This is a genomic window from Kribbella swartbergensis (assembly GCF_054784135.1).
Window position 1 is genome coordinate 288,358 of sequence record NZ_BAAGPM010000022.1, and the last position, 57,112, is coordinate 345,469.

51 protein-coding genes and 1 pseudogene (2 of these 52 running past the window's edge) are annotated in these 57,112 nt (G+C 69.3%); 27 read left to right on the top strand and 25 right to left on the bottom strand.

The genetic code is table 11. From position 1 onward, the window contains the following. From ACYVOK_RS19935 to ACYVOK_RS19945, 3 genes are all read right to left on the bottom strand, one after another. Positions 1–816, bottom strand: the 5' portion of a protein-coding gene (locus ACYVOK_RS19935; RefSeq protein WP_460663978.1) for a sugar transferase. It extends 711 nt beyond the left edge of the window; the window shows 816 of its 1,527 coding nt (coding positions 1–816); its start codon is at positions 814–816; the stop codon falls past the left edge of the window. Positions 817–1,091: 275 nt separating this feature from the next. Continuing rightward, the gene (gene pspAA / locus ACYVOK_RS19940) at positions 1,092–1,367 is read right to left on the bottom strand and encodes a PspA-associated protein PspAA (RefSeq protein WP_460663979.1); all 276 of its coding nucleotides are present in this window, start codon (positions 1,365–1,367) and stop codon (positions 1,092–1,094) included. Beyond that, the gene (locus ACYVOK_RS19945) at positions 1,364–2,179 is read right to left on the bottom strand and encodes a PspA/IM30 family protein (RefSeq protein ID WP_460663980.1); all 816 of its coding nucleotides are present in this window, start codon (positions 2,177–2,179) and stop codon (positions 1,364–1,366) included. Before ACYVOK_RS19945 ends, pspAA begins: the two co-directional genes overlap by 4 nt. Positions 2,180–2,343: 164 nt before the next feature. On the opposite strand from ACYVOK_RS19945, the gene ACYVOK_RS19950 reads away from it, so the two are divergent. From ACYVOK_RS19950 to ACYVOK_RS20015, 14 genes are all read left to right on the top strand, one after another. Further along, on the top strand, positions 2,344–2,931 hold the full coding sequence (locus ACYVOK_RS19950) for a DUF3043 domain-containing protein (protein ID WP_460663981.1): 588 nt from the start codon (positions 2,344–2,346) through the stop codon (positions 2,929–2,931). Between the two features lie 44 nt (positions 2,932–2,975). After that, on the top strand, positions 2,976–3,986 hold the full coding sequence (locus tag ACYVOK_RS19955; protein WP_460663982.1) for an aldo/keto reductase family protein: 1,011 nt from the start codon (positions 2,976–2,978) through the stop codon (positions 3,984–3,986). After that, positions 3,983–4,192: a hypothetical protein gene (locus tag ACYVOK_RS19960; RefSeq protein ID WP_460663983.1), complete on the top strand. Its 210-nt coding sequence runs from the start codon at positions 3,983–3,985 to the stop codon at positions 4,190–4,192. Before ACYVOK_RS19955 ends, ACYVOK_RS19960 begins: the two co-directional genes overlap by 4 nt. 310 nt (positions 4,193–4,502) lie before the next feature. Further along, entirely contained in the window at positions 4,503–5,201 is a 699-nt protein-coding gene (locus tag ACYVOK_RS19965; RefSeq protein ID WP_460663984.1) for an SCO2322 family protein, read from the top strand. Next, entirely contained in the window at positions 5,202–6,302 is a 1,101-nt protein-coding gene (locus ACYVOK_RS19970) for a CbiQ family ECF transporter T component (protein WP_460663985.1), read from the top strand. Further along, the gene (locus ACYVOK_RS19975; protein WP_460663986.1) at positions 6,299–7,909 is read left to right on the top strand and encodes an ABC transporter ATP-binding protein; all 1,611 of its coding nucleotides are present in this window, start codon (positions 6,299–6,301) and stop codon (positions 7,907–7,909) included. Before ACYVOK_RS19970 ends, ACYVOK_RS19975 begins: the two co-directional genes overlap by 4 nt. Continuing rightward, positions 7,906–8,727, top strand: a complete 822-nt coding sequence (locus tag ACYVOK_RS19980; protein WP_460663987.1) for an ECF transporter S component — start codon at positions 7,906–7,908, stop codon at positions 8,725–8,727. Before ACYVOK_RS19975 ends, ACYVOK_RS19980 begins: the two co-directional genes overlap by 4 nt. Beyond that, positions 8,720–9,250 carry a bifunctional adenosylcobinamide kinase/adenosylcobinamide-phosphate guanylyltransferase gene (locus ACYVOK_RS19985; RefSeq protein WP_460663988.1) on the top strand — a complete coding sequence of 177 codons (531 nt, stop codon included), beginning with the start codon at positions 8,720–8,722 and terminating at the stop codon, positions 9,248–9,250. The genes ACYVOK_RS19980 and ACYVOK_RS19985 overlap by 8 nt, the downstream gene beginning before the upstream one ends. A gap of 311 nt (positions 9,251–9,561) precedes the next feature. Next, positions 9,562–10,356: an adenosylcobinamide-GDP ribazoletransferase gene (locus ACYVOK_RS19990; protein WP_460663989.1), complete on the top strand. Its 795-nt coding sequence runs from the start codon at positions 9,562–9,564 to the stop codon at positions 10,354–10,356. A gap of 1,163 nt (positions 10,357–11,519) precedes the next feature. Continuing rightward, entirely contained in the window at positions 11,520–12,707 is a 1,188-nt protein-coding gene (locus ACYVOK_RS19995) for an ROK family transcriptional regulator (RefSeq protein ID WP_460663990.1), read from the top strand. Between the two features lie 551 nt (positions 12,708–13,258). Beyond that, complete coding sequence (locus ACYVOK_RS20000; protein WP_460663991.1) at positions 13,259–14,329, top strand: substrate-binding domain-containing protein; 1,071 nt, start codon at positions 13,259–13,261, stop codon at positions 14,327–14,329. Between the two features lie 191 nt (positions 14,330–14,520). Beyond that, positions 14,521–15,336 (top strand): ATP-binding cassette domain-containing protein, encoded by an 816-nt coding sequence (locus ACYVOK_RS20005; RefSeq protein ID WP_460663992.1) that lies wholly within the window; start codon positions 14,521–14,523, stop codon positions 15,334–15,336. Continuing rightward, the gene (locus ACYVOK_RS20010; RefSeq protein ID WP_460663993.1) at positions 15,333–16,646 is read left to right on the top strand and encodes a sugar ABC transporter permease; all 1,314 of its coding nucleotides are present in this window, start codon (positions 15,333–15,335) and stop codon (positions 16,644–16,646) included. The genes ACYVOK_RS20005 and ACYVOK_RS20010 overlap by 4 nt, the downstream gene beginning before the upstream one ends. A gap of 88 nt (positions 16,647–16,734) precedes the next feature. After that, positions 16,735–17,949, top strand: coding sequence for a low temperature requirement protein A (locus ACYVOK_RS20015; protein ID WP_460663994.1), 1,215 nt, complete (start codon positions 16,735–16,737; stop codon positions 17,947–17,949). A gap of 43 nt (positions 17,950–17,992) precedes the next feature. On the opposite strand, the gene ACYVOK_RS20020 is transcribed toward ACYVOK_RS20015, so the two are convergent. From ACYVOK_RS20020 to gcvT, 6 genes are all read right to left on the bottom strand, one after another. Further along, positions 17,993–19,069, bottom strand: coding sequence for an ABC transporter ATP-binding protein (locus ACYVOK_RS20020; RefSeq protein ID WP_460663995.1), 1,077 nt, complete (start codon positions 19,067–19,069; stop codon positions 17,993–17,995). An 18-nt stretch (positions 19,070–19,087) separates the two neighbouring features. Continuing rightward, on the bottom strand, positions 19,088–20,125 hold the full coding sequence (locus tag ACYVOK_RS20025) for an ABC transporter ATP-binding protein (protein ID WP_460664512.1): 1,038 nt from the start codon (positions 20,123–20,125) through the stop codon (positions 19,088–19,090). A 122-nt stretch (positions 20,126–20,247) separates the two neighbouring features. After that, a complete protein-coding gene (locus ACYVOK_RS20030) occupies positions 20,248–21,240 on the bottom strand; it encodes an ABC transporter permease (protein WP_460663996.1) in 993 nt (330 codons plus the stop codon). Positions 21,241–21,337: 97 nt separating this feature from the next. After that, entirely contained in the window at positions 21,338–23,095 is a 1,758-nt protein-coding gene (locus ACYVOK_RS20035) for an ABC transporter substrate-binding protein (protein WP_460663997.1), read from the bottom strand. A gap of 41 nt (positions 23,096–23,136) precedes the next feature. Beyond that, positions 23,137–24,144, bottom strand: a complete 1,008-nt coding sequence (locus ACYVOK_RS20040) for an ABC transporter permease (protein ID WP_460663998.1) — start codon at positions 24,142–24,144, stop codon at positions 23,137–23,139. Positions 24,145–24,549: 405 nt separating this feature from the next. Further along, the gene (gene gcvT / locus ACYVOK_RS20045) at positions 24,550–25,668 is read right to left on the bottom strand and encodes a glycine cleavage system aminomethyltransferase GcvT (RefSeq protein ID WP_460663999.1); all 1,119 of its coding nucleotides are present in this window, start codon (positions 25,666–25,668) and stop codon (positions 24,550–24,552) included. Between the two features lie 97 nt (positions 25,669–25,765). Here gcvT and ACYVOK_RS20050 point away from each other — a divergent pair, with 97 nt between their 5' ends. Next, entirely contained in the window at positions 25,766–27,262 is a 1,497-nt protein-coding gene (locus ACYVOK_RS20050) for a leucyl aminopeptidase (RefSeq protein ID WP_460664000.1), read from the top strand. A gap of 22 nt (positions 27,263–27,284) precedes the next feature. Here ACYVOK_RS20050 and ACYVOK_RS20055 read toward each other — a convergent pair whose 3' ends face one another. Continuing rightward, positions 27,285–27,962 carry a DUF2848 domain-containing protein gene (locus tag ACYVOK_RS20055; RefSeq protein ID WP_460664001.1) on the bottom strand — a complete coding sequence of 226 codons (678 nt, stop codon included), beginning with the start codon at positions 27,960–27,962 and terminating at the stop codon, positions 27,285–27,287. Between the two features lie 93 nt (positions 27,963–28,055). Here ACYVOK_RS20055 and ACYVOK_RS20060 point away from each other — a divergent pair, with 93 nt between their 5' ends. Then, positions 28,056–29,360 carry an MFS transporter gene (locus ACYVOK_RS20060; protein WP_460664002.1) on the top strand — a complete coding sequence of 435 codons (1,305 nt, stop codon included), beginning with the start codon at positions 28,056–28,058 and terminating at the stop codon, positions 29,358–29,360. Here the strand turns inward: ACYVOK_RS20060 and ACYVOK_RS20065 are convergent. Further along, entirely contained in the window at positions 29,347–29,985 is a 639-nt protein-coding gene (locus ACYVOK_RS20065; protein WP_460664003.1) for a GntR family transcriptional regulator, read from the bottom strand. The genes ACYVOK_RS20060 and ACYVOK_RS20065 overlap by 14 nt on opposite strands. Before the next feature lie 29 nt (positions 29,986–30,014). Here ACYVOK_RS20065 and ACYVOK_RS20070 point away from each other — a divergent pair, with 29 nt between their 5' ends. Then, positions 30,015–30,785, top strand: a complete 771-nt coding sequence (locus ACYVOK_RS20070; protein WP_460664004.1) for a carbon-nitrogen hydrolase family protein — start codon at positions 30,015–30,017, stop codon at positions 30,783–30,785. Here ACYVOK_RS20070 and ACYVOK_RS20075 read toward each other — a convergent pair. Further along, on the bottom strand, positions 30,782–31,099 hold the full coding sequence (locus ACYVOK_RS20075; RefSeq protein WP_460664005.1) for a hypothetical protein: 318 nt from the start codon (positions 31,097–31,099) through the stop codon (positions 30,782–30,784). The two genes, ACYVOK_RS20070 and ACYVOK_RS20075, sit on opposite strands and share 4 nt — an antisense overlap. A 161-nt stretch (positions 31,100–31,260) precedes the next feature. Here ACYVOK_RS20075 and lpdA point away from each other — a divergent pair, with 161 nt between their 5' ends. From lpdA to ACYVOK_RS20090, 3 genes are all read left to right on the top strand, one after another. Further along, entirely contained in the window at positions 31,261–32,640 is a 1,380-nt protein-coding gene (gene lpdA, locus ACYVOK_RS20080) for a dihydrolipoyl dehydrogenase (protein ID WP_460664006.1), read from the top strand. Between the two features lie 243 nt (positions 32,641–32,883). After that, the gene (gene sucB, locus ACYVOK_RS20085) at positions 32,884–34,941 is read left to right on the top strand and encodes a 2-oxoglutarate dehydrogenase, E2 component, dihydrolipoamide succinyltransferase (RefSeq protein ID WP_460664007.1); all 2,058 of its coding nucleotides are present in this window, start codon (positions 32,884–32,886) and stop codon (positions 34,939–34,941) included. 114 nt (positions 34,942–35,055) lie between these two features. Then, positions 35,056–35,946: a TIGR01777 family oxidoreductase gene (locus ACYVOK_RS20090; protein WP_460664008.1), complete on the top strand. Its 891-nt coding sequence runs from the start codon at positions 35,056–35,058 to the stop codon at positions 35,944–35,946. A 48-nt stretch (positions 35,947–35,994) separates the two neighbouring features. Here the strand turns inward: ACYVOK_RS20090 and ACYVOK_RS20095 are convergent, their stop codons facing one another. Next, on the bottom strand, positions 35,995–37,692 hold the full coding sequence (locus ACYVOK_RS20095) for a protein kinase domain-containing protein (RefSeq protein WP_460664009.1): 1,698 nt from the start codon (positions 37,690–37,692) through the stop codon (positions 35,995–35,997). Between the two features lie 132 nt (positions 37,693–37,824). On the opposite strand from ACYVOK_RS20095, the gene lipB reads away from it, so the two are divergent. Next, the gene (gene lipB, locus ACYVOK_RS20100; protein ID WP_460664010.1) at positions 37,825–38,538 is read left to right on the top strand and encodes a lipoyl(octanoyl) transferase LipB; all 714 of its coding nucleotides are present in this window, start codon (positions 37,825–37,827) and stop codon (positions 38,536–38,538) included. 9 nt (positions 38,539–38,547) lie between these two features. On the opposite strand, the gene ACYVOK_RS20105 is transcribed toward lipB, so the two are convergent. The 3 genes and pseudogenes from ACYVOK_RS20105 to ACYVOK_RS20115 form a co-directional block, all read right to left on the bottom strand. Then, a complete protein-coding gene (locus ACYVOK_RS20105; protein ID WP_460664011.1) occupies positions 38,548–39,672 on the bottom strand; it encodes a sulfatase family protein in 1,125 nt (374 codons plus the stop codon). Between the two features lie 86 nt (positions 39,673–39,758). Further along, a pseudogene (locus ACYVOK_RS20110) lies at positions 39,759–40,034 on the bottom strand (sulfatase-like hydrolase/transferase); the annotation flags it as partial. Next, positions 39,943–41,247, bottom strand: a complete 1,305-nt coding sequence (locus ACYVOK_RS20115) for a sulfatase-like hydrolase/transferase (protein WP_460664012.1) — start codon at positions 41,245–41,247, stop codon at positions 39,943–39,945. The gene ACYVOK_RS20115 and the pseudogene ACYVOK_RS20110, both read right to left, overlap by 92 nt. A 94-nt stretch (positions 41,248–41,341) precedes the next feature. On the opposite strand from ACYVOK_RS20115, the gene ACYVOK_RS20120 reads away from it, so the two are divergent. The 3 genes from ACYVOK_RS20120 (at position 41,342) to ACYVOK_RS20130 (ending at position 45,832) form a co-directional block, all read left to right on the top strand. After that, positions 41,342–42,793, top strand: a complete 1,452-nt coding sequence (locus ACYVOK_RS20120; RefSeq protein ID WP_460664013.1) for an MGR2/ROMO1 family protein — start codon at positions 41,342–41,344, stop codon at positions 42,791–42,793. 919 nt (positions 42,794–43,712) lie between these two features. Next, complete coding sequence (locus ACYVOK_RS20125; protein ID WP_460664513.1) at positions 43,713–45,257, top strand: MFS transporter; 1,545 nt, start codon at positions 43,713–43,715, stop codon at positions 45,255–45,257. A gap of 5 nt (positions 45,258–45,262) precedes the next feature. Continuing rightward, positions 45,263–45,832, top strand: coding sequence for a TetR/AcrR family transcriptional regulator (locus ACYVOK_RS20130; protein WP_460664014.1), 570 nt, complete (start codon positions 45,263–45,265; stop codon positions 45,830–45,832). Between the two features lie 62 nt (positions 45,833–45,894). Here the strand turns inward: ACYVOK_RS20130 and ACYVOK_RS20135 are convergent, their stop codons facing one another. From ACYVOK_RS20135 to ACYVOK_RS20170, 8 genes are all read right to left on the bottom strand, one after another. Next, entirely contained in the window at positions 45,895–46,860 is a 966-nt protein-coding gene (locus ACYVOK_RS20135) for a LysR family transcriptional regulator (protein ID WP_460664015.1), read from the bottom strand. A gap of 109 nt (positions 46,861–46,969) precedes the next feature. After that, positions 46,970–48,142, bottom strand: coding sequence for an ABC transporter permease (locus ACYVOK_RS20140; protein ID WP_460664016.1), 1,173 nt, complete (start codon positions 48,140–48,142; stop codon positions 46,970–46,972). Further along, entirely contained in the window at positions 48,139–49,020 is an 882-nt protein-coding gene (locus tag ACYVOK_RS20145; protein ID WP_460664017.1) for an ABC transporter ATP-binding protein, read from the bottom strand. Before ACYVOK_RS20145 ends, ACYVOK_RS20140 begins: the two co-directional genes overlap by 4 nt. A 126-nt stretch (positions 49,021–49,146) precedes the next feature. Beyond that, the gene (locus ACYVOK_RS20150; protein ID WP_460664018.1) at positions 49,147–49,437 is read right to left on the bottom strand and encodes a hypothetical protein; all 291 of its coding nucleotides are present in this window, start codon (positions 49,435–49,437) and stop codon (positions 49,147–49,149) included. Between the two features lie 53 nt (positions 49,438–49,490). Further along, positions 49,491–50,357: an RNA polymerase sigma-70 factor gene (locus ACYVOK_RS20155; RefSeq protein WP_460664019.1), complete on the bottom strand. Its 867-nt coding sequence runs from the start codon at positions 50,355–50,357 to the stop codon at positions 49,491–49,493. A 40-nt stretch (positions 50,358–50,397) separates the two neighbouring features. Continuing rightward, the gene (locus tag ACYVOK_RS20160) at positions 50,398–51,135 is read right to left on the bottom strand and encodes an SDR family oxidoreductase (RefSeq protein ID WP_460664020.1); all 738 of its coding nucleotides are present in this window, start codon (positions 51,133–51,135) and stop codon (positions 50,398–50,400) included. Positions 51,136–51,254: 119 nt separating this feature from the next. Then, entirely contained in the window at positions 51,255–51,935 is a 681-nt protein-coding gene (locus ACYVOK_RS20165) for a response regulator (RefSeq protein WP_460664021.1), read from the bottom strand. 21 nt (positions 51,936–51,956) lie between these two features. Next, positions 51,957–53,339 carry a sensor histidine kinase gene (locus ACYVOK_RS20170; protein ID WP_460664022.1) on the bottom strand — a complete coding sequence of 461 codons (1,383 nt, stop codon included), beginning with the start codon at positions 53,337–53,339 and terminating at the stop codon, positions 51,957–51,959. A gap of 57 nt (positions 53,340–53,396) precedes the next feature. Between ACYVOK_RS20170 and lipA the strand changes: the two genes are divergently transcribed. The 3 genes from lipA (at position 53,397) to ACYVOK_RS20185 (ending at position 56,664) form a co-directional block, all read left to right on the top strand. Further along, complete coding sequence (gene lipA / locus ACYVOK_RS20175) at positions 53,397–54,344, top strand: lipoyl synthase (RefSeq protein WP_460664023.1); 948 nt, start codon at positions 53,397–53,399, stop codon at positions 54,342–54,344. Positions 54,345–54,368: 24 nt separating this feature from the next. Beyond that, entirely contained in the window at positions 54,369–55,064 is a 696-nt protein-coding gene (locus tag ACYVOK_RS20180) for a DUF4191 domain-containing protein (protein WP_460664024.1), read from the top strand. 304 nt (positions 55,065–55,368) lie between these two features. After that, positions 55,369–56,664, top strand: coding sequence for a class I SAM-dependent methyltransferase (locus ACYVOK_RS20185; protein ID WP_460664025.1), 1,296 nt, complete (start codon positions 55,369–55,371; stop codon positions 56,662–56,664). 8 nt (positions 56,665–56,672) lie between these two features. Here ACYVOK_RS20185 and ACYVOK_RS20190 read toward each other — a convergent pair whose 3' ends face one another. Continuing rightward, positions 56,673–57,112, bottom strand: the 3' portion of a protein-coding gene (locus tag ACYVOK_RS20190; RefSeq protein WP_460664026.1) for an RDD family protein. 22 nt of this gene lie beyond the right edge of the window; the window shows 440 of its 462 coding nt (coding positions 23–462); its start codon lies beyond the right edge, outside the window; it ends in the stop codon at positions 56,673–56,675.

Consider the following 57,112-nt stretch of genomic DNA (forward strand, 5'->3'; position numbering starts at 1 on the left):
GCCGCGCTGCTCGAGGGCCCAGGACAGTTTGCGCAGCGAGTGCCCGGCCAGTTCCGGATCGGTGGCCACCGCGACCACGTCGACGTCGTACTGGTCGACCCCGGCCAGGATGTCCATCTCGGTCCGGCCGAGTTGCTCGGGCTCGGGTTCCTCGAACGCGTCACCGCGCGGCAGGCAGGTCGCCACCACGACGTACCCGTCGGCCGGCCGCTCCTGCAGGTGCCGCCGCAGCGTCGTCACCTGGTCGTTGCGTCCGACAACGAGCACCCGGCGCATGCACCGGCCGACGAACCGCCGCCGGGAGATGGCCCGGTGCAGCAGCCAGCGGGCGAACATCGCCGCCGCGCAGGTCATCGGCACGGCCAGCACGACGAAACCGCGGGCGACCTCGAGCTTGATCGCGTACGACGTGATCGCGACCAGCGCGGTCAGCGCCACCGCGGCCCGGATGATCGAGCGGAACTCCTCCGGTCCGGTGCCGAAGTACCTGGTCTCGTAGCCGCGCTCCAGCGCCACACAGGCCAGCCAGGCGATCGGCAGGACGGCACCCAGCACGAAATAGCCGAGGTTGATCTGGGCGCCGAACCGGGCGACCAGGGCCAGCGAGCCACCGATCAGCGCGGCGGTCAGGTCACCGGCGAGCGCCGCCCACCGGTACTTCGCCACCCACCGCGCCTCGGTGAACCGTGCCGACTGCGGCACGATCGCCGGGACCTCGTCCGGTACCACCCAGACCGGCCGACGTCGTTCTCCCGACGGCGCCGGCCGGAGGCCGGCCGACTCGGCCAACCCCTCGGACATGACAATTTCAGTCACGCACAGTCACCCCCCACAGGTGAACGCGAAACCCGTGACCAACCCACACCCCGTCACGGACTTCGAACAGACGCCGCCCCCACAACGGCGTGACCCAGACAGTACTACGTCAAGGCCAGGTAAAACAGTACTGATCGGCAGTGTTTACCGCCGGGCCATGAGATTCTCGGACAAAGACCCCCGGAACCCGTGACACGGGTTCCGGGGGTCTCGTTTCGGCTACGTGGGGTGACCGGCCGCCGGGTCGGGGCGCCGATCGGGGTGGCCGGAAGGCCTCAGCCGGCGATCAGGCCGTCGCCGCTGATCAGCTCGCGCATCTCGGCCAGCGAGCTGTCGCTCGGCGGCAGGATGGCGTCGGAGTCGTGCAGCTCGTCGTCCGGCACCTTCTCGCCCGACCGGACGAAGTCCAGCAGCGCGGTGAAGGAGGTCTGGAAGGCGGCCTCGTCGCCGGCCGAGACGGCCTGCTCCAGCTCGCTGTCGATCTTGTTCAGCTCGTCGAGCTTCTCGTCCGCGAGCCGCCACTGGCCCTCGCTCATGATCCGGACGATCATCGGGCGTCACCGTCCTGCGGCCGCACCGGCTCGGCAGCCGGCTGCTGCGCGGGCTGCTGCACCTGGGCGGTCCCCTGCGCGCTGTCACCCGACAGCTCCTTGGGAGCACTGCCACCGGAGATCTGGGCCTTCATCGCGGCCAGCTCGCTCTCCACGTCGGAGTTGGACGACATCCGCTCCAGCTCCAAGGTGATGCTGTCCTTGCTGGTGCCGCTGGCGTCGTCGAGCGCGCCGGAGGCGAGCAGCTCGTCGATCGCGCCGGCCCGGGCCTGCATCTGCTGGGTCTTGTCCTCGGCCCGCTGGACCGCGAGGCCGACGTCGCTCATCTCCTCGGAGATGCCGGAGAACGCCTCGTTGATCCGGGTCTGCGCCTCGGCCGCGGTGTAGGTGGCCTTGATGGTCTCCTTGCGGGTCCGGAACGACTCGACCTTGGCCTGCAGCCGCTGGGAGGCCAGCGTCAGCTTCTCCTCCTCACCCTGCAGCTGGGCGTGCTGGGTCTGCAGGTCCTCGATCTGGCTCTGCAGGCCCGACTTGCGGGTCAGAGCCTCGCGGGCCAGGTCCTCACGGCCCATCGAGAGCGCCTTCTGGGCCTGGTCCTGCAGCTTCTGCGCCTGGGACTGCAGCTGGGACGCCTGCAGCTCCACCCGCTTCCGGCTGGTGGCCACGTCGGCCACGCCCCGCCGTACCTTCTGCAGCAGCTCCAACTGCTTCTGATACGAGTAGTCAAGGGTTTCGCGAGGATCCTCGGCCTTGTCCAGGGCGGTGTTCGCCTTGGCCTTGAAGATCGTCGACATCCGCTTGAAGATGCTCATCGATATCCGTACCCCTTCTGTGCCGAGTCGACCCGGCGTGCGTGCCAACCACCCTATGTCCCCACGGGTCACCACACCATCAGGACCGGCCCCGATAAAGTGGTGGTCAGGTCCGGGGACCACCCCGAGTCGCGACCTGCCCTGCCGAATGAGGTTCAGACCCCGTGTTCCGTCGTACCAAGTCTGAGACAGCTACCACCGTACCCGCCGAGCCCCAGGGCAAGCCGGGCGGTAAGGGACGTCCCACCCCGAGCCGCCGGGAGGCCGAGGCGGCCCGGAAGGCCGCGCTGCGCAAACCGCGCAACCGCAAGGAGGCCGCCGCGTACCGGCGGGAGAAGATGCGGGCCGAGCGGCTGAAGATGCAGGAGGCCATGCGGACCGGTGACGACCGGTACCTGCCGGGCGCCGACAAGGGCCCGGTCCGGCGGTTCGCCCGCGACTACGTGGACGCCCGCTACTCAGTGATGGAGTTCGCGCTGCCGGTCCTGCTGGTGGTGTCGCTGCTGGGCGTGGTCTTCTCGCCCGCCTTCCCATGGCTGGCCGGCATGGTCAACCTGCTCTTCCTGGCGATGATCCTGCTGATCGCGGCCGACTGGTTCCTGCTCACCTCGGGGCTGAAGAAGGCGGTCGCGGTGAAGTTCCCGAACGAGTCCGCCAAGGGCATCGGGTTCTACGCCGTTCGCCGGACCATGCAGATGCGCCGCTGGCGGCTGCCCAAGCCGATGGTGAAGCGCGGCGAGAAGCCGACCTGAGACTCCCGCATCCGGCGTTCCGGGCTGCCAGTAGGGTCGGGGGTATGGACTTCCGCTATCTCGGCAACAGTGGTTTGAAGGTCAGCGAGATCTCGTACGGGAACTGGCTCACGCACGGCTCGCAGGTGGAGAACGATCAGGCGAAGGCGTGTGTGCGGGCGGCGCTGGACGCCGGTATCACCACGTTCGACACCGCCGACGTCTACGCCAACACCAAGGCGGAGACGGTTCTCGGCGAGGCGCTGGAGGGTGTCCGGCGCGAGTCGCTGGAGATCCTCACCAAGGTGTACTGGCCGACCGGTCCGGGTGGACCGAACGACGCCGGCCTGTCCCGCAAGCACATCCACGAGTCGATCAACGGGTCGCTGAAGCGGCTGAAGACCGACTACGTCGACGTCTACCAGGCGCACCGGTACGACACCGAGACGCCGCTGGAGGAGACGATGGAGGCGTTCGCCGACGTCGTCCGGGCCGGCAAGGCGCTCTACATCGGCGTGTCCGAGTGGACCGCGGAGCAACTGCAGGAGGGCCACCGGCTGGCCCGCGAGCTGCGCATCCCGTTCGTCTCCAACCAGCCGCAGTACAGCATGCTCTGGCGGGTGATCGAGGGCGAGGTGGTGCCGGCCTCCGAAGAGCTCGGCATCGGCCAGGTGGTGTTCTCCCCGATCGCGCAGGGTGTGCTGACGGGTAAGTACCTGCCCGGTCAGCAGCCGCCGGAGGGCTCCCGGGCCACCGACGCGAACGGGTCGAACTTCATCAAGCGGTTCCTCACCGACGACGTGCTCACCCGGGTCCAGGAGCTGAAGCCGATCGCGGACGAGGCCGGCCTGTCGCTGTCCCAGCTGGCCATCGCCTGGGTGCTGCAGAACCCGAACGTCTCGTCGGCGATCATCGGCGCCTCCCGCCCCGAGCAGGTCACCGAGAACGTGAAGGCGTCCGGCGTGAAGCTCGAGGAGGGGCTGCTGAAGCGGATCGACGAGACGCTGGGCAGCATCGTCGAGCGCGACCCGGCCAAGACCGCGCAGAACGCGCCGCAGACCCGGCCGGGCTCGTGAGCTGGAGCTGGCGGTTCGAGACCGCGTCCGGAGCCGTGGTCGACCCGGGCGAGGTCGGCGGCGCCGAGTTCTCCGCCCAGGGCGACGCGGAGAGCTGGCTGGGCGAGACCTGGCGGGACCTGGCCGAGCGGGGCGTCGGCCAGGTCTACCTGCTGGAGGACGGGCGCGAGGTCTACGGCCCGATGAGCCTCGCCGCCCCTGAGTAAGCCTTTCGCAGAACCCGTACGGCGCTGTGCTCTCCTGACCGGGGCGGTCGGGTGGGGAAAGTAACAGACACAGCACGGCGTCGTACGGGTTCCTGCCGTAAGCTGCGAGCGAACCACTCCTGTGTCGCAGGGAAGCCGGTCGAAGTCCGGCGCTGACCCGCAACCGTAGGCCACCTCTGGTGGCGAGCCGGAACACTGTGACACAGGCAGACAGGCTCAACTACCCGCCGTGGTCCTGCGGGTGGAGCCCTACCCTGCCTGTGCAGGCGGGATCTCCTCCACCGGGCTGCGGCCTGATCGAGGACACGAGATGACTGCACACCGCCGGACCGCACGACTGGTTCTCGGCCTGCTGGCGGGTCTCCTGCTGGCGGGGACCGTCGCCACCACCGCCCAAGCCGAGGACGGCTACCGCTTCTGGGGCTACTACCAGTGGAGTGGGAGCCAATGGGCGTTCTCGCAGAAGGGCGCCGACGTCGTCGTACCGGCCGACGGGTCCGTGGAGGGCTGGCGGTACGCCGTCGGCGGCGCCAAGCCCCGGGTTCCCCGCGCGGCGGGTGACTTCGAGGCCATCTGCGGCAAGACCCCGGCGGAGTCCGGCAAGAAGCGGGTCGCTCTGGTGGTCGACCCGGGTACGCCGGAGGACGCGCTCAGTGGTGAGAAGCCAGGCCCGGCGACCGGCACCTGTGTGGTCACCGACACCCAGGCGACGGGTGCGAAGGTCCTCTCCGCAGTAGCCCCCGTGCGGATCGAGAAAGGCCTGACCTGCGGCATCGACGGCTACCCGTCCAAGGGCTGCGGCGACCAGGTGCGGAACATCAACGTCCCGGCGACGGACGAGCCGGTCACCCTGGAGATCAAGCCGGCGGTCGGTTCCACCGCCGTGCCGGCCGCCTCGGAGACCGATGACGACGGTGCCCCGTGGAGCGGCATCATCATCGCCGCGGTGGCGGTCGTCGTACTGGGCGGTGGCGGTTTGCTGCTGAGCCGCCGGCGGTCGAGCCAGTAAGTGCGTACCGTCCATCACCTCACGCTCCCCCGGGCACTCCACCCGGGGGCATGGTGGCTGTGGGCGCTGGGCATGGCTGTGGCCGCCAGCAGGACGCGCAACCCGGTGCTGCTGGTGCTGATCCTCGTTGTCACCGGATTCGTCGTGGCCGCCCGCCGGAGCGACGCTCCCTGGGCGCACAGCTACGCCGCGTTCCTGAAGCTCGGTCTGTTCATCATCGGCATCCGGGTGGTGTTGCAGGCACTGTTGTCGACGCGTTCGCAGGGCAACACGTTGCTGTTCACCCTGCCCCAGATTCCCTTGCCCGACTGGGCGAACGGCGTCAAGCTCGGTGGCGAGGTGACCGCCGAGGCACTGGTCACCGCACTGTACGACGGCGGCCAGCTGGCTGTGATGCTCTGCTGCATCGGTGCGGCCAACGCGTTGGCCAGTCCACGCCGTCTGCTCAAGTCGTTGCCTGGGGCCCTTTACGAGATGGGTGTGGCCTGCGTGGTCGCGTTGACGTTCGCACCGCAGCTGGTCACCGACGCCCGCCGGATTCGCGCCGCGCGCCGGTTGCGTGGCCGCGCCCGCGGGTCCTTCCGCACGACGGCCATGCCCGTGCTCGAGGGTGCGTTGGACCGGTCGGTCGAGTTGGCCGCCGCCATGGACTCACGCGGGTACGGACGTACGGCGCACGTCCCGCGACGTCAGCGTCGTATCACCGGGATGTGCGTACTGCTGGGATTGCTGGGCATCTTGCTCGGCGTCTACGCGTTGCTCACCGACTCCATGGCGTTTCCGTTCGCTGCAGCGGCGTTGGGGGTTGGACTGCTGCTGGCTGTGAGTGCCATGGCTGTGGGCCGTCAGAGGGTGACGCGCACGCGGTACCGGCCGGATCCGTGGGCATTGCCCGAGTGGCTGGTCGTCGCATCCGGCGCACTGGCTGCTGCGGCGATGATCACCGCAGCAGTGCGTGGTGTCGAGGGTCTGGTGCTGCCGGGTCCGCTGGTGGTGCCACCGGTGCCGGTGCTGCCGGTAATCGGCATCCTGCTCGGGCTGGCGCCCGCAGTGGCCGCACCGCCGTTGCAGGCTCGGCGACGTGAGCTGGTGGCCGCATGATCGAGTTCGACCGCGTGACGGTGACGTATGACGGCGCTGACGCGCCGGCGTTGCGGGACGTGAGCTTCACCGTGCCGGAGGGTGAGCTGGCGCTGGTGATCGGGCGGACCGGTTCCGGCAAGTCCACATTGCTGCGGGCGATCAACGGTCTGGTGCCGCACTTCACCGGCGGCACGCTCGCCGGCCGGGTGCTCGTCAACGGGCGGGACACCCGGGAGTACCGGCCGCGGGATCTGGCCGATGTGGTCGGCATGGTGGGCCAGGACCCGATGTCCGGGTTCGTCACCGACACGGTCGAGGACGAACTCGCGTACAGCATGGAGTCCCTCGGCGTGGCGCCGGACGTGATGCGTCGCCGCGTCGAAGAGACTCTGGATCTGCTCGGGCTGGCCGACGTACGGGACCGGGCGTTGACGTCGCTGTCCGGTGGGCAGCGGCAGCGGACGGCCATCGGTGCGGCACTGACCTCGCATCCCGCTGTGCTGGTGCTGGACGAGCCGACGTCGGCGCTGGACCCGCAGGCGGCTGAGGAGGTGCTGGCCGCGTTGCAGCGGCTCGTACACGACCTGGGCGTCACGGTGGTGATGGCAGAGCATCGGCTCGAGCGGGTGATCCAGTACGCCGACCGGGTGATCGAAGTGCCGGGTGGCTCGGCCGCTGTCACGACTGGGCTTCCGGCCGAGCGGATGGTCACGGCACCAGTTGCACCGCCGGTGGTAGAGCTCGGACGCCTTGCGGGCTGGTCCCCTCTCCCCCTGTCGGTGCGGGACGCGCGGCGGGCCGCCGTGACGTTGCGCAGTCGGTTGGACTCGGCTGTGCCTCGACGGTCGGCTGCTGCTCCCGGCGCTGTGCTCGCGCGGTGCAGCGACCTCGTTGTCGGCTACGGGAACGTCACCGCACTGCGTGGCGTGTCACTGAGCATCAAGGCCGGCGAGGTTGTCGCGCTGATGGGCCGCAACGGTGCTGGAAAGTCCACGCTGCTCAACGCGTTGGTCGGGATCGTTCCACCTCGATCAGGCACGGTAGCTGCGGCCGGAGCGGACCCCCCTCGTACGCGGCCGTCCAAACTGGTGAAGGCAGTTGGGCTCGTGCCGCAGGAGCCTGCGGACCTGTTGTACGCGGCCACGGTGGCCGACGAGTGCGCAGGAGCCGACGCCGACTTCCGGATGCCCGCGGGTAGTTGCCGAGCGCTACTGAACCGGCTGGCGCCGGACATCGACGACACGATGCACCCACGAGACCTGTCCGAGGGGCAACGGCTGTGCCTTGCGCTGGCCGTCGTACTGTGCGGTGCTCCCCCGCTGTTGCTGCTGGACGAGCCGACGCGCGGGCTGGACTACGGGGCCAAGCGACGGCTGGTGGAGATCCTGCGTGAGCTGGCAGCTGCCGGTCATGCGGTGGTGCTGTCGACACATGACGTGGAGATGGTGGCCGAGGTGGCCACGCGAGTGCTCGTGCTCGCCGAGGGCGAGTTGGTGAGTGACGGCGAGACCGCGGCCGTCATCGCTGGATCTCCCGCGTTCGCACCACAGGTCGCCAAGATCCTTGCGCCGTTGCCTTTCCTGACGGTCGGAGAGGTCGCCACCGCGTTGGAACGTGCGTCGTGAACACGCCCACCAAGCTCGTGCGGCTGAAGCCACGGAGTACTGCGGCCATGGTGGTCGCGTCTCTGGTCGGCTTGCTGGCTTTCGGGTGGCCGTTGCTGTACCAGACCGAGCAGGCGGGTGAGGCGGCTATCGGGCACACCACCGACGCGCCGTGGCTCTTCGTGTTGCTGCTGCCTTTGCTCGTGGCCGTCGTACTGGCTGAGCTGTCCGAGTCAGGGATCGACGCCAAGGTGATCTCGTTGCTGGGCATGCTGGCGGCTGTCGGGGCCGCGCTGCGTGCACTCGGCCCCGGTACGGCGGGACTGGAGCCTGGGTTCTTCCTGTTGGTGCTGGCGGGTAGAGCGTTCGGCGCTGGGTTCGGGTTCGTGCTGGGGGCTGTGTCGCTGCTGGGTGGGGCGATGATCAGTGGTGGCGTCGGGCCGTGGATGCCGTTCCAGATGTTCGCCTGCGCGTGGGTGGGGTGTCTGGCCGGTCTACTGCCCCGGGTGGGTGGCCGACTGGAATTGCTGGTGCTGGCGGCGTACTCACTCGTGGCGGGGGTGCTCTACGGCGTGGTGATGAACCTGTGGTTCTGGCCGTACGCGACGTTCGGCAGCGACTTCTCGTTCATCCCGGGTGATTCACTGGCGGACAACCTGCATCGGTACTTCCTGTTCGTGGTGGCGACCTCGCTGGGGTGGGACATCCCGCGGGGGGTGCTGTGCGCCGTACTGGTTCTGCTGCTGGGGCGGCCGGTGCTGACGGCGTTCCGTCGTACGGCGCGGAAGGCGGCCTTCGACGTACCGGTGGTGTTCGAGTCGAGGAGGGGCGATGGCTGAGCAGCGGACGTTGATCCTGGGAGGTGCCCGGTCCGGCAAGTCGGTCGCGGCCGAGCGGCTGCTGGCTTCCGAGCCCGAGGTCCTGTACGTCGCGACCGGCGGAGACGGCTCGTCGGACCCGGAGTGGGCCGAGCGGATCGCCAAGCATCGCGCACGCCGGCCGGCCTCGTGGGGGCTGGCGGAGACGATCGACCTGGTACCGCTGCTCGACTCCCCCGGACCGCCCCTGCTGATCGACTGCCTGACCCTGTGGCTGTCCCGCACGATGGACACCCTCGACATCTGGTCCGACCTCGGCCGCGCCGGACTGGTCGAGCAGGAGATCGACCTCCTCGGCGAGGCCTGGTCCCGCACCACCCGCACGGTGGTTGCCGTCAGCAACGACGTCGGCTCCGGCGTGGTCCCCGCCGACGCCGGCACCCGCCTCTACCGCGACCTCATGGGCCGCCTCAACACCACCATCTCCCTCCGCTCCACCACCGCCCTCTGGACCATCGCCGGCCGAACCCTCCCCCTGACATGACCCCCCAAGACCCCGACAACAACCCGACCACGCCCAGGACCTCAGGTCGGCGAGACCCTGGAACCCGCCTGCCCCGCGGAGACGACCCGCCCCGCCCAGAAGCCACCGACGGCAGCTCGAGCAGCAACGACGCCCACCTCCCGCCCGCAAACGAGCCACCTACCACCAGTCCCTCGGCCCGGAACCGGCCCCAAACCCGCAGCCCCCGCCCGAACATCCCCGCCACCACGACAGACAACACCGACGACTCGGGTAGGGACGAAAGTCGCGGGGCTCGGGGTGGGGGGTGGAGGGACGGGTTTTGGTTGGCGGTGGGGACTTTGAGTGTGTTGCCGGCCCGGATGCCTTCGCGGGTGGATCGGGTAGTTGGTGGGCGGGCGATGGTTTTGGCGCCCGGCGTCGGACTAGTGATCGGTGGGATCGCGGCCGGGGTTGTGGCGGTGACTCAGGTTGTGAGGGCGGATGCCGACCTGCTCGCTGGTGTACTCGGCGTGCTGGTGCTGGTGGTGCTCTGCGGCGCGTTGCACCTGGACGGCTTGGCCGACTTCGCAGACGCGCTCGGCAGTCGGCGGGATCGCGAGACCATGCTGCGGATCATGAAGCAGAGCGACATCGGCCCGTTCGGAGTCGTTGCGATCATCGCCGTACTGCTCCTCGACGTCGCGGCCCTCACCGCGTGCATCCAGTCCGGCTTCGGCTGGCAGGCAGTCCTCATCGCCGCCATGGCGAGCCGCCTCACCCTCCCCTGGACCTGCCGTACGACGGTCCCGTCAGCCCGCCCCGACGGCCTCGGCGCCACCGTCGCCGCCACGGTCCGCCCGTTCACCGCAGCCCTCACGACCATCGCCGTACTAGCCGCCACCCTCACCCTCACCTGGCTCACCCCACCCGGCGACGAACCGCTCACGCCACCCGGCGCCGTCACCCCCGCCGCCGGACAACTCCTGGCCGGCACCGCCCTCGCCGTACTCCTCGCAGTCGCCGTCAGCCTCCTCGTCACCCGCCGCGCCAAAGCAACCATCGGCGGCATCACCGGCGACGTCCTAGGCACCACCATCGAACTCGCCCTCCCCACCACCCTCCTAACCCTCGCCCTCACCACCTAACCCCCGCCTCACCACCAGCCCCGCCGCACCACCCAGCCCCGCGTCCCCGGCGACGAACGCCCACCCACGACCTCCGTCGACGTACAACTTTCTAGCTCGGCACTGCCCTCGTCGTACCCCTCGCAGTCGTCGTCAGCCGTCTGGTCACCCGCCGCGCAAGAAGCAGACGTCCGGCACCGGCATCGAACTCTCCGCCCCAACGCTCTCCTGACCCAGGCCCGCACCACCTAGCCCCCGCATCACCACCTAACCCGTCTCCCCCGGCGACGAACCGCTCACCTACGACGAGGTCGCCTCCGTCGATGGATAACATCTGGCCGGCACTACCCTCGTCGTACGCCTCGCAGTCGTCGTCAGCCGCCTGACCACCTGCCGCGTAGCAGTCACCGGCGGCGTCACGGGATACGTCCTCGGCACCGGCATCGGACTCGCCCTCGCAACGCTCTCCTGACCTAGGCCTGCACCTCCGAACCCCAACCTCACCACCTAGCCCCGCCTTACCACCCCGCCCGGCGACCAACCGCTCACCTACGACCACGTCGCCTCCGTCGATGGACGACGTCTGGCCGGCACTGCCCTCGTCGTACGCCTCGCAGTCGTCGGCCGCCTGGTCACCCGACGCGCGAGAAGCAGCCATCGGCGGCATCACCGGCGACGTCCTCGGCGCCAGAACCGGCATCGAACTCGCCCTCCCCATAGCTCTCCTGACTCTGGCTCTCGCCACGAATCCGGGTCCCACCTCGCCACCCAACCTCGCATCCCGGCCGACCTCGCAACGCAGCCCACTTCGCCCCGCAGCGCACCTCGCAACGCAGCCCACCTCGCCCCGCACTCCACCTCACACCCGCCCGCCTCACACCCCGGCCGCCTGACACCCGCCTCACCACGCGGCCCGCCATCTCAGGGGATAACCCTTGGGTTTGCCCCTTCTGGATGCGTAATACGAGCGCAGAAGGGGCGATTCGAAGGGTTCTCCTCTCATGTGAGCGCCAGGCAGTGGGCTTGGTGGGGTTGGGCGGGTCGGGGGGTGGGGGTGGGGTTGGTGCATTACTGTCAGGCGGGTCGTTGCTGTGGGGCAGTGAATGGCGAGGTCGGATGGGGATGTTCAGGCGGGATCACCGGTGGTTGGCAACGAAGGCCTCGCGATCCGTTATGTTTATGTAATGAACGCAACTCGCCCGGCGCCTGGTTCGCAGGCTTCGCTGCGCGAAGCCAACCGCGAGCGCGTTCTGGGGGTCGTCCGGCAGCACGGCCCGCTGACCCAGGTCGAGATCGCCGCCGTTTCCGGCCTGTCCGCCGCGACCGTGTCGAACATGGTCCGCGAGCTCGACCAGGCCGGCATGGTCGGCCTGTCGCGCAGTATCCGCAACGGCCGCCGCGCCGTCCTGGTCTCGCTCGCGTCCGGCGGCGGACTGCTCGCCGGGGTCGCGTTCGGCGAGCGTGACGTTCGGGTGGCGATCGCGAACGAGTCCCGCGAGATCCTCGCCCAGCAGTTGATGCCGTTGCAGGCCGACCACGTGGCCGACGACGGGATGGAGCGCGCCGCCCGGCTGCTCGCCGACCTGGCCGAGACCGTGAGCTCCGGTGTCGAGGACATCGCCGCGATCGGCTTCGGCCTGCCCGCGCCCGTCGACTCCGTCAGCGGCCAGGCCGGCTCGGACGCAGTACTGCCCGGCTGGCGGGGCGTCAATGTCACCGAGGCGATGGCCGGTCACCTGCGCGCGCCGGTCGCGCTCGACAACACCGCCAACCTGGCCGCGCTCGGCGAGCTTCGCAACGGTGCGCTGCGCGGTGTCCGGCACGGCTGCTACCTCAAATTCTCGTACGGCGTTGGCGCTGGGATCGTGCTGGACGGGGAGGTGTTCCGCGGCTCGGCCGGTACGGCGGGCGAGATCGGGCACGTCACCATCGACGAGAACGGGCCGGTCTGCCGGTGCGGGAACCGCGGCTGCCTGGACACGTTCGTCGGGTCGCGGGCGTTGATCAACAGCTTGGCGGCGTCGCACGGGCCGCTCCGATTGAAGGACATCGTGCACCGTGCCCTGCAGGACGACCTGGGTTGCCGGCGGGTGATCGAGGACGCCGGCCGGCGGGTCGGTGTCGCCGTCGCCGGGCTGGTGAACCTGCTCAACCCGGAGGTGATCGTCGTCGGCGGATTGATGGCTGAGGCCGGTGACCTGATCATGGATCCGCTCCGCGAGGCCCTCGATCGCTGCGCCATCCCCAGCGCGGCCGCCACCGTCGAACTCCGCCGCGCCGAACTCGGCGACGACGCCGACATTCAAGGCGCCATCCACCTCGCCTCCGTCCTCAGCCACACCCAAGCCACCAAATCCCTCACCACCGCCTAACTCGCCCCCCACCCCGCCTAACCCCACGACCGCTCGTGCGGGGGCGGACGCGACGTGCGGGCTGGGCGAGCGCGCGAGTGTGCGGCGCTGCGGGGTGGACGCTAGGTGCGGGCTGGGCGAGCGTGGGGGCGCGTGGGCGGTGCGGGGCGGGCGCGAGGTGCGGGCTGGGCGCGAGCGGGTGCGGGGCGGTGCGGGCCGGAGGCGGGGTGCGCGGTGCGGGGGCGGTGCGGGCCGGACGCGAGGTGCCGACTGGGCGAGCGCGTGGGTGCGGGGCGCTGCGGGGCGGTGCGGGCCGGCGGCGGTGCGCGGGTGCGGGGCGGTGCGGAGGTGGGGTGCTACTGGCGGCGGGTTCAAGGGCAGGAGCAGCTGGGTTCGGTCGGGGCTCGGGGGCTTGTCGGCGGCGGGGACCAACTGGGTGCTCTTGGGGCGCATTTGTACCGGATTCGTGACGTGAATATGTCTATTTCTTGAATTCAAGTCTTGACGTCAAGGCTCGGCGCCGCTTGACTTCGGTCAGGCCTACTCGGGTCATCACGTCAAGGAGCCGCCACATGTTCGTCTCTCCCTCTCGTCTCGTCGGCCTCGGCCTGACCGTCTCGGCCCTCGCGCTGTCCCTGGCGGCCTGCGGGTCGGACGAACCCGCCGCCGGAGGCTCCGGCGAAGCCAAGAAGATCGCGCTGCTGCTGCCCGAGTCGAAGACGACCCGCTACGAGGCGCTCGACCGGCCGCTGTTCACCGAGGCCCTCAAGGCGGCCTGTGCGAACTGCGAACTGATCTACAGCAACGCCGATCAGGACGCGGCGAAGCAGCAACAGCAGGCCGAGGCGGCTCTGACGCAGGGCGCGAACGTGCTGGTCCTCGACCCGGTCGACGGCAAGGCCGCCGCCGCGGTGGTCGCGTCCGCCAAGGGCCAGAACGTCCCGGTGGTCGCCTACGACCGGTTCATCGAGAACGCCGACTACTACGTCTCGTTCGAGAACGAGGCGGTCGGCAAGCTGCAGGCGCAGACCCTGGTCGACACGCTCAAGGCGGCCGGCAAGACGTCCGGCAACATCGCCATGATCAACGGCTCGCCGACCGACCCGAACGCCGCCGACTTCAAGAAGGGGGCGCACAGCGTGCTCGACGCGAGCGGCTTCAAGATCGCGGCCGAGTTCGACACGCCGGACTGGAGCCCGGACAAGGCGCAGGCCTGGATGGAGGGCCAGCTGAGCGCGATCAAGAACGGCCTGGTCGGGGTCTACGCCGCGAACGACGGTACGGCGGGCGGCGCGATCGCGGCCCTGAAAGGTGGCGGCGTGAAGCCGCTGCCGCCGGTCACCGGGCAGGACTCGGAGCTCGCGGCGATCCAGCGGATCGTGGCCGGCGACCAGGCGATGACCATCTACAAGGCGGTCAAGCCGCAGGCCGAGGCCGCCGCGAAGGGCGCGGTGGCGCTGGCGAACGGTGACAAGCCCGAGTCGACGACGGAGAAGAACGGCGTACCGTCGACGATCCTCGATCCGGTCGCGGTGACCAAGGACAACATCAAGGACACCGTGGTGAAGGACAACATCTACAAGGTGAGCGACATCTGCACCGCGTCGTTCGCCGCCGCCTGCACCGCCGCCGGCCTCAGCTGACCCGCCCCCCGGCGTTGCCCCGCGGTGAGGTGCGGGGCAACGCCGGTGTCCCGGCCGGTACGACGGCCGACGGCCGGACCGAGCCGAATCCGCCGGGACAGAGCGCCCAGGTTCCGGAACCGGAAAGGCTGTCCCGGGCGGTTGATCGCCGGGATCATGGCCTGAAGACAAAGCCCCAGGAGGCTGATCGAGTGACTGTCACCCCCACACCGGCCCCGGTCGGCACCAGTACGGTGCTGGCCCTGCGGGGCATCTCCAAGCGCTTCGGCGCGGTCCAGGCTCTGAAGAACATCGAGCTGGACGTCCGGGCCGGTGAGGTCCTGGCCCTGGTCGGCGACAACGGCGCCGGCAAGTCGACGCTGGTGAAGACGATCGCCGGCGTTTACACCGCCGACGACGGCACGATGGTGTTCGACGGCCGGGAGGTGCGGGTAGGCAGTCCGGCCGAGGCGCAGCAACTAGGCATCGCCACGGTCTTCCAGGACCTGGCCCTGTGCGACAACCTCGACGTGGTCGCGAACCTGTACCTCGGCCGCGAGCTGCGCAAGGGCAAGGTGCTCGACGAGGTCGAGATGGAGCGGTCCTCGTGGGAGCTGCTCCGCCAGCTGTCCGCGAAGATCCCGTCGGTCCGGATCCCGGTGGCCAGCCTGTCCGGCGGCCAGCGGCAGACCGTCGCGATCGCCCGCTCGCTGCTCGGCCAGCCGAAGGTCGTGATGCTGGACGAGCCGACCGCGGCTCTCGGCGTGGCTCAGACCGCCGAGGTCCTCAACCTGGTCGAGCGGCTGCGCGAACGGGGTCTCGCGGTGATCCTGATCAGTCACAACATGGCCGACGTGATGGCGGTCGCCGACCGGGTCGCCGTACTGCGTCTGGGCCGCAACAACGGCGTCTTCGTGGTCAGCGAGACCAAGACGCAGGACATCATCGCCGCCATCACCGGCGCGACGGACAACGCGGTCTCCGAGCGCGCAGCGCGCCGGACCCGTGAGGAGGGGACCGCATCATGACGCTGCCCGGATCCGAGCTCCGGCCTCAGGACACCCCGCGCCCGACGGCCGGCGGCGCGGCCAACGGCAACGGCCCGGCCGTCGAACTGCCGGCCGACCTGCAGGACGAGCGGCTGATCGCCAGCCACGGCATCAGCGGCGCCGTCTCGGCGTTCACCGCCCGGCTGCGCTCCGGCGACCTCGGCTCGGTGCCGGTGGTGGTCGGCCTGGTCATCATCTGGGCGGTCTTCCAGATCGCGAACGGCTCGTTCCTGTCCAGCCGCAACCTGGTCAACCTCACCCTGCAGACCACCTCGGTCGGGGTGATTGCCATCGGCATCGTTCTGGTCCTGCTGCTCGGCGAGATCGACCTGTCGGTCGGCTCGGTCAGCGGACTGTCGGCCGCCGTACTCGGGGTGACGTTCGTCAACAAGGGCTGGCCGCTCGCGCTGTCGCTCCTGGTCGGCGTTCTTCTCGGTCTGGCCATCGGCCTGTTCTACGGCGCGCTCTACACCAGGTTCGGCGTACCGAGTTTCGTGATCACGCTGGCCGGTCTGCTCGGTTTCCTCGGTCTGCAGCTGCTGGTGCTCGGCAAGGAGGGTTCGCTGAACCTGCCGTTCGACTCCGCTCTCGTCGGATTCGCCACCCGCAGCTTCCTCTCCCCCGCGCTGTCCTACGCGCTGGTCGCGGCGGTCGTCGCGGCGTACGTGCTGACCCGGCTGCGTGGCCGAAGCGCCCGCGTCGCGGCCGGGTTGTCGGCGGCACCCACGTCGATCATCGCGATCAAGGCCGGCGCGCTCGCCGTCGTGCTGCTGATCCCGGTCATCATCCTGAACGGCGACCGCGGCGTGTCGTCCATGTTCCTGCTCTTCCTCGCGCTGGTGGTGGCCACCGATTTCGCCGTACGGCGGACGCGCTGGGGTCGGTCGGTCGTCGCGGTCGGCGGCAACGTGGAGGCCGCCCGGCGGGCCGGTATCAACGTCCGGATGATCTACCTGTCCGTGTTCGCGGCGTGTTCGACGTTCGCCGCCGTCGGCGGTCTGCTGGCCGCCGCCCGGCTGGTGGCGGTCAACCAGAGCAGCGGCGGCGCGGACACCAACCTGAACGCGATCGCCGCCGCGGTGATCGGCGGGACCAGTCTGTTCGGCGGCCGCGGGTCGGCGTACTCCGCGCTGCTCGGCGCCCTGGTGATCATGTCGATCTCGAACGGCCTCGCGCTGCTCAGCCTCGACTCCAGCGTCCGCTACATGGTGACCGCCGGTGTTCTGCTGATCGCCGTCACCATCGACTCCCTCAGCCGCCGCAGCCGGCAGGCCCACGGCCGAGCCTAGCGCCCGGCCCAGAGCGCGGTGGGCTCTCTCCTGACCCTGACCAGGCGGGAGCCCACCGTTTCCAGCTCCGGGTGGCAGGATGTGGCGCATGACGTCCAGGAATCCCATCAAGGCAGCGCGAACCAGTGCGGACCACACGGTCACGCCGCTGGAGCTGTTCTTCGATCTGGTGTTCGTGTTCGCGCTGACGCAGATCACCGCGCTGATGGCGCACGACCTGACCTGGCACGGTGTACTGCGCGGTGTCCTGCTGACCGGGTTGCTGTGGTGGAGCTGGATCGGCTTCTCCTGGTTGTGCAACCTGGTCAAGGCCGACGAGGGGTCCGTCCGCGGCGTCCTGCTGATGGCGATGGCCGCGATGTTCGTGATCGCGCTCGCGATTCCGGAGGCGTTCCACGATCTGCCCGGCGGCCTGCCCGGCCCGGTCGTGATCGCGTGTGCGTACTTCGCCTTCCGCGCGCTGCACCTGGTGCTCTTCTGGCTGATCGCGGACGGCGACGCGGTCCTGCGCCGGACGCTGGTCCGATTCGCGCCGTCGATGCTCGGGGCAACCATATTGCTGCTGATCGCCTCGCAGTACCACGGCAGCACGCAGACCGCGCTCTGGGCCGCGGCGCTGGCGGTCGACTACGGCGGCACCTACCTGATCGACGCACGCGGCTGGCGGTTCCGTTCGGCCGCGCACTTCGCCGAGCGGCACTCGCTGATCGTGATCATCGCGCTCGGCGAGTCGATCGTGGCGATCGGCGTCGGGGTCACCGACCTGCCGATCTCCTGGCCGATCGTGATCGCCTCCCTGCTCGGCCTGGCCGTGACGGCCGCGCTCTGGTGGATCTACTTCGACGCCACCGTGCACTACGGCGAGCATGCGTTGGCTTCCGAGCCGGCCGAGACCCGGCCCAGGCTGGCCAGGGACGCGTACACGTTCCTGCACTTCCCGATGGTGACCGGCGTCGTGCTGCTCGCGCTCGGCCTGAAGAAGGTGCTCGAGTACGTCGGTGACACCGAGCATCACGATCTCGGCGACCCGCTGAAGGGACTCGGCCTGGCCGCGTTGTTCGGCGGTGTCGCGATCTACCTGCTCGGTCACGTCGGCTTCAAGTGGCGGACCATGCACAAGGCCGGCACCTCGCGACTGGTCACGGCAGGGCTGGCGCTGGTCGCCGTACCGCTGCTGGGCAAGGTGCCGGCGCTGGGGCAACTCGGCGTACTGACTGCTCTGCTGGCCGGCCTGGCCGTCTTCGAGTCGGTGCGGTTCGCGCAGGAACGCGACCAGTTGAAACACGGCCAGCAGCACGCATGAGAAAGACCCCCGCCGGATCGGCGGGGGCCTTCACACAGATGCCTCAGGCGGTGGCCGCGGTCAGGTCGACCTTGGGCTCCGCGAAGTGGCACGCGGCGGCGTGCCCGGGGGCCGACTGCGGCTTGGGCTCGAGCGGCGGCTCCTGGGTGGCGCAGATGTCCTCCGCCTTCCAGCAGCGGGTCCGGAACCGGCACCCGCTCGGCGGGTCGATCGGCGAGGGTACGTCGCCGACCAGCCGGATCCGCTCCTTCGGCGGGACGCCACGGATGGTGCCCAGATCCGGGGCGGCCGACAGCAGCGCCTGCGTGTACGGGTGCTGCGGAGCGTTGTAGATCTGGTCCCGCGGACCCTGCTCGACGATCTTGCCCAGGTACATCACCGCGACCTGGTCACAGAAGTGCCGGACCACGCCGAGGTCGTGGGCGATGAAGACGAACGCGATGCCGAGGTCGCGCCGCAGGTCCTCCAGCAGGTTCATCACCTGGGCCTGGATGGATACGTCCAGCGCGGACACCGGCTCGTCGGCGATGATCACCTCTGGCTCCACCGCGAGCGCCCGGGCAATGCCGATGCGCTGACGCTGACCGCCGGAGAACTCGTTCGGATACCGATTGTGGTGCTCGGGGTTCAGGCCGACCCGCTCGAGCAGTTCCTGGACCCGGTCGAGCTCCTTGCCCTTCGGTACCAGGTTGTGCACGCGCAGCGGCGTACTGATGATGTTGCTGACCGTCTGCCGCGGGTTCAGCGAGCTGTACGGGTCCTGGAAGACGATCTGCAGCTGCCGCCGGAACGGGCGCAGGTCCCGCTCCTTGAGCTGCGCGATGTCGGTGCCCTTGAACAGGATCTGCCCGGCGGTCGGGGTCAGCAGCCGGGTGATCATCCGGCCGGTGGTCGACTTGCCGCAGCCGGACTCGCCGACCAGGCCGAGGCTGGCACCGGCCTTCAGGTCGAAGCTGACGCCGTCGACCGCCTGGACGACCTTCTTGGTCCGGCCCAGACCGGCCGCTTCCTTGATCGGGAAATGCATCTTCAGGTCGCGCACCTGCAACAGCGGGGCACCCGCATCGGACGCGGAACCGACCGTGGGTACGCCGTCGACCTTGCGCACGTTGTCGCTCATCTCTCTCCTCAGCCCCCGTCAGCCCAGTCTCGGCGCGACCTCGGCCTCGTAGATCGAGGCCTTGTCGTGCAGGTGACAGCGGGACGTGTGGGCTCCGGCACCGTCGACCGGAAGCAGTTCCGGCAGGTCGGTGGTGCAGCGCTCGCCCTTCACCCGGTCCTTGTACGGACAGCGCGGGTTGAAGGAGCAGCCGGTGGGCAGGTTCAGCAGGCTCGGCGGCAGACCCTTGATCGGGCGCAGCCGCTCGTTCGCCGCCGACACGGTCGGGATCGACTCGAGCAGACCCCAGGTGTAGGGCATCCGCGGCCGGGCCAGCACGTCCTCGGCAGTGCCGTACTCGACGCAGCGGCCGGCGTACATCACCAGCACGTCGTCGGCCATCTCGGCGACCACGCCCAGGTCGTGGGTGATCAGCACGATCGCGGAGCCGAACTCCTTCTGCAGGTTGTTCAGCAGGTCCAGGATCTGCGCCTGGACGGTGACGTCCAGCGCGGTGGTCGGCTCGTCGGCGATGACCAGCTTCGGGTCGTTGACCAGCCCCATCGCGATCATCGCGCGCTGCCGCATACCGCCGGAGAACTCGTGCGGGTACTGCGAGAAGCGGCGCTGCGGATTCGGGATGCCGACCAGGTCGAGCATCTCCAGGGCGCGCTTCTTGGCGACCTCCTTGGACACCTTGTTGTGCACCCGGTAGGCCTCCATGATCTGGTTCCCGACCGTGTACAGCGGGTGCAGTGAGGACTGCGGGTCCTGGAACACCATCGCCACCGCGTCACCGCGGATCTTCATCAACTCGCTCTCCGGCAGGCCGACGATCTCGTCGCCGCCGAGCCGGATGGAGCCGGTGATCCTGGTGCGCCTGCGGTCGTGCAGGCCCATCACGGCCATGCTCGAGACGGACTTGCCGGAGCCGGACTCGCCGACGATCGCCAGCGTGCGGCCGAGCGGGACCGAGTAGCTGAGCCCGTTCACCGCGCTGACCACGCCGTCGGCGGTCGGGAACTTGACGGTCAGGTCCTCGACCACGAGGTACGGCGTCTCACCGCTGGGGTTCATCGCACCCTGGCGACGCTCGCGGGTGGCGACCGCCGGGCCTCGCTTGGTGTCGGCCGGAGTCTCGGGCCGGCCGGTTGCGCTGTCGACCATGGTGTCCTTCCGGTCCTCGGGGGCGGGTGTGGTCACGAAAGCCTCACCCGCGGATCGATCAGGCTGTAGCCGATGTCCACCAGGAAGTTCATCACGACGATCATGACCGATGCGACGAGCACCGTGCCCATGATGACGGGCAGGTCATAGCTGTTCAAGCTGTCCAGGACCAGGACACCGAGCCCCGGCAGGTCGAAGATCCGCTCGGTGAAGATCGCGCCGGCCAGGCTCGTCGCCACGTCCAGGCCGAAGATCGTGATCACCGGGATCATGCCGGACCGCAGCGCGTGCTTGTACGTGACCTTGCGGTCCGACAGGCCCTTGGCCCGGGCGGTGCGGATGAAGTCCTCGCTCAGCGTCTCGACCATGGAGCCACGGGAGTACCGAGCGTAGGAAACACAGCTGTAGATGCCGAGCACGAGCCAGGGTGTCACCAGACCCGCGACCCATTTGCCGGCGTTCTCCGTCGGCGGGGTCCACGATCCGCGCGGGAGGATCGGATACAGGACGGTCAGGTAGAGCGAGATCATCAGCGCGACGATGTAGTACGGCACCGAGCTGAGCACCAACGTGCTGGTCATCAGGGCCCGGTCGCCCACCGTCCCGCGTCTCTTCGCCGCCATCGAGCCGATGAACACGCCGACGGTGAGGACGATGACGGCGTACCCCATCACGAGCGACAGCGTCACCGGGAACCGGTCCTTGAGCATGTCGAGTACGGGGCGGTCGTTCTTGAACGAGAAGCCGAGGCACGGCGCGGCGCAGTCCCGCGTGACCCCGGAGGTGGTGAACTCCCGGCCGGCGAAAATCCCCGCGGTGTACTCCGCGAACTGCTGCACCTTGGGCCGGTCCAGGTGCAGGTTCTGCCTGATCTCGTTGTAGCGCTGCTGGGTGCAGTTGCGCTCACCGCAGATCGCACCGGCCGGGTCGGTCGGGGCGATGAAAAAGAGCGCGAAGGTCGCCATCAAGGTGACCAACACGACACTGAGCGCGCTGACCAGGCGGCGCGCCACGAAGTAGAGCACGGGATTGTCTCCTCACCGATCGGAGTGGTGCCCGGACGGGTCCGGGCACCACTCCACCGTTCAGATCAGTACTACCACCTCAGTTACGAGGCGCTGATCAGGGCTGCTTCAGGTACATCGACGTGAACTCGGGCATGCCCTGGGTCATGTCGTTGATCGCGTGGCCGATGTTCTTGCCGACCGGCGAGTTGGTCGCGGAGTAGTACAGCGGCAGCAGCGGCAGGTGCTTCTCCACGATCATCTTGTCGATCTTCGTCCACTCCTTCAGCTGCTGGTCCGGCTCCATCGCCGCGACGCGGTCGATCTCGGCGTCCAGCGCCTTGTCCTGCAGCTGACCGATGCTGTTGCCCAGCTCGATCGCGTCGGACTTGAACAGGACCGGGAACCAGCTGGTACCGCTCGGCCAGTCGGAGCACCAACCGGTCGGCGACTTGCCGATGTTCACCGGAGCGTTCTGGTCACCGATGAACGTCCGGTACTTCGCCTTCGGAACACCGATGGCCCGGACCTTGAAGCCGGCCTTCTCGTAGACCTGCTTGCGCAGCTGGGTGACCTGCGTCGAGATCTTGTCGTCGATCTGGTAGTACCAGCTCAACTCGAAGTTCGCCTTGCCCAGCTTGGCCAGCTCGGACTTGACCTCGGCGGCGACCGCGTCGTCCTCGGCACCCTTACCGGTACCGGTCAGACCCGGCAGCTCGTACTTCTCGAAGCCCGGAACAGCCGGCGGCAGGATGGTGGAGGCCGGCGGCGAGTCGTTCGGGTTCAGGCCGGCGACCTTACGCCACGAGTCGTACGGGTGCGCCTTTGCGATCAGCTTGCGCACCTCGAGCGGGATCTTCCGGGTGTCCATCGGGTAGGTGATGGTGCACGGACCCGGACCCTTGACGAGCTGGCTCTGGTCCTTGACCTCGGGCAGCAGGCTGACGTCGAGGTTGCTGTAGTTCAGCGCGTTCGCGTCCGGGCCGGCGCTGGCCAGCACCTGGCGCTGGGCCTTGATCAGGTCCTGGCTGAACTTGAAGTCCCAGCCGTCGACGTACTGGTGCCGCACCGGGTCGGTGTTCGGGTCCCAGTTCGGGTTCTTCGACAGCTTGAGCTGCGTACCCGGGGTGTACGAGTCGACCTTGTAGGGGCCGGTCGCCATCGGGCGCTGCTCGTAGTTCTTCTGGGTGTCCTTGGCCTGCGGGATCGGCGTGAACATCGGGAACGCCGCGTAGAAGGGCAGGTCGTCGAACTTCTTCGCCAGGTGGATGACCAGGGTGCTCTCGTCCGGCGTCTCGACACCGGCGTAGTTGGCGCCGTTCGGGCCGTACGGACCCTTGTACTTGTCGCCGTCCTTGAAGAACTGCAGCTGGTACGTCGGTCCGGCGTCGTACAGGTCGTGCGCGAAGGACCGCTTGATCGCGTACGCGTAGTCGGCCGCCTTGACCGGCGTGCCGTCGTGGTACTTGATGCCCTGCTTCAGCTTGAACGTCCAGGTCAGGCCGTCGGCCGACTTGGTGCCCAGGTCCTCGGCGAGGTCGGGGACGAGCACGGGCTTGCCGGTGCCCTCGTCCAGCCGGTACTGGGTCAGCGCCCGGTACATCAGCTTGCCGATCTGGTTACCGTCGACGTAGTAGATGTTCGTCGGGTCGAAGGTGTCCGGCGTGACGTCGGACAGGACGGTGATGATGCCGCCCTTCTTCGCCCCCTCGATCTCCTTCGCCGGCCCCTTGGCAGTCGCGTCAGTGGCCTTCTCCTGGGCGCCGCCGATGTCGCCCCCGCCGGTGTTGGAATCGTTGTTCGACGACGGGCTGCCGCAGGCGACGGCGGCCAGCATGACCGTCGCCGCTATCGCGGTGATCCGTTTCCACTGCATGGTTGCGTTTCTCCTTTTCTGCCGCTGGGGCAATCGCCGCACTACCGGCGAGTCTTGGGGTCGAAGGCGTCGCGTACCGCGTCGCCGAGCAGGGCCAGTGCGAGCACGAGCATGGTGATGCCGATCACCGGCAGCCACAGGAACAAGGGGTAGGCCTTGAACCAGTTCGTGGCCACCGCGATCGTCTGGCCCCAGGACGGGATCGGCTCAACCAGACCGACACCGAGGAAGGACAGTCCCGCCTCCGCTGTCACATACGCGGGCAGCGCCAGGGAGGCGGCAATGACGATCGGGGCCACCAGGTTCGGCAGCAGTTCCTTGAACAGGACCTGCCGGGTGGGTACGCCGATCGCCTTCGCGGCCAGGACGAACTCGCGCTCGCGCAGCGACAGCACTTCGCCGCGGATGATGCGCGCCAGCCCGGCCCAGCCGAAGAACGAGAGCACGAAGATCAGGACGTAGAACCTGGTCGACGCCTGTTCCTCGGGTGAGAGGTTGAACGAACCGCCCCGCCAGGACTCGACGATCGGAACCATCGCGATCGCGAACAGCAGGTACGGCAGGCTCAGGACGAAGTCGATGATCCAGGAGATCAGCCGGTCCACCCAGCCACCGAGGAAGCCGGCCAGCAGGCCCATCACGACACCGACGACGGTGCCGACCAGGGTCGCGGTGAAGGCGACGATCAGCGAGGGGCGGGCGCCGTACACCCACCGGGCGAAGTTGTCCCGGCCGGTCTTCGGTTCCACGCCGAACCAGTGCTCGGCGTTCGGCCCGATGGTCGGGAACCCGAACTCGTCGACCAGGTCGGTGTGGAAGGTGCCGTAGTCCTGGCCCTCGAGCTTGGCCAGCACCGGTGCGAACACGGCGATCAGGATGAAGAACAGCACGATGACGGCGCAGGTGACGGCGACCTTGTCCTTGCGCAACCGGTCGAACGCGATCCGGGTCGGGGACTTGCCGTGCGCAACCGTGGCCGCCCGTTCCGGTTCCGCCGACGCCGGGTGTTCCTCGACACCAACCGCGGTGTCCGGGGGACCTATTGTCATTCGCGCTCCGTCAGCTCTGTCAGCCAGATTCGGTTCGTAGATCCGGCAACAATCGGGTAAATCGTGCCGAGCCTTTGCTGTGTGGAGGGCCTGCGTCAAATCCCCTTGACACCCGCGATCCCCCACAACCGCGCGCTAGCCTGCCTGACACTGTGACACCAAACCAGCGGTGCTAGGCACCAGTGCACAAATCGTTACCGGAACGGGTACCGGACCGGAACATTTGCCCCGAATCGTCACCCTGCGCGTTCAATCCTTCGCAAAACGCGTCGGCACAGCACCGACAGTGTCCAATTTGTGCCACATTCTGACACTCTGTAACACCTAGATACACTCTGTGTCCGCTCGCTCAGTGTGACGAACACCAAATCCCCCGGTCCGATTCGAGCCGCCTTGTCAGCCGGTTCAGCTCTCGCGGACGTGGACGGTGACGAAGGGGGGCTTGACCACGTCGAAGGGCTCCTTGCGGCCGCGGATGTCGACGACGACCTGGTCGCCTTCCTTGATCGTGGCGTCGAGCAGGGCGAGGGCGATGCCCTTCTTCAGCGTCGGCGAGAACGTGCCGGAGGTGACCTCGCCCAGAGCGGTGCCGGACGGGTCGAGCACGGTCATGTGCGGGCGCGGGATGCCCCGGCCGGCGGCGCGCAGGCCGCGCAGGATCCGGGCGGGTCCGCGCTCCTTCTCGGCGCGCAGCGCCTCGGCACCCCAGAAGCGCTCCTTCTTCCATCCGACCGCCCAGCCGGACCGCGCCTGCACCGGTGTGATGTTCGGGGAGATGTCCTGACCGTGCAGCGGATAACCCATCTCGGTCCGCAGCGTGTCCCGCGCGCCCAGCCCGGCGGGGACGATCCCGTACGACGCTCCGGCCTCGAGCAACGCGTCGAACACACCGACCGCGGCCTGGTTCGGTACGACGAGTTCGTACCCGCGCTCACCCGTGTAACCGGTCCGGCAGACGACGACCGGCGTACCGGCGAACTCCGCGGTCGTGAACGACATGTAGTCGTGTCCGGTCGGCAGGCCGATCGCGCTGACCACGTCGTCGCTGTCGGTGCCCTGGACCGCGAGGATCGCGTAGTCCTCGTGGGCGTTGGACACCACCACGCCTTCCGGCGCGTCCGCCTGCAGCAGCCGGACGACCTCGGCGGTGTTGGCCGCGTTCGGGATCAGGAACACGTCGTCGTCGGCGTGCAGGTAGGCGATCAGGTCGTCGACCACTCCCCCGCGCTCGTTGCAGCACAGTGTGTACTGCGCCTGGCCGGGTGCGATCTTGCCGAGGTCGTTGGTCAGGCACGAGTTCACGTACGCCGCCGCGCCCGGGCCCTTGACCGTCGCCTTGCCCAGGTGACTGACGTCGAAGACGCCGACGGAGGTACGGACCGCGGTGTGCTCGGCGACGACACCGGAGTACTCCAACGGCATCTCCCATCCCCCGAACTCGGCGAACTTCGCGCCGAGGGCGACATGGCGCTCGTGCAGTGGCGACTTCTTCAACTCGGACGACTGTGACAGAGACGGGGTCATGGAGGGGAAACTACCCGACGCGTAGCATGCGGAGGCAGCATTCACGTACCGTCACGACCGGCCGTCTGCCCGCCGGTCAAGGAGGACTGAGATTTTCGTGAGCACCATCACCCTGAGCAAGTCCGACGTGGCCGGTGTCAAGACCGACGCCGTGGTGATCGGCGTGGTCAAACTCGGCGGCGGTGTCACCCTGCCGGCCGGCACCGAGTCGCTGAACGCCGCGTACGGCGGGACGCTGGTGGAGGTGCTGTCGGGTCTCGGCGCCACCGGCAAGGCCGGCGAGGTCACCAAGGTGCCCGGCCCGAAGCCCGGCAAGTCGCCGACCCTGATCGCGGTCGGCCTCGGCGCGGCGCCGGACGGTGCGCTGAAGACCGAGGACCTGCGGACCGCGGCCGGCACCGGTGTCCGGGCCGCGAAGACCTCGCAGTCCGTCGCGTTCGCGCTGCCGACCCCGGACGCCGACTGCGTCCGCGCGGTCGCCGAAGGTGCGCTGCTCGGGCGGTACTCGTTCACGGCGTACAAGTCGTCGGACACCGCCGCCGACGCCCCCGGCGCGCTGACCGTGCTCACCGACCTGGCCCGCACCAAGGAGGCCAAGGCCGCGCTCGAGCGGGCCGAGGTGACCGCGGACGCGGTCCGCCAGGTGCGCGACTGGGTGAACATGCCGCCGTCGGACCTCAACCCGGCCGACTTCGCCGAGCAGGCGCAGAAGCTCGGCAAGGAGTACGGCATCAAGGTCGAGGTGCTGGACGAGAAGGCGCTGGCCAAGGGCGGGTACGGCGGCATCCTCGGCGTCGGCCAGGGCTCGGCCAACCCGCCGCGGCTGGTCCGGCTGAGCTACGCGCCGAAGAAGCCCGTGACGCATCTGGCCTTCGTCGGCAAGGGCATCACCTTCGACTCCGGCGGCCTGTCGCTGAAGACGTCGACCGGCATGGTCAGCATGAAGTCCGACATGGCCGGCGCCGCCGCGGTGATCGGCGCGACCGTCGCGATCGCCCGGCTCGGCCTGCCGGTCCAGGTGACCACGTACGCCGCGATGGCCGAGAACATGCCGTCCGGCTCCGCGGCACGCCCCTCCGACGTCCTGACCATGTACGGCGGCAAGACCGTCGAGGTGCTGAACACCGACGCCGAGGGCCGGCTCGTCCTCGGCGACGCGCTGGTCCGGGCGTGCGAGGACCAGCCGGACCTGATCGTCGACGTGGCCACGCTGACCGGCGCCTGCGTCGTTGCCCTGGGCACCAAGGTGGCCGGTGCGTTCGCGAACACCGACACCGCCCGCGACCGGGTGGTCGACGCGGCGGTCGCGGCCGGTGAGTCGATGTGGCCGCTGCCGATCCCGACCGAGATGCTGGACAAGCTGAAGTCCCACTCGAAGGTCGCCGACCTGGCCAACATCACCGGCGAGCCGTGGGGCGGTGCGCTGGCCGCGGCCGCCTTCCTCGGCGACTTCGTTGCCGAGGGCATCGACTGGGTCCACCTCGACGTGGCCGGCCCGGCCTTCAACGAGGGCGGCGCGTCCGGTTACACCCCGGCCGGCGGCACCGGGTACGCCGTACGCACCCTGGTGGAACTGGCCGCGTCAGCGAGCTGAGCACGTCGGGGAACGGGATCGTTCAGTCCCAGGCGGGGGCGAGCTCTTCGACCGTGTAGCGAATCCGGCTGGTGAGGCCGCGCGGGTCGGTGAGCTCGACCCGCCAGGCGTCGGCGAACTGGTCGACACCGGCGATCATCGGGATCGTCCCGCTCAGCAACACGGTGCCCGGGACGATCCGGTCGCCGAGCTCCTTCAACCAGTACGACGGCGGCAGCAACTGCGCGAGCGTGCCGTCCTGGATCAGCTGCTCGGTGTCGCCGTGCCGGACCCACGCCTTCAGCGTGAACTGGTCCAGTTCGTGCTCGATCTGGTCGAGCGGCCAGGCGATGTCGCCGAGCACGTCCGGCGCGGACTGCTTGCTCCAGGCGACGCCGTGCACCTCGAGCGCCCGGTCGGTGTGATCGCACGCGACCGTCAGCAGGACGTCGTTCTCACCGACGACCAGCGCCCATTCCGCCTCCCCGGACGTCTTGGCGTGCGCGACCTGCACGACCTCCGGTCGTCCGACCAGTGAGGCGGACAGCGGATAGAGGGTGGGAATGCGGCGTGGCGCGGGTACGCCGAGCTCGGCCAGCTCGTCCACGTGGTGCTGGACCTGCTCGGTGTCGCGGCCGGCGTACCCCGCGTTCAGGGCGTAACGAACAGTGATCTCCCGCTCACTGCCGTCGGGCAGGGTGAAGCGCAGGGTCTGGGTCATCGGGCGATTCCTCCGGAAATTTTCTGATCAGCGCTTGCGTGAACACGTCGTATACAACGAGTATGGGGCATCCCCTCAAGGAGGTCCACCTCGATGTCCAGCTCCCCCGCAGTCACCGATCCGGGGCGCCGCAGCCTGTACAAGGCGTTCGCCGCGAGCCTGTCCGGCACCTCGCTGGAGTGGTACGACTTCGCCGTCTACAGCTCCGCGGCCGCACTCGTCTTCGGCGACCTGTTCTTCCCCGGCAGCGATCCGCTCACCGGGACGCTGCAGGCCTTCGCGACGTACGCGGTCGGGTACGTCGCCCGTCCGCTCGGCGGCATCTTCTTCGGCCGGCTCGGCGACGTGATCGGCCGCAAACGGGTCCTGGTCGCGACGCTGCTGCTGATCGGTGTGGCCACGTTCTTCATCGGTCTGCTGCCCACGCATGCACAGGCCGGGGCGATCGCGCCGACGTTGCTGGTCGCACTCCGCTTCGCGCAGGGCGTCGGCGTGGGCGGTGAGTGGGGCGGAGCCGTTCTGCTGAGCAGTGAGTTCAGCAAGGACGGAGAGCGAGGCTTCTGGGCTTCGGCGGCCCAGGTCGGACCGCCACTCGGCACGCTGATGGCGAACGGCGTACTGGCCGTTCTCGCCGGCGCACTGTCGGAGGAGGCGTTCCTGAGCTGGGGATGGCGAGTCGCCTTCCTGCTGTCCGCCGTCCTCGTGGCCTTCGGTCTGCTGATCAGGACGAAGCTGGAGGAGACTCCGGTGTTCCGGGAACTGGAGGCCCGCGGCGACCGGCCGACCGCGCCGGTGTCCGAGGTACTGCGGACACAGACCAGGCCCCTGATCGCGGCCATCCTGGCGCGGGTCGGACCGGATGTGCTGTACGCGATGTTCGCCGTCTTCGTCCTCACCTACGCCACCCAAGAGCTCGGGATGAGCCGCGGCGAGGCGGTCACCGCCGTACTGGTCGGCTCCGCGTTCCAGGTCGGGCTGATCCCGTTGTCCGGCTGGCTGTCCGACCGGTACGGACGCCGTACCGTCTACGCGATCGGAGCCGTCGGTGGAGCGGTCTGGTCGGTGGTGTTCTTCGCCATGGCGTCGTCACTGGCGACCGTGTTGCCCGGTGTGGTGATCGGGTTGGTCTTCCACTCGCTGATGTACGGGCCGCAGGCGGCGTTCGTGTCGGAGCAGTTCACCGCGCGACTGCGGTACACGGGCAGTTCGCTGGCCTACACCTTCGCGGGTGTGATCGGCGGCGCGCTGGCGCCGTTGGCGTTCACGTACTTCCTGGCGAAGGCCGGGACCGGCTACGTGATCGCGGCGTACATCGCGGTCGCCTGCTCGATCACGCTGGTCGGGTTGCGGCTGGGGCGCGCCGTCCGGGACGAGCCGCTGGTGGTCAGCCCTGCATGAGCAGCGAGCCGGTGCTGTCGAGGTGGCTGAGGATCGCTTTCTCGGCCGCCTCGGGCTTGCCCGAAGCGAGGCCGTCGACGATGGCCTGGTGCTCATCGAGCACCTCCTGCCGGCGGGTCGCGCTGCGCTGCAGGGCGACGACCCCGAGCAGGACGTGCTTGGCCCGGAGGTTGTCGTACAGCCGGCCGAGCACGGAGTTGCCGGCCGCCTCGACCAGGAGGGCGTGGAACTGGCTGTCCAGTTCGATGAACTCCTTGGCGTCGCCGTTGTCGACGATCGACCGCTGCTGCTCGAGTACGGCGGACATCGCCTCGACCGGGGCGCCACCGGACGCCATCGAGGTGGTCGCGGCCCAGGTCTCGATCACGCCGCGGGCCTGCATCACCTCCGCGATCTCGCGGCCCGGCACCGGCGCCACGAACGCACCGCGGTGCGGTACCAACTGGACCAGGTCCTCGGCCGCGAGCATCAGCAGGGCTTCGCGGACGGGAGTCCGGGAGATCCCGACCTCGGTCGCCACCGCCTGCTCGTTGATGAACGTGCCCGACACCGCGGGGTCGCTCAGGACCGTCCCCCGCAGGTACTGGTAGGCGCGATCCCGGCCGGAGTCCCCACTCAATCGCATACTCAATGTATACAGCCTTGGAGGGCCAGATGACACTTCTTCGCGTTGCCGCCGCCCAGGTCTCGGCCGGGCCCGACCCGGTCGCGAACCTGGCCACCGCCACGGACGCCGTCCGGCGGGCCGCCGACGACGGGGCCTCGCTGATCGTCCTGCCCGAGGCGATGCTGGCCTGTTTCGGCACCGACCTCCGCAGCGTCGCCGAGCCGCTCGACGGCCCGTTCGCGACCGGCCTGCGCAAGGTCGCCGCCGATCTCGGCGTCGTCGTCGTGGCCGGCCTCTTCGAGCCGTCCGAGGACGGCCGGGTGTACAACACCCTGCTCGCCACGGGTCCCGGCGTGGAGACGTCGTACCGGAAGATGCACCTGTACGACGCCTTCGGCTCGCGCGAGTCGGACACCGTTGCTCCAGGCAATGAGGTGGTGGCCTTCGCCTTCCAGGACGTCACGATCGGGCTGGCCACCTGCTACGACCTCCGCTTCGCGGACCAGTTCACGGCACTCGGCCGGCTTGGTGCGGAACTGGTCGCCGTACCGGCGTCGTGGGGCGCGGGTCCGGGCAAGGAGGAGCAGTGGGACCTGCTGACCCGGGCGCGGGCCGCCGACGCGCAGGCCTGGCTGCTGGCGTGCGACCAGGCTTACGTGCCGCCGGCCGGGACCGATCCGCTGGGCATCGGGCGAAGCAGCCTGACCACTCCCCTGGGCCAGACTCGTACCCGGCTCGGCGCCGCTGCGGAGATCCTGCACGGCGTCGTCGACACCTCCGTCGTCGCGGCGGTGCGGCAACGCGTCCCGATCCTCTAGGGCGCGCCGTTGTTCTTCATGCGGGCGTTGTACTCGCGCATCCGCGGCGGGTAGCCGACGACCGCGGCGTCGTACGACGGGATGCCCAGCTTGTTGGCGAAGTTGTGCGCCCACTCGACCGACGGCACCCGGCGCCGGGTCCACTCGCCGTCGATGGCGACCAGCAGCAGGGTGTAGTCGGTCACCGCGGTGCGCGGCTCGACAAAGCCCTCGACGCCCTGGCGGGTTTGGGCGAACTCCCGCAGGTGCTCCTGATCGGGGTTGCCCGACCGGCGCATCGTGCCCGGCTTGTGCCGGCGACCGAACCACTTCATGAGCCAAGTGTCCCCTATCACGGCAACCGGGGGCACGAAATCTCCTGTAACGGTTCCGGCCGGACCGGGGGTGGCGTCCGGCGGCATCGGTGAAAAGATGACGCCGGGCCGGAACCGCGATCCGGGTCCGCCGCCCGCAGACCAGACCCACGGAGGAACCTGTGACTGACAGCGGTACGACGTACGACCTGGTGATTCTCGGTGGCGGCAGTGGAGGTTACGCCGCCGCTCTGCGCGCGGCGACTCTTGGGTTGTCGGTGGCCTTGGTGGAGAAGGACAAGGTGGGCGGGACGTGTCTGCATCGGGGGTGTATCCCGACCAAGGCGCTGCTGCATGCCGCCGAGGTCGCGGATTCGGCCCGTGAGGGTGAGCAGTTCGGCGTCCGCACCACGCTCGAGGGCGTCGACATGGGCGGGGTGAACAAGTACAAGGACGGCGTCGTCGACCGGCTGTTCAAGGGCCTGCAGGGTCAACTCAAGGCCCGCGGCATCACCGTGATCGAGGGCGAGGGCCGGCTCACGTCGCCGACCACGGTCGACGTCGGTGGTTCGTCGTACACGGGCAAGAACATCGTGCTGGCGTCGGGCTCGTACTCGCGGACCCTCCCCGGGCTGGACCTCGACGGGCAGCGGGTCATCGCCAGCGAACACGCACTGACCCTGGACCGGGTGCCGGAGTCCGCTGTGGTGCTGGGCGGCGGGGTGATCGGCGTGGAGTTCGCGTCCGCGTGGACCTCGTTCGGTACGAAGGTGACCATCGTCGAGGCGCTGCCGCGGCTGGTCCCGGCCGAGGACGCCGACTGCAGCAAGACGTTGGAGCGGGCGTTCCGGAAGCGGAAGATCGCCTTCAAGACCGGCACCGCGTTCGAATCCGTCGAGACGACCGAGTCCGGGGTCCGCGTCACCGTGAGCGGTGGCGAGGTGATCGAGGCCGAGGTGCTGCTGGTCGCGGTCGGCCGCGGCCCGAACACGACCGGCCTGGGCTACGAGGAGGTCGGCGTCGCGCTCGACCGAGGGTTCGTGACCGTGGACTCCTCCCTGCAGACCAGCGTGCCGGGCGTGTACGCGGTCGGCGACATCGTCCCCGGGCTCCAGTTGGCGCACCGCGGGTTTCAGCAGGGCATCTTCGTGGCGGAACATATCGCCGGGCTCAACCCGACACCGATCGACGAGGCCGGCATCCCACGGGTCACCTACTCCGAGCCGGAGGTCGCGTCGGTCGGGCTGACCGAGGACCAGGCCCGCGCGAAGTACGGCGACGTCGACATCCTCAACTACAACCTCGGCGGCAACGGCAAGAGCCAGATCCTCAAGACCAGCGGGTTCGTCAAGCTGGTCCGCGCCAAGGACGGCGCGGTGGTCGGGGTGCACATGGTCGGGTCCCGCGTCGGCGAACTCATCGGCGAAGCCCAGCTCATCTACAACTGGGAGGCCTACCCGGCCGACGTCGCCCCCCTCGTCCACGCCCACCCCACCCAGAACGAAGCCCTCGGCGAAGCGCACCTCGCGCTCGCCGGAAAGCCACTCCACTTCCACGACTAGGTCCTGCTGCTGATCCCCCGCCGACTGCGCGGCACGGATCGGCAGGCAGGGCCCAGGGTGTGGCTGATCGTCCCGCGCAGTCGGCGGGTAACCATCAGCCACACGCTGGGACAGGCGGGCGGGCCGCTGGCCCGCCCGAGTAGGTTTGAGTTCGCCGGGACGGGCCGCTCGACCCCCGTCATGCTCGCTCCGGCGGCACCGTAGGCTGACCTCGACCGATCAGACGAAGGAGCAACGACCGTCATGCCGACCTCTGTATCCCTGCCGGCCCTCGGGGAGAGCGTCACCGAAGGAACCGTCACCCGCTGGCTCAAGCAGGTCGGCGACACGGTTGCCGTCGACGAGCCCCTGCTGGAGGTCTCGACCGACAAGGTCGACACCGAGATCCCGTCGCCGGTGGCCGGAACCCTGCTCGAGATCAAGGCCGCCGAGGACGAGACCGTCGAGGTCGGCGCCGAACTAGCCGTCATCGGCGACGCCGGCGAAAGCTCCGGCTCCGCCACCCAGGGCGCCTCCGCCGACCAGTCCGCCTCGTCGCAGGCCGCGGCCGAGCAGTCCTCGCAGGCACCCGCCGATCAGTCCTCGCAGGGCCCAGCCGAGCAGGCCGAGCAGGCCCCCGCCGCGTCCCAGGCCGGCGCCGACCAGGCTTCCTCGCAGGCCCCCGCCGCGCAGGCGCCCGACTCGTCGCAGGCCTCGCCCGACTCGTCTTCGGCCCCCTCGGCCTCTCCGGCCGCATCGGCACCCGCCGCCGCCGACAACCAGTCCTCCGGCGGCTCCGGCGCCGCATCCGGTACGCCGGTCACCCTGCCGGCGCTGGGTGAGAGCGTCACCGAAGGTACGGTCACCCGCTGGTTGAAGCAGGTCGGCGACGACGTGGCCGTGGACGAGCCGCTGCTCGAGGTCTCCACCGACAAGGTCGACACCGAGATCCCGTCGCCGGTCGCCGGCAAGCTGCTGGAGATCAAGGTCGCCGAGGACGAGACCGTCGAGGTCGGCGCCGAACTCGCCATCGTCGGCTCGGGCGACGCCGCCCCGGCCTCATCCTCCGCCCCGGCCGACTCGGCCTCCGCCGCCCAGCCCGAGGCCCCGGAACAGGCTCCCGCCGCTCAGCCTTCTGCCCAGGCCCCGGCCGCTCAGCCTTCTGCCCAGGCTCCGGCCGCGCAGGCCGCTGCTCCCGCGCCGGCCCAGGCCCCCGCGGCGCAGGCACCCACCCAGGCTCCGGCCGCCCAGCCGCCGGCTCAGGCTCCGACTCCGCAGGCCGCGCCCGCCGCCCAGGCACCCGCGCAGGCTCCTGCCGCCTCCGCTTCGACCGCCTCGGCCCAGGCCACCGCGACCGCTCCGGCGCCCGCGGCCTCCCCGAACGGCTCGTCCTCCGAGGGCCCGAACTACGTCACCCCGCTGGTCCGCAAGCTCGCCGCCGAGCACGACGTCGACCTGAACGCCGTACAGGGCACCGGCGTCGGCGGCCGCATCCGCAAGCAGGACGTCATCGCCGCTGCAGAGGCCAGGAAGGCCGCCGCGGCTGCTCCGGCCGCGGCTCCGGCTGCCGACTCCGCACCGGCCGCCGCCAAGCCGGCGACGGTCAGCCCGCTGCGCGGCACCACCGAGAAGATGAGCCGGATCCGCAAGGCGATCGCGACCCACATGGTCAACTCGCTGAAGGTCTCGGCCCAGCTGACCACAGTGGTCGAGGTCGACGTCACCGAGATCGCCAAGCTGCGGAACGCGAAGAAGGCCGAGTTCGAGGCCCGCGAGGGCGTCAAGCTGTCCTTCCTGCCGTTCTTCGCGCTGGCCGCGGTGGACGCGCTGAAGCAGTACCCGAAGCTCAACGCCTCGATCGACGAGGAGAAGGGCGAGATCACGTACCACGCCGCCGAGCACCTGGGCATCGCCGTGGACGTGGAGAAGGGCCTGATGGTCCCCGTCGTCCACAACGCCGGTGACCTGAACATCGCGGGCCTGGCGAAGAAGATCGCCGACCTCGCCGACCGCACCCGCAACAACAAGGTGCTGCCGGACGAGATGGCCGGCGGTACCTTCACCATCACGAACACCGGCAGCCGCGGCGCCCTGTTCGACACGCCGATCCTGAACCAGCCGCAGGTCGGCATGCTCGGCACCGGTGCCGTGGTCAAGCGCCCGGTCGTCATCACCCACCCCGAGTTGGGCGAGACGATCGCGATCCGGCAGATGGTCTACCTGGCCCTGACCTACGACCACCGCCTGGTGGACGGCGCCGACGCCGCCCGCTACCTGACCGCCGTCAAGCAGCGCCTCGAAGAGGCCCAGTTCGACGTCTGATCCGCTGTCCGGCGCCGGCGTCCGTCCACACTTCTGGGCGGACCCGGCGCCGTTCTCGTTCGCGGTTCTCGCCCGGGTACTGCCGTGGCAGGACGTCCTGAAGGAGCAAGCAGGATGAAGTACGTGCTGGCCGGCGCCTCCGGCTTCCTGGGTACGGCGCTCGCCCGCGACCTCGCCTCCGACGGCCACGAGGTCCTCCGGCTGGTACGTCGTACGCCCACCCAGACGGACGAGGTCCGCTGGGACCCGGCCCGTGGAGACCTCGACCCGGCCGCGCTCGGCGACCCGGACGTCGTGGTCAACCTGGCGGGCGCCAACATCGGCCGACCGTGGACGCCGACGTACCGAAGCGTCCTCCGCGAGAGCCGCGTCAGTACCACGTCCACGTTGGCCGCCGCCGCGGCACAACTCGACCGGCCTCCCGTCCTCATCACGCAGAGCGGGATCGGCGGCTACGGCCTCGACCGTGGCGATCGCATCCTCACCGAGGACTCCGAACTCGGCGACGGTTTCCTCGCCGACGTCGTCCGTATCTGGGAAGGCTCCCTCGAACCCGCCCGCGCCGCCGGCAGCCGGGTGGCAGCCCTGCGCACCGGCGTGGTCCTGGATCGCAGAGCTCCTGCCTTTCAACTCCTCTCCCTTCCTTTCCGCCTGGGACTGGGCGGGCGCCTCGGCTCGGGAACGCAGTACTTCCCGGTCGTCTCCCTCACCGACTGGCTCCGAGCCGTCCGGCATGTCGCCGAGAACGACACCCTCAGCGGCCCGGTCAACGTCACCCTCCCCACGCCGACCACCAACCGGGAGTTCACCGAGGTCCTGGCGACCGCGCTCCACCGCCCTGCCCTCATCCCCGTCCCTGCCTTCTTGATGAAGACGGTCCTCGGCGAATTCGCCTGGGAACTCCTCGGCAGCAAACGAGCCCTTCCCACCCGCCTCCAATCCACCGACTTCACCTTCCACCACCCCACGGTCCGGTCAGCCATCTCTGCCGCCCTCTCCTCCTGACCACCTGCCCTCCGACGTTGCACCGGCCCGCTGGGGCTTGTCCGTGTTTCAGGCCGTGGTCACGGCGCTGATTCGCCAGCTGGGGACAGGGGTGGTCGTGGTTGTGGTGAGGGTGATTCGTCGGGTGGTGGGTGTACCGGGTGGGAGTGGGGTTGTGGTTCCGGTGTGGGTGATGGCCTGGCCGGCTGTCAGGTGGTCGGTGGTGCGTAGGACGACGGTTGTCGGGGTTTGGTGTTCGACGGTGGTTCGGTCGATACGGATGTGCAGGCCGCGGACTCGGACTTTGTGTTGGCGGTAGCTGGTGAGCAGTGCGCGGTCGGCTGCCCAGGGTCGGGAGCCGGGGACGTAGACGGTGTCGAGTAAGGCCAGGTCGAGGGTCCAGAAGGCTTGTGCGCGTTGGGTGTCGAGGGCTTGGAGCATTCGGGTCCACTTCGCTGCGTCGTTGCGCGGCGCATGAGTTGTTGGTCGCGGCGCATGAGTTGTCGGTCGCGGTGGAGGCGCTGTCGCAGCTGGTGAGGTCGTTGATGGGGACGCTCCTGGGGTGGCACGGTCGGCGGCTGCCGCCGAGCCGGCCGGGTTGTCCAGGATGCCGACGGTGACCAAGCCCAGGACGAGCACGACCGCCGCCCCGAGTCCGACGGCACCCAGCACGCCGTACGCCGGGTGACCTAAACCGAGCCGACGCCCGCCGTCGACCGCTGCGGTGGTCGCGGTACGCCTGAACCGCCTGCGGCGCCAGGTACGACGGCGTGTCCGACGTCGGCCGGCACGCGATGGTCCGGCAGCCATCTGGTCGAGCCCGCCTCCCCAGACAGCGCTGGTTGTCGTGCCGGCATCGCCAGGAGTCTCAGTGGCGCTGATGGCAGCGCCGGGAGACCCCGTGGTCAGGCGGGCCAGCGGGTTGGGTGCGGGCGTGCTGGTGCGGCGGGTGAGTCTGGGGAGGACTGCCTTGCGGCGGGTGGGCTTGGTGGCGGGACGGACGGGTTTGGGTAGAGGTGGTTGAGGTGGGGACATCGACTCAGTAGGTGGGGGTGATTGGGTCTGTGGACGAGGGGTCAGCGGGCCGCGGGAGCGCTGGACGGGGTCGTCTGTGGGTGCCGGCTTCGGGAGTGGAGGAGGCGTTGACGGCGTCGTCGGGTCGCTGATGAAGGCGAGGTTGACGGGGATCGGGGTCGCGATGGTCAGGAGGTTGCGGGGGTCGGCGAAGAGGTCGGGTGTGTAGACGGCTGGGTCGCCGCCTGATTGGCGGGCGACTGCCGCCAAGGAGGTCAGGTCCTGGGTCGGTGAGGATCTGTGGAGCGCGGCATCTGTCAGGACCGGGCGGCCATCGGCGTCGAACAGGATGTTGTCCGCGGTCACGCCGCCGTGGGTGAGGCCGCTGCGATGGAGGTAGTCGAGGGCCTCGGCGAGGGGGCTCAGCAGCGTGACGAGCTCGCCGTCGGTCAGCGGCCCGCGACGATGGAGTAGTGCGCTGAGCGTGCCGGCCACGACGTACTGGCTGAACAGGAGCCACTCGACGCCGGTTTCGCGGACCTCGTGGAGGCGCGCGAGATGCGGGTGGTCGATGCGTTGCAGGATGACGAGGCTTTCACGGAACTCCTCCGGGTGGGTGATCGCAGTGGTCGGGACGCGTTTGAGCACGGCGTTGCGGCCGGAAGCGCGGTCGCGAACGAGCCAGACGGTGCCGGCCGATCCGGACCCGAGCTTCCGGCGGAGGCTGAAGCCGGCGATGTCGTCGAGTGCCATGCCCTAGAGAGTGCACGAATCGCCGCCACCGCCCCGGAAGTTATCCACAGGGCCCCGGGGCAGAGCGCCGTACGACGGTCGCCTGTGGACGGCGGCGTACGGCAACTGAACCGGCCGCATACACTCGACGGCGTGAGGGAGATCAAGTTTGTGGAGGCCGGCTTCGGTGCCGACGCGGTGGACTACGAGACCGCGTGGGCCGAGCAGCGGCGCCTGCACGCCGAAGTTGCCGAAGGCACCGGAGCGGACACCGTCATCCTGCTCGAGCACCCACCGGTGTACACGGCGGGCAAGCGGACGGAGCCGCAGGAGCGGCCCGTCGACGGGACGCCGGTGGTGGACGTCGACCGCGGCGGCAAGATCACCTGGCACGGACCGGGCCAGTTGGTCGGCTATCCGATCGTGAAACTCGCCTCCCATGTGTACGTCGTGGACTACGTACGGCGCCTGGAGGAGGCGCTGATCGCGGTCTGTGCCGAGTTCGGGGTGAAGACCGGGCGGGTCAAGGGACGCAGCGGGGTGTGGGTCGCGGCGGATGATCGCGGCCGGGAGCGGAAGATCGCGGCGATCGGGATCCGGGTCGCCCAAGGCGTGACGATGCACGGGTTCGCGCTGAACTGTGACAACGACCTGAGCTGGTTCGACCGGATCGTGCCGTGCGGGATCTCGGACGCCGACGTGACCACGCTCTCGACGGAACTCGGGCGCGACGTGACCGTGACGGAGGTGCTGGAGCCGGTCCGACGGCATCTGACGAAGATGCTGGCGTGGGAGGACTACGAGCGGTCGCCGGACATCGGTCAAGAGGAGGCCCCGACGGCAATCACTTACGGGTTGACCGTCTGAGGCCTGCGCTCACAGCGGCGGTTGTGGGAGGGGCGGAAGGCCTACCTCGGTCCGCCACGCTTGGTGAAGCGCGTGGAGCTGCGAGGCCGTTGCCGGGTCCTCGGACAGGCGGTTGTGGTGTTCGGCGATGTCGGTCGACAGGTCGGCCAGGAACCAGCCGTTGCCCATGGGCGCATGTTCATAGGCGCGTAGGTGGTCCACCTGCGGTGAGTCACCGACCCAGCTGAGTTTCCAGTTTCCGGATCTGACGGCCCACTGGAACTCGCAGTCCCAGTGCAGCGCATCGTGGGCGACGTCCGTGTCCCCGGCCAGCACCGGCAGGATGTCGATCCCGTCCGCACCATCCACCGGGGCGCCGGCCGCCGCGGCCAGGGTGGGCACGAGGTCGAGCGAGCTGACCAACGCCCCGGTACGACGTCCGGCAGGCAGCCGCGACGGCCATCGCCAGATCATCGGGACCCTGATGCCGCCGTCCCACACCGTGTACTTCGTGCCGCGCAACGGCGTGTTGTCGCCGAAGTTGCAGGTGGATCCGCCGTTGTCGGTGAGGTAGACGACGATCGTGTTGTCGTCGACGAGTCGCAGCAACCGGCCGATCTCGGCGTCCATCAGTTCGAGCTGCGCGAGGTAGTACTCCCGGCCGTGTGGCAGGTTCGGCACGATCACGTCGTCGTACCACTCGATGAACGAGTCGTCGACGTCCGGCGTCCAGTCGCGAAACTCGGGCAGCTCGCGGGCGGCCAACTCCGACTCCGGCAACTGCCAGCAGAAGTTGTGCACCGCGTTGAACGCCAGCATGCAGAAGTACGGCCGGTCGTCCTCCGTCGTGATGAACTCGCCCGCCCGCCGGCCCAGCTCGGCGGTGAGGAACCCCTCGTGTTCCACCGGCTCGTCGCCACTCAGCAAGGGTTGCACTGCCATCCGGTGGGCCGCCGACGGCCCGTACGACGCCACAGCCGCGTCCGAGTGATGCAGGTAGTTCAGCCGGCCGAAGGACTGCCCGGCCAACCCGTACAGCGTCTCCTCGAACCCGTGGTGCGGTGGACAGGCGCGATCACCGACAGACTCGGACCCGTAGTGCACCTTGCCGAAGTACCCGGTCCGATACCCCTGACCCCGCAGAATCTCCGCCAAGGTCGGTACGTCGTCCGGCGGGAAAGCGGCGGAGTCGAACCACTGACCGCCCCACCGCTGCGGTATCGCCCGGAGATGATCGCCGCGCGCGACGGACTGCAGATCGGCGCGGTGACATACGCGTCGGTGCAGGTCACACCCTCCTCCGCAAGCTGGTCCAAAGCAGGCGTGCGCACGTCAGGATGCACGCCGAGCACGCCGCGATCGGCGTACCCGTGGTCGTCGGACACGATCAGCAGGATGTTGGGGGCAGTCACTCGGATCCTCTCGTCAACGCGCCGCACGCGCGGCCTGGTCGCTCTTCGCCTGTACGTCGGTCCGGACCGGATCCAGGATCGACCTGAGCTCCGCCTCCAGCTCACTCACTCTTTCCCGGTCACCGGACAGGTCATGCAGTTCGTCGGGGTCCGTCTCGAGGTTGAACAGCTGAGGTGGATGCGCCGGACCGTAGTAGCTGTACTTCCAGGACCCGGACTTGAGCAGATACCCCGCGTCGGGCATCCCCTGAGCGTGGTACTCGGACAGAACCGGCCGGTCGACCGGATCGAGCAGGCTGTGCCCCGGGAGCGTCGGATCCGCCGGAAGGCCGGCGAGGTCTCGGAGGGTCGGGAGTACGTCGATCAGACTGACGTTCGCCGTGATTCGGGCCGGAGCGAGGGACGGGTGGCGGAGCAGCAGCGGGATGTGGACGGCCGGTTCGTAGAAGCACTGTTTCTGCCAGATGCCGTGGTGGCCGGCCATCTCGCCGTGGTCGCTGGTGTAGATGACAACCGTGTTGTCGGGGATTCCCGACAACAGCCGGCCGATCTGATGGTCGAGGTGGCTGATCAGCGCCCAGTAGCAGACCGTTGCCTCCCGGACCTGTTCCTCCGTGAGCGGCTCGTCGTTGCGAAATCCGTGCCGCAGCAGCGAGATCACCGGATGCTGCGCCGCGGCCGGCTCGTTCCAGGTCGGCGGCAGTTCCACGTCGGCCGGATCGTAGAGCGCGCGGAACTCCGGCGGGGCGACCAACGGGAAGTGCGGATGCATGTACCCGACGTAGAGCAGGAACGGCTCCGGGCCGGGATCGCGGAGGAACTCGAGAGCGGCGTCCGTGGCCGCGACGTCGTGACGCGTGTGGACGTGGTCGCCGGCGCCGTACTCGGTGACGTGCGAGTTGGTGGGTCGTTGCCAGTCCGTCGTACGACGAGGTGGACGGCCGCTGTGGTCGAGCCAGAAGTCGAGGTCGTCGGTCAGCCGCCGGTCGAAGCCGAGCAGGCGGTCCGGGCCGTTGAAGTGGGTACGCCCGGCGATCACCGTCTGATAGTCGGTGAGGTGATGTCCCCACGAGCGGAAGTCCGGACCCGGGATGACACCGTTGTCCCAGGCCCCGATCTGGTGCACGTACCGGCCGGCCATCAGTGACAGCCGCGACGGGACGCACATCGGACTGTTGGTGTAGGCGTGGTCGAATGTGAGGCTCTGCGCGGCCAGGCGGTCGAGGTTCGGCGTCCGTATCCGTGGGTGACCGCCCCAACCCGCGGCGGATCCGGTGTGCTCGTCGGACAGGATCACCACGATGTTCGACCGCTCCACGACGTACCACCCTATGACCGCAGGAAACGCTTGCCTGCGCGCGGTTGCGAAGTGTCTGCGGGGCGTGACGGCAAAACGTCGCTACCGTGGTGGTGTGTCCAAATTTCTTGGGTTCTTGCTCGGGGCGGCGGTCGCGCTGGCCGGGCCGGCGGTGTTCGGGGTCCTGACGGCGCCTGGCGGGATCGAGCTGAATGCGAAGGAGATGGCGCTTGCCTTCGGCATCGGCGCGCTGATCTTCTGGACCGTGGTGTCGTACTTCTCCGGTGCCGGTGCGCTGGGCGCGTTCGTGGCGTTCGGCACGCTGATCTACTGCTGGCACTGGATCCCGAACCGGACCACGAACTTCCTCAACGACGTCCCCGGTGTGACCACCGGGATGATCGAGGGGTCCAGGCAGTACACGCTGAACGGCGTCGTACCGATCCTCACGGTGATCTCGCTGGTCTACGCGATCCAGTTGATCGTGCGCAGTGTGCAGCGCCGGCGGCGGGAGCGGGCGGAGGCCGAGCGGCTGCAGCGTGAGCAGGAGGCCGCGCAGGCGCAGCAGGAGGCGGAGGCGGCGGCACTCTACCCGGTTGCCGGGAGCACCTATCCGGCCGCGGGCGCCGGGTACGGCGGGAACAGCAGCCGGTACGACGATCTGTTCGACGAGGACCCGGACCCGGAGCCGGTCCGGCCGCGGAGTCAGGCGGAGGAGCAGACCCGACAGCTCCCGGTCAACGCGCCGGAGCAGACGGCGCAGCTCCCCGATGTCGATGCCCGAGGCAACGACACCCCCGACGAGACGGTCGCCGTCCCCACGAACCGCGAAACCACCCAGGCGCCGGATCGCGACGAGACCACGCAGGTGCCGGCGGATCGCGACGAGACGACGCAGGTGCCGGCGGATCGCGACGAGACGACGCAGGTCCCGGTCGGCGAATCCACTCCCCCGACCCCCGAAGCACCGAACCAGGACCAGCAGCCGGTAGCCAAGTCGCCCCAGCCAGCCTCCGACGCGGACGACCACCCAACCGTCACCGCTCCAATCGCGCCGGCCAACCAGCCGGCAACACCCCCCACCCCAGCCGCCCAGCCCACCACAACCACGCCGACCACCCCGCCAACAACGGCGGACGACGAGACGGTCGCGGCGCCCACGCCGCAGCAAGAGAAGCCGGAGCAGTCCCCGCCAGTCGCCAAGGCCCAGGAGCCGAACGCCCCAGCGGGCGATGAGCCGACGGTTGTCGCACCAGGCACCGCGGCGGAGCCGCAGCAGCCGGCGAAGCCGCAGGAGTCGGGCGCGCCGGAGCGACCCCGCATGCAGGCGGGCGATGAGCCGACTGTGGTGGCGCCCGCCGAGGGGGATGGAGCTAGGCAGGTGGCTGGGGCTTCGCAGGAGGAGCGGGGCAAGAAGAGTGATGTTGAGGCGGCGGCTGGGCCTCAGGTGAAGGAGCAGGTGGGGCAGCAGTACCGGGAGCGGATGGATGATCCGGAGGACACCGGGGAGTTCTACCTCAGCGCGTTCGAGACCCCGAACATGAGCATCCGCCCAGCCGGAGCCTGAAACCTGGATGTAAGAGGGCTGGGCGTCGGTGAAGCCGGCGCCCAGCCCCCGCGGGCCCGAGATGCCACCGGCAGCCCGCGGGCCCGAGATGCCACCGGCTGCCAGCACCAGTAGGTCGACCCGGCACGCCGGCGGGTCGCGCGGCGCTCGGTTGCATTCGCCGTTGGGATCGAGGACCGGGGTCGTTAACCGCGCGGACCTTCAGCGTGGCGAGCAGACCGCTCCAGTTGACGGTGTCAGGCTCATCGCCGAACGTGCGGAATCGCTGCCTCCCGGGTCCGAGCCGGGTGGGGTGACGTGCGACGGGGCGCCGCATTCCCGATCCCTCCTCGGCCGGCTCGTGAGCGGCGCGCGGGCTGACCACATCGCCTCGCGACGCCAGGTCTCGATCATCCACATGCGTGTCGTGGTCGGGCTGCGGTGTGGAGTCCCGGGCCGATCCGGCAAGCCGAGCTCGCCGTACGACGCCACCGGTCGACCCACCTAGGGGTCGTGGCCGGGCTGCGACGTGGAGTCCCGGGCCGATCCGGCAAGCCGAGCTCGCCGTACGACGCCACCGGTCGACCCACCTAGGGGTCGTGGCCGGGCTGCGACGTGGAGTCCCGGAGCGATCCGGCAAGCCGAGCTCGCCGTACGACGCCACCGGTTGACCCACCTTGGGGATCGTGGTCGGGCTGCGACGTGGAGTCCCGGAGCGATCCGGCAAGCCGAGCTCGCCGTACGACGCCACCGGTTGACGCGCTTCGGCGCGTGCGGGCGCGGGAGATGCGCACCTCGGCTGTGGGGTGAGGGATCGGTTGGGTTCTCACCTCTCCAACGGTCGCCGTCGGCATTCCACGGCCGAGGGATTCGTGCTTGCCAGAGGTTGAACTATGGTACAAGTAGTACGTTAGTTCAACTAGTGGTGGCGAGGGTGACCATGGGGCAGGCGCGGGCTGGGTGGCGGGAGTGGAGTGGTCTTGGGCTGTTGGCGCTGCCGACGATGGTGTTGGGGCTTGATGTGACGGCGCTCTACCTTGTCGTTCCGAGCCTGGCCGCGGACCTGAATCCGACCGCGACAGAGACGCTGTGGATCATGGATGCCTACGGGTTCTTCATCGCGGGTTTCCTGATCACGATGGGGACATTGGGCGACCGGATCGGACGCCGCCGCTTGCTGATGATCGGGATGGCAGCATTCGCCGCGGCCTCCGTTTTTGCGGCGTTCGCTCCCAGTCCCCTCTGGCTGATCGTGGCGCGGGCACTGCTCGGAGTGGCCGGCGCAACGCTCATGCCCTCGACGCTGTCGCTGATCAGCAACATGTTCACCAACGTTCGGCAACGGGCGTTGGCGATCGGCGTCTGGGCAACGATGTTCGCCCTCGGGATGGCAGCAGGCCCGGTCGCGGGCGGGGCATTGGTTGCCGGCTTCTGGTGGGGTGCAGCCTTCCTCATCGCCGTGCCGGTTGCTGTGCTGGTGCTGGTCGGTGCGCCGGCGCTGCTGCCGGAGTATCGAACCCCCGCCGGTCGTACCGACCTACTGAGCGTCGGATTGTCCCTCGCGGCAATGCTGCCGATCATCTACGCGATCAAGCATGCAGCCGCCCACGGCCTCGACGTCCAGGCATTGGCCGCTGTCGTCGTCGGCGGTAGCGCCGCGGTCGCGTTCGTGCGTCGGCAGTTGCGCCTCAGCGAGCCGCTGCTGGACATGAAGCTCTTCACCAGCCGGGCCTTCTCCGCGGCTCTGTCCGTACTGTTGATCGGTCTGGTCGGTTTCGGTGGAGTGATGTTCCTGGTCACCCAGTACCTGCAGCTCGTCGAGGGCTTCTCGCCGACGACGGCTGGCTTGTGGATGGGGCCGCCAGCACTGGCCATGCTCATCGGGGCGATCGGTGCGCCCGTGATGGCCGGTCGCGTGTCACCGGGCGTCGTCATGTCGGCCACCTTGGCGTTGTCGCTGGCCGGATACGTCCTGCTCGCCCTGGCAGGGACCGACAGCACGCTGAACGTGATCGCGGGATTCGCGTTCGTCTACCTCGGCCTCGGGGTCATCGCGGCGCTCGGTACCGACATCATCGTGGGTGCGGCACCAGCGGAGAAGTCCGGATCAGCGGCCGCGCTCTCCGAGACCGTTCAAGAACTTGGCATCGCGGCAGGGGTTGCAGTTCTGGGAAGTCTCACCACCGTGATCTACCGCAGCAAGGTCGAGGTCCCGTCCGGGCTGTCCCCCTCCGCGGCCGATACCTACAGCGACAGTCTCGCCGGAGCCTCGTCCCTCGCGAGCCAGTTGCCGGCCTGGGCTCTCGACGACGCACGAACCGCGTTCACCAGCGGACTCAACACCGCCGCCGTGGTAGCAGGCATCGCCATAGCGGCTGCTTCACTTGCCTGCTTCACGACACTGCGACACCTCCGCCCCCTCGGCGACGCCGACCGTGAGGCCGAGCCGATAGCCTCGACAAGCAGGAGCGGCGACGAATGGTGAACAGGATGACGGCGGCTGAACACGACACTGTCGATGGGCGCAAACTCCGGGGCCAACGCCGCCGGGCCCAGATCATCGAGGCAACGCTCGCGATCGTCCGCCGCGACGGCGCCACTGGTGTCACCCACCGCACCGTCGCCAAGGAAGCCGGGATCACCACCAGCCTCACTCTCTACTACTTCGCGACCCTGGACGACCTTCTGGTCGCCGCCCTGACCAGCGTCACGGATGAGTACACCCACCGCATCCGTCAGCTCATCGACGCCGAGGACGACCCCCTCGGCGGCCTCGCCCGCCTCATCGCAGAATCGGCCGGCCCGGGCCGTGAGCGCGCACTCGCCGAACGAGAGCTGTCGACCCTGGCGGCTCGCCGGCCCGCCCTGCGACCGGTAGCGCGACGTTGGCGCGACAACGTCGCCGAACTCGCCCGAACACAGACCGACGACCAGGATGCGATAGAAGCCTTCGTCGCCCTCACCGACGGGTTGTGCGCGGCGATCCTTCTCGACGACCGCGAGGCCGACCCGGACCACATCCGGGCGGTCCTCAGCAAGACGCTGGCGAGAACCCGCTAGCCCTACTAGCCGGACAAGTGAGCGTCCCGCCCCCACAAGAACGAGAGAGCATCCCGCAGCGGTCAGGCGACGTGCATGCGCTGGACCTGGCCGCGACGGGCGTGTTCGGCGAACGCTTCGTCGTACGCCGCAATCGCCATCTGCCGCACATCCGGCGCCATCTGCGCGCGCGGCGAGTCCGTACTCCACGCCAGCAGCAGTTTCCGGCGGATCGGGTCGCCCGCCAGCATCCGGGTCGTGACGTCGCTGCTGAGCATCCGGTACGACGTCGGCGAGATCAGCGCGACCCCCTGACCGCTCGTCACGAACCCCATCAGCACCGAGGTGTCCACCGAGTGGTGCTCCACCTTCGGCTGGAAACCGGCCTGCTCACACGCGGCCCGGAAGAGTACGTGGAACCCGCTGTCGTCCGGCGGCTCGCCGATCCACTCCTCCTCCGACAACGCCGAGAGCTCGATCTCGCCGCGGTGCCGCGACGCGACCGCCAGCGGGTGGTCGGCGGCCATCACGACGTACGCCGATTCCGACTCGACGACCGTGCATGCCTCGACACCGCTGGGCAGCCGCAGCTCGAAGCCGGGGAACTCCCGCAGCAGTGCGAAATCGAGCCGGCCGCTCTCCAGTTGCTGCAGAAGCACGCTGCTGGACCACTCGACCTCGATGCTCACCTGCTCGATCTCGCCGTGGTCGCGCAGCCGCGACGCGATACCCGACATCGGCGCGGTGGGGAATCCGCCGAGCCGTACGGCGCTGGACTCGACCGCGGTCATCGCGGACACGGTCGCGGACAGGTGGTCGACGTCGACCAGGATCGCCCGGGCGCGATCGACGGCGTACCGGCCGAGTGCGGTCGGGGTGACGCCGGTGCGGGAGCGCTCGAAGAGCTCGCCGCCGAACGCGGCCTCGATCCGCTTCAGCTGCGCGGTGAGGCTCGGCTGGCTGACCTTGAGCCAGCGGGCGGCCCGTCCGACGGACCCCGCTTCAGCCACCAGGACCACCACCCGCAGGTGGCGCAGCTCGACGTTCATGCGTTGAGACCGTAGTGCAGGTCCACCTACAGCAGACAGCTATCGAGTGTTGCGGTTTCGTCTCAGCCGGGCCCGACCGTGTAACACCGGGCCCGGCTGTGACGATAGGTCAGGACGCTTCGAGGGCCAGTGCCTCTCGGTAGCCGAGGCGGCGGCCGGTCTGGAGCAGCGTGCGCTCGTAGAGCCGGGCGCCGAGCCGGACGAACAGCACCGTTGCGACGAGCAGGATCGCGATCGCGAGCAGCGGCTGCCAGATCGGCACGTCCCCGGTCAGCATCCGCCCCGGCATCGCCATCGACGACGCGACCGGCACGAACGATGCCACCGTCTTGGCCGACGACCCGGCGAACACCGAGAAGAAGAACGGGATCATCAGGATCATCTGCCCCGGCAGCGTGGTCGACCCGAGGTCCTCCTGCCGGGTGGCCAGCGACCCGGCCACCGCCCACAGCCCGGCCAGCGCGACGAACCCGAGGACGAAGAACACCACGAACCAGCCGGCCACCGGCGCGACCACCTGCAGGATGTCGAGCTGGTCGGTCGCGACCAGGCCGATCACCGAGGCGCCGGCGATCACCACGATCTGGATCAGGGCGAGCGCGGTGTTGCCGAGCACCTTGCCCCACAGCAACGCGCGGATCGGCACGGCGGCGGCGAGCATCTCGACGACCCGGCTCTCCTTCTCCTGGACGACGCTCTGCGCGATCATCATGCCGAACCCGAGCGCGGTCATGTAGAAGACCAGCGCCAGACCGATGTTGACGAACTGCGCCACGATGTCGGGCAGCGGTCCGGGCTTCAACAGCTCCAGCTCGACCTTCGTCCCGGCGCGCAACTGTTCGGGCGTGAGACCGGCACGGGCCGCGTTCTGCTCCATCCCGAGGTTCACCGCCGCCTCACGCAGTCCGCTCTCCAGGCTCGCGTCGACCCGGTCGTTGCCGAGGACGACGTATCCGTCGGTGCCGGGCAGCAGCGCCGCATCCGCCTCGCCGTCGGTGACCAGCCTCTCCGCCGCGGCGCGGTCGGCCACGCGGGTCACCTCGTAGCCGTCGCCGCCCTTGGTCACCGACGCCTGCTGCACGACCCTGGCGCCGGCGTCGTCGACCACGGCGATCTTGTCGGGGCCGCCGCTGCCGACGAGCACCGCCGGAACGACCACCGCGGCGAGCACGATGAACAGCATCACCACGGTCGAGCCGAGGAAGGTCTTGTCCCGCAGCTTGGTGGTGACCTCGCGCTCGGCGATCAACAGCCAGGGTCGGTCGAGGGAACGGTCGTTCATCGGGTCGCCTCCCGGAAGACGTCGCTGAGTGCCACCCGCTCCGGCCCGAACTCGAGCACCGGCCCGCGGCTGATCGCCTGCTGGAGTGCCTGCTGCGCGGCCGCGTCGTCCTCGACGTCGAAAAGCGCAGTACCGCCGGCGACGTCGCGCACCTGGATCCCACGGACGTCGCGCAGCCAGCCCGCGTCACCGTCCACCACCAGGCGGTAGGTCGTCGTCGGCCCGGCGGCCAGCTCGGCGACCGGGCCTGCGGCAACGACTTTGCCGCGCGAGAGTACGACGAGGTCGTCGCAGAGCCGCTCGACCAGGTCGAGCTGGTGGCTGGAGAACAGCACCGGGACCTCGGACGTGACCTCCTCGCGGAGCAGGTCGACCATCGCGTCGACCGCGAGCGGGTCGAGACCGCTGAACGGCTCGTCCAGGACCAGCGCGATGGGCTCGTGCACCAGCGCCGCGGCGATCTGCACGCGCTGCTGGTTCCCGAGTGACAGCGTCTCCAGTACGTCGGTCGCCCGCTCGCCGAGCCCGAGTCGTTCGAGCAGCTTGTCGGTGCGCTCGGCGGCCCGGTCCGGATCGAGGCCGTGCAACCGGCCGAAGAACACCAGTTGGTCGCGGATCTTCATCTTCGGGTACAGCCCGCGCTCCTCCGGCATGTAACCGAAGTCCCGCCGTACCTCCTGGGTCAGCGGCCCGTCCTTCCACCGCACCTCGCCCGCGGTCGCGGCGAGCACGCCGAGGATGATCCGCATCGTCGTCGTCTTACCGGCCCCGTTGGCACCGACGAATCCGGTCATCCGTCCTGGTACGACGTCGAACGTCACGTCGTCCAGCGCGAGTTGCTCGCCGAATCGCCGGGTCAGCCCAGCCACCCTCAGCATCCGTCACCGTTCCTGTCACCTCGGCCCCCAGCCGGGCGCACGCCCGGTCATCACCAAAGCTAGTCAGGACCAGCCTGTGCACACGTCGTCCGCCAGGGTGATCGACCGCGTCATCCGCAGGACGGATCAGACCCGGTGCCAGCGGGTGAGCTTGGCCGGATTGAGGACGAGCCAGACCCGGGTGACGCTCGTCTCGTCGGCGGCCAGGACGATGACTGCCGTGGCCAGACCGGAACGGCGCAGCACGATGCTTAGCCGGCCGTTGACCTGCTCGAGGGTGAGTTCGGTGCCCGGGAGCAGAGTGCCGACGTACCGCGCGACGTCCGAGGCACCGTGGAGAGGGTGGAGTGGCGTCACCACCTGACCACCGCCGTCACTCACCAACTCCACGTCGACGGCGAGCAGGGTCCGCAGCATCTCTTGATCCCCTGCCGCACAGGCCGCGGCAAAGCGTCGTACGACGGTTTGCATCACCCGACGCGCCCGAGCTTCGCCGGATTCATCACCCAGTGGATCTGCTCGATGCCCTCGGTGGAGATGTCCAGCGACAGCACAGTGACTACCTGACCATCCCGCCGCAGCAGTGCACCAGGCCGGCCGTTGACAGACGCCGGCTCGACGTCGACACCGGGCCAGAACCGGGTGTGGAACGCCCGCAGGTACTTCGCCACCGTGTGCGCGCCGTGCACCGGGATCTTTGACGCACCGCGCATGCCCCCGCCGTCGGAGTAGCTGGTCACGTCCGCGGCGAACAACGACTCCAGCGCAGCGAGGTCGCCCTTCCTCGCTGCGCTGACGAACGCGTTGACGAGATTGCGCTGCTCAGCGCTGCTGACCGGCGCACGCCGCTCGCCGATGACCCGCTTGCGACTGCGGCTGACCAGCTGCCGCACCGCAGGTTCGCTGACCTGCAGGATCTCGGCGATCTGCGAGTACGGGTAGTCGAACGCCTCGCGCAGTACGTACGCCGCCCGCTCGTTCGGCGACAGGCGCTCCAGCAGGATCAGTACGGCGAACTCCAGCGCCTCGGCCCGTTCGGCGCCGAGATGTGGGTCCGCGCTGGTGTCGACCGGCTCTGGCAACCAGGGGCCGATGTACGTCTCCCGCCGTACCCGGGCCGACTGGGCGACGTTGATCGCGAGCCGGGTGGTCGCGGTCGCCAGGTACGCCGCCGGATTCGCGACGGTACTGCGGTCGGCGGCCTGCCAGCGCAGCCACACGTCCTGGACCAGGTCCTCGGCCTCGGTCGCACTGCTCAGCATCCGGTAGGCGATCCCGAACAGGCGCGGGCGAACCTGCGCGAACACCTGCAACGCCTCTTCGAGATCGTCCGTCACTTCACCCCTCGGTCGGACCCGTGCAGGAAGTCGCCGGAGCTCACGGCCGCCCCTCCGCCCATTCGTCGTAGTGGATCCGGCCAAGCGTCGCCTCGCCGATCGGGACCAGGCTCTCCTCGAGCAGCTCGCTGCCGAAGTACATCGCGTGCGTGTCGGTGACGACATCACGCTCGGGACAAGCCTTCCGGAAGAACTCGTCCATCCGGTACCGGTCCGGGCCGGCGATGTCGGTCCGTCCGTTCAGCGGCGCACCGACGGCGACCCGGGCGACGTTGTCGGCGACGTCGTCGCTCGCCATCGGCTGGAAGCTCACCGGCGCGATGTGGACCCGCCCGCTCTCGTCCGTGGCGAAGTCCGCGATCGCCTTGACGAACTCGAAGAACTGAGTGGCGTGCAGGATCGAGTAGGGCCTGCCGGACTGCTCGATCAGCTCCTCCTGCGCGATCTTGGCCCGGAAGTACGCGCTGGTCCGCATCCGCTCGGTACCGACGACGGACAACGCCACGTGATGGCCGACACCCGCCTCGGCCTCGGCGGCCAGCAGGTTCGTCGTGGAGGTGGTGAAGAAGTTCATCACCGCGGCCTCCTCGAAGGACGGCGAGTTCGAGACGTCGACGACCACCGCGGCACCGGCCAGCGCCTCGGCCAGGCCATCGCCGGTCAATGAGTTGACCCCCGTGTTCGGAGCGGCCGCGACGGCCTCGTGTCCGTGCGCCTCCAGCCGCCGTACCGTCTTCGAGCCAATCAGCCCGGTCCCGCCGATGACCACGATCTTCATGGTTGGCCTCTCCTGCCCTGGAGTACGCCGGTCGCACTCCTTCGCCAGCTAAGACAGGACACCCCTCACGCCTGTGACCGTTCCGCCAATCTGCTCGTCGGTCGCCGCGCCGGCTGCCGTCAGCCGGCCGGATCGTCTCCGGGCGTCACCAGTCCGCATTCGTAGGCGAAGACGACGGCCTGGACGCGGTCGCGGAGGCCGAGTTTGAGCAGGACCCGCGAGACGTGGGTCTTCACGGTGGCCTCGCCGACGTACAGCTGGCTTGCGATCTCGGTGTTGGTGAGACCGCGGGCGATCAGGCCGAGGACCTCGCGCTCGCGGTCGGTCAGCTCCGCGAGCAGGTCGGGACGGTAGACGCGTTCGCCGCCGCCGGTGAACCGTTTGATGACGCGGCGGGTCACCTCGGGGGCGAGCAGCGCGTGACCGGAGTGGACCACCTGGATCGCGTCGACGAGGTCTTCCGGCGCGGTGTTCTTCAGCAGGAATCCGCTGGCCCCGGCGCCGAGCGACTCGAACAGGTAGTCGTCCCGGTCGAACGTGGTCAGGATGACGACCTTGCCCGCGTCTGCCGCGACGATGCGCTGGGTCGCGGTTATCCCGTCCATCCCGGGCATCTGCACGTCCATCAGTACGACGTCCGGCCGCAACGTCAGCGCGAGTTCGATCGCCTTCTCGCCGTCCGCGGCCTCGCCGACGACCTCGATGTCGGGTTCGACCGACAGGATCATCCGGAACCCGGCCCGGACCAGGTCCTGGTCGTCCACCAGCAGCACCCGCATCGGGGCGGCGGTCTCACTCATCGGCGTCCACGCTTCGCTCGTTCACTGCGTCTCCTTGGCCAGCGGGCGGTTCTGCGGGTCGAGCGGAATCCGGACCCGGACCCGGAAGCCGCCGACCGGGCGGGGTCCGATCTCGGTCTCACCGCCGAGCAGACCGACCCTCTCACGGATGCCGACGTGACCGAGCCGGCTCCCGACCGGAGCGTGCTTGGGCCGGCCGTCGTCGATCACCTCCAGCTCGACCGAGTCGTCGAGATAACGCAGCGTGATGTGCGCACTGCGGGCGGTCGAGTGGCGCCGTACGTTGGTGAGTGCCTCCTGGGCGATCCGGTACACCGAGACCGACACCGTCTCCGGCAGCGGGACCGGCTGGCCGATCTGGTGGAAGCCGACCGACAGACCTTCGCCGTTCACGTCCGCGATCAGCGCGGGCAGCCGGTCGGCGCCGGCCTGCGGAGCCTTGGTGGCCGGCGAGTCGACGTCGAGGTCCGGATCGGCCGCGCGGAGCATGCCGAGGAGCTGGCGCATCTCGTTCACGGCGGTCCGGCTGGAGTCCTCGATCACGCTGAGCGCGTTCTTGGCCGCGTCCGGGTCGCTGTCCATCACGCGGCGGGCGCCGCCGGCCTGAACGCCGATGCTGCTGATGTGGTGGGCGACGACGTCGTGCAGCTCGCGGGAGATCCGCAGCCGCTCGTCGACCACCGCGCGCCGGGCGTTCGCCTCCTGCTGCGCGGCGAGTTCGGCCGCCTGCTGCTCCAGCTCGTACCGCTGCCGCGCGGTCCCCCACGCCGTACGTCCCCAGAAGTAGGCACCGAAGAAGTACAGGACGTTCAGGGCGAGGGTGAGCACCACGCTGGAGACGTACGGCGACAGCAGTGCGTCGTTGGCACCCTTGATCTCGTCGTTGCGCAGCGCCCGGACGAAGCCGAGCACCAGCCAGCTGAACATCCCGATGAAGACCACCCCCACGGTCGCCTTCATCAGCCGCCGGTCCCGCGCCCAGGCGACCGCCGCGTAGATCGCCATGAACTGCGTGGCCTGGGTGACCAGGTTGCTGGCGAAGGCGAACGTCGCCCGCTCCCCCGTCACCACGAACAACACCGACACCACCAGCAGCATCGGGATCGGCCAGCGGCGGCGGAAGCACAGCGGCAGCGCGACGGCCGCACTCAGCACGTACGGCTCGACCCCGCCGATGCCGAGATCGACCGGGTCCGGCGCCACCCCGCGGGCCAGCTCGGTGCCGATCACTCCCGCGACGGCCATCCCCAGCCCGAGCAGCAGGTCGTACTTCTTCTCCTTGGCCGTCGGCGCCGGCCGGATCCAGCCGCGCACGGTGGTCCCGGTCGCCGGCGGCGTCCCCGGTTCGGACACCTTCACTTCCCCGGTACGACGCTCCGCCGGGGACTCGGCCGTGGCTGACATAGTCCATCAGCCTACGGGCTGATAGCTCCTGTCTCGGGGACGCGTACCCTGGAGGGCGTGACGATCGCCCCAGAAGGACGGAAACTGCTCAGGCTCGAGGTGCGCAACGCGGAGACCCCGATCGAGCGCAAACCCGAGTGGATCAAGACCCGGGCGAAGATGGGCCCGGAGTACCAGGCATTGCAGAAGCTGGTGAAGTCCGAGCAGCTGCACACGGTCTGCCAAGAAGCCGGTTGTCCGAACATTTTCGAGTGCTGGGAAGACCGTGAGGCCACCTTCCTGATCGGCGGCGACCAGTGCACCCGGCGCTGTGACTTCTGCCAGATCGACACCGGCAAGCCGGAGGCGCTGGACCGCGACGAGCCGCGCCGGGTCGCCGAGTCGGTCCGGACCATGGGCCTGCGCTACGCCACCGTGACCGGTGTGGCCCGCGACGACCTGGACGACGGCGGTGCCTGGCTGTACGCCGAGACGATCCGCCAGATCCACGAGCTCAATCCCGGGACCGGCGTCGAGATGCTGGCACCCGACTTCAACGCCGTCCCCGAGCAGCTGGCCGAGGTGTTCTCGTCCCGGCCCGAGGTGTTCGCGCACAACGTCGAGACGGTGCCGCGGATCTTCCGCCGGATCCGGCCCGGGTTCCGCTACGAGCGGTCCCTGGACGTGATCACCCAGGCCCGCGACTACGGCCTGGTGACCAAGTCGAACCTGATCCTCGGCATGGGTGAGACCCGCGAGGAGGTCAGCCAGGCGCTGCGCGACCTGCACGACGCCGGCTGCGAGATCGTCACCATCACCCAGTACCTGCGCCCCTCGGTGCGGCACCACCCGGTCGAGCGGTGGGTCAGGCCGGAGGAGTTCGTCGAGTTGCAGGCCGAGGCCGAGGCGATCGGGTTCGCCGGAGTGATGTCCGGCCCGCTCGTGCGTTCGTCGTACCGGGCCGGTCGGCTGTACCGTCAGGCTGTGGAGTCGCGGATGCGGAACTCCGCGGCGACCCAGGCATAGCGGAACCAACGGACAAAGGTAGAGATGGCCAAGAACGACGCGCCCGCCGAGAAGACCAGCCGGCTCAAGCAGATCCGGTCGGCGTACAAGCTGACCAAGAAGTCCGACCCGACCGTCGGACTGGTGCTCGCCGGGATCTTCCTCGGCATCGTCGCCGTGTTCGTGGCGCTGGGGTTCTTCGTCGGCCCCCTGCTGGTCTGGATCCCGCTGGGTGTGGCGCTCGCGTTCCTGGTCACCACCGTCGTCTTCGGCCGCAAGGTGGAGAAGGCGGCGTACAGCCAGATCGAGGGCCAGGCCGGCGCCGCCGCGTCCGCGTTGCAGACGCTGCGCCGCGGCTGGAACGTGACGCCTGCGGTCGCGGTCACCAAGAACGCCGACATCGTGCACCGGGTGGTCGGCCGGCCGGGCATCGTGCTGGTCGGCGAGGGCCAGCCGAGCCGGGTGAAGAACCTGCTCGCCGCCGAGGTCAAGAAGCACAGCCGGGTGGCCGGTGGCGCCCCGGTGATCCAGATCATCGCCGGTCCGGGCGAGGGCGAGGTCGACATCCGCAAGCTGACCAAGCACGTGATGAAGCTGCCGGCCGCGCTGCAGCCGTCCGAGATCACCGACCTGCTGCAGCGGCTGAAGGCGCTGGACGCCGTCCGCCCGCAGGTGCCGATGCCGAAGGGCCCGGTGCCGACCAGCCTCAAGGGCGCCCGCCAGGCGATGAAGGGCCGCTGACCGGTCGAATCCGCTCGTCCTCGCTCGTCAACCAGGCTGGAAGACCGGACCGGCTGCTGCCGCACGGCGTCCTTCGGCCTGGCGCCCGACCTGAACTTCCAACGCCCGGCCCGACGGCAACCAGGTGATTTTCGGTCGGCGCGAGGGATGACCGCTCTCTCTGGGTGAGATGGCGGTAACCCGACGGGCTGCTCGGTAGTTGATCTGTCGTGACGTGGCACGGGAGTGCCTTCGTGTTGCGCTGTGGGGGTCGGGTCGGGCCTTAAGGTGCGACCAGGACGATCGAGACACGAGGTAGACGTACATGACGGATCTCTTGCCGGCCGTGGCCGCGCACCAGCCGGCGGCCGAGACCTGGCCCACGCTGGTCCGGCCGCGGTCGAACCCAGTACGCCGGGCCGGCGCGCTGGCCGCGATTCGTCTGATCGCCAAGGACCTGCCGGCCACGATCCACCTGGACAACCGCTCGTACGGTCTGGGCGGCCCGGCAATGCGGGTGCACCGGAGCGCGGCCTTCCTGGACCGGCTCGGACACGACGCCGGCTCCGGATTCGGCGAGGCGTACCTGGCCGGCGACTGGGACCCCGAGCCCGGGACCGACCTGGCCGACCTGCTGGTCCCGTTCGCCGAGCGGTTCAGCGACGAGGAGACCCGGCACCTGCTGCCGAAGTGGGCCCAGTCGCTGCGCTGGCTGGTGACCCGGTCGCAGCCGGCCGACCAGGAGAACGACCGGGCCGGCGCCCGGGAGAACGTCAGCCGGCACTACGACCTGAGCAACGCGATGTTCGCCGAGTTTCTCGACCCCACCATGACCTACTCGGCGGCGTACTTCGGTGATCCGGACCTGGGCACCAGCACGGCGGATCTCGCGACGGCGTCGTACGACGAACTGACCCGGGCGCAGCTGAACAAGCTGGACTCGATCCTGGACGCCGCCGGCGTGGTGCCCGGGTCCCGGGTGCTGGACATCGGCTGCGGCTGGGCGAGCCTGGCGATCCGGGCCGCGCAGCGCGGGGCCTGGGTGACCGCGATCACGATCGCCTCGCAGCAGGCCCTGCTGGCGCAGCGCAAGATCGCCGAGGCCGGCGTGGGTGACCGGGTGCAGGTCGCGCTGCGTGACTACCGCGACCAGATCGGCGAGTTCGACGCCGTGCTGAGTGTGGAGATGATCGAGGCGGTCGGCGAGAAGTACTGGCCGGTCTACTTCGACGCGATCGAGCGGCGGCTCGCGCCCGGCGGGGTCGCGGTGGTGCAGGCGATCGTGATGCCGCACGAGCGGATGCTGGCGACCCGGAACACCTTCACCTGGGTGCAGAAGTACATCTTCCCCGGCGGCCTGATCCCGTCGATCAAGGTGATCGAGGACATCACCGCCCGGCACACCGGCCTGCGGACCGAGGTGATCCGCCATCTCGGCGCCGACTACGCCCGGACGCTGCGGATCTGGCGGAACCGCTTCATCGAGCGCTGGCCGGCCATCGCCGGCCTGGGTTTCGACGACACGTTCCGCCGGATGTGGGAGTTCTACCTGGCCTACTCCGAGGCCGGCTTCCGGACCAGGTACCTGGACGACGTCCAGTTACGCCTGACCCGGCGCTGACGGCAGGCCTAGCGCCGGACGACGATCGTGTTCGCGGCCCGGTCGTGCAGGCCCCGGCGGTCGCGGTCGTAGACGACGGCGGGGATGACCAGGCAGAGCAGGAAGGACCGGATCGCACCCGCCAGCAGCCCCGGCTGTGACGTGTAACTCGTGCCGCCCCGGACCAGGATCACCCGCAGATTGCAGACGCGGTGGCCGATGGTGCCGCCGGCCAGACCGGTCAGGATCGCGCTCATCGCGAAGAACGTGACCAGCTGGGCGACGTTGTAGTCGTTGCCGCCTGCCCACATCGGCTTGGAGGTGATCGCGGAGGCCACCAGGCCCGCGATCAGCCAGTCCAGGAGCAGCGCGAGGATCCGGCGCCCCCAGCCCGCCGCGGAACCTGGACCGGCCTCGGGCAGCCCCAGCCGGTTGCCAGGGAACCGGAATTCTTGGGTGGGTCCTGTGC

Excerpts from the sequence above, each read along its gene's own strand:
- pspAA (WP_460663979.1), bottom strand. The coding sequence starts at position 1,367 with ATGATCGTCCGGATCATGAGCGAGGGCCAGTGGCGGCTCGCGGACGAG.
- ACYVOK_RS19945 (WP_460663980.1), bottom strand. The coding sequence starts at position 2,179 with ATGAGCATCTTCAAGCGGATGTCGACGATCTTCAAGGCCAAGGCGAAC.
- ACYVOK_RS19955 (WP_460663982.1), top strand. The coding sequence starts at position 2,976 with ATGGACTTCCGCTATCTCGGCAACAGTGGTTTGAAGGTCAGCGAGATC.
- ACYVOK_RS19965 (WP_460663984.1), top strand. The coding sequence starts at position 4,503 with ATGACTGCACACCGCCGGACCGCACGACTGGTTCTCGGCCTGCTGGCG.
- ACYVOK_RS19975 (WP_460663986.1), top strand. The coding sequence starts at position 6,299 with ATGATCGAGTTCGACCGCGTGACGGTGACGTATGACGGCGCTGACGCG.
- ACYVOK_RS19985 (WP_460663988.1), top strand. The coding sequence starts at position 8,720 with ATGGCTGAGCAGCGGACGTTGATCCTGGGAGGTGCCCGGTCCGGCAAG.
- ACYVOK_RS19995 (WP_460663990.1), top strand. The coding sequence starts at position 11,520 with ATGAACGCAACTCGCCCGGCGCCTGGTTCGCAGGCTTCGCTGCGCGAA.
- ACYVOK_RS20000 (WP_460663991.1), top strand. The coding sequence starts at position 13,259 with ATGTTCGTCTCTCCCTCTCGTCTCGTCGGCCTCGGCCTGACCGTCTCG.
- ACYVOK_RS20010 (WP_460663993.1), top strand. The coding sequence starts at position 15,333 with ATGACGCTGCCCGGATCCGAGCTCCGGCCTCAGGACACCCCGCGCCCG.
- ACYVOK_RS20015 (WP_460663994.1), top strand. The coding sequence starts at position 16,735 with ATGACGTCCAGGAATCCCATCAAGGCAGCGCGAACCAGTGCGGACCAC.
- ACYVOK_RS20020 (WP_460663995.1), bottom strand. The coding sequence starts at position 19,069 with ATGAGCGACAACGTGCGCAAGGTCGACGGCGTACCCACGGTCGGTTCC.
- ACYVOK_RS20025 (WP_460664512.1), bottom strand. The coding sequence starts at position 20,125 with ATGAACCCCAGCGGTGAGACGCCGTACCTCGTGGTCGAGGACCTGACC.
- ACYVOK_RS20035 (WP_460663997.1), bottom strand. The coding sequence starts at position 23,095 with ATGCAGTGGAAACGGATCACCGCGATAGCGGCGACGGTCATGCTGGCC.
- ACYVOK_RS20040 (WP_460663998.1), bottom strand. The coding sequence starts at position 24,144 with ATGACAATAGGTCCCCCGGACACCGCGGTTGGTGTCGAGGAACACCCG.
- gcvT (WP_460663999.1), bottom strand. The coding sequence starts at position 25,668 with ATGACCCCGTCTCTGTCACAGTCGTCCGAGTTGAAGAAGTCGCCACTG.
- ACYVOK_RS20055 (WP_460664001.1), bottom strand. The coding sequence starts at position 27,962 with ATGACCCAGACCCTGCGCTTCACCCTGCCCGACGGCAGTGAGCGGGAG.
- ACYVOK_RS20060 (WP_460664002.1), top strand. The coding sequence starts at position 28,056 with ATGTCCAGCTCCCCCGCAGTCACCGATCCGGGGCGCCGCAGCCTGTAC.
- ACYVOK_RS20065 (WP_460664003.1), bottom strand. The coding sequence starts at position 29,985 with ATGCGATTGAGTGGGGACTCCGGCCGGGATCGCGCCTACCAGTACCTG.
- ACYVOK_RS20070 (WP_460664004.1), top strand. The coding sequence starts at position 30,015 with ATGACACTTCTTCGCGTTGCCGCCGCCCAGGTCTCGGCCGGGCCCGAC.
- ACYVOK_RS20075 (WP_460664005.1), bottom strand. The coding sequence starts at position 31,099 with ATGAAGTGGTTCGGTCGCCGGCACAAGCCGGGCACGATGCGCCGGTCG.
- sucB (WP_460664007.1), top strand. The coding sequence starts at position 32,884 with ATGCCGACCTCTGTATCCCTGCCGGCCCTCGGGGAGAGCGTCACCGAA.
- ACYVOK_RS20090 (WP_460664008.1), top strand. The coding sequence starts at position 35,056 with ATGAAGTACGTGCTGGCCGGCGCCTCCGGCTTCCTGGGTACGGCGCTC.
- ACYVOK_RS20095 (WP_460664009.1), bottom strand. The coding sequence starts at position 37,692 with ATGGCACTCGACGACATCGCCGGCTTCAGCCTCCGCCGGAAGCTCGGG.
- ACYVOK_RS20125 (WP_460664513.1), top strand. The coding sequence starts at position 43,713 with ATGGGGCAGGCGCGGGCTGGGTGGCGGGAGTGGAGTGGTCTTGGGCTG.
- ACYVOK_RS20130 (WP_460664014.1), top strand. The coding sequence starts at position 45,263 with ATGACGGCGGCTGAACACGACACTGTCGATGGGCGCAAACTCCGGGGC.
- ACYVOK_RS20135 (WP_460664015.1), bottom strand. The coding sequence starts at position 46,860 with ATGAACGTCGAGCTGCGCCACCTGCGGGTGGTGGTCCTGGTGGCTGAA.
- ACYVOK_RS20140 (WP_460664016.1), bottom strand. The coding sequence starts at position 48,142 with ATGAACGACCGTTCCCTCGACCGACCCTGGCTGTTGATCGCCGAGCGC.
- ACYVOK_RS20145 (WP_460664017.1), bottom strand. The coding sequence starts at position 49,020 with ATGCTGAGGGTGGCTGGGCTGACCCGGCGATTCGGCGAGCAACTCGCG.
- ACYVOK_RS20150 (WP_460664018.1), bottom strand. The coding sequence starts at position 49,437 with ATGCTGCGGACCCTGCTCGCCGTCGACGTGGAGTTGGTGAGTGACGGC.
- ACYVOK_RS20160 (WP_460664020.1), bottom strand. The coding sequence starts at position 51,135 with ATGAAGATCGTGGTCATCGGCGGGACCGGGCTGATTGGCTCGAAGACG.
- ACYVOK_RS20165 (WP_460664021.1), bottom strand. The coding sequence starts at position 51,935 with ATGAGTGAGACCGCCGCCCCGATGCGGGTGCTGCTGGTGGACGACCAG.
- ACYVOK_RS20170 (WP_460664022.1), bottom strand. The coding sequence starts at position 53,339 with ATGTCAGCCACGGCCGAGTCCCCGGCGGAGCGTCGTACCGGGGAAGTG.
- ACYVOK_RS20180 (WP_460664024.1), top strand. The coding sequence starts at position 54,369 with ATGGCCAAGAACGACGCGCCCGCCGAGAAGACCAGCCGGCTCAAGCAG.
- ACYVOK_RS20185 (WP_460664025.1), top strand. The coding sequence starts at position 55,369 with ATGACGGATCTCTTGCCGGCCGTGGCCGCGCACCAGCCGGCGGCCGAG.